Below are 57,671 nucleotides of genomic sequence, written 5' to 3'. Positions count from 1 at the left end.
AATTGCTGTCATATTGCGGAGTTGCAGACTCTTTTGCGTAAAAAGGAAGATCATATCCGTGACCTGGTACTGGAGCTTGAGGTAGAATCGGAAAATCTGATTCCCGATAAAGAGAATAGAATTGTTGACCTGATCATTCTTTTCAGGCATAATTTTATCAAGTCGAAAGAGCTGCTGCATAAAAGCTTGTTGCAAATGCAGAGCGATAAATCTCAAATCAACTAACAAAGCCATCAGGAGGCTTTTTAAAGCAAAGATATTTCATTGAATAAGTCTTCTTCTGAAACCAAAATAGTTTGTTTTCACTGTGGAGATCCCTGCACCGGTGACAGGATCAGGCTGGAAGAAAAAGTGTTTTGCTGTGATGGCTGCAAAATGGTTTACGAACTTCTTAACCAGAAAGATCTCTGTAATTATTACGATCTGAATGCCAACCCCGGCGCTTCACAAAAAATTAAAGTCAGGGCAGATAAGTTCAGTTTTTTGGATGATCCATCCATCGTCAGAAAGTTAGTGGGATTCACCAGCGAACATCAGACACATGTCAGTCTGTACCTGCCGCAAATACATTGCAGCAGTTGCCTCTGGCTGCTGGAGAACCTTCATCGTATTAACCCCGGGATTATTTCCTCGAGGGTCAATTTTCCGCGAAAAGAAGTTTTTATAATTTTCGATCATTCGGAGACTAGTTTGCGCGGGGTGGTCGAAACCCTGGCCTCCGTGGGTTATGAACCTCATCTGAGCCTGCATAACCTGGGTGAAGCGAAGCCGGTCGTCAACCGCTCCAGGCTGTACAAGATCGGAATTGCGGGATTTTGCTTCGCGAACATCATGATGATGAGCCTGCCGGAATATTTTAGTTTTTGGGGCGGCATCCAGGATAAGATCGGTGCTGCTTTCCGATATATAAACCTGTTGCTGGCTTTACCCGTTTTTTTCTATTGCTCTACAGAATTCTTTGAGAGTGCCTGGAAAGGGTTACGTCACAGGGTGCTAAACATTGATGCGCCCATAGCCCTTGCTATTTTGCTGACGTTTGGCCGCAGCCTGTATGAAATGTTCGTGCTGAATAATAATCCCTATTTCGACAGCATGAGCGGGATCGTGTTTTTCATGCTGGTTGGCAGATGGGCGCAGGATAAGACACAGCAGGCTATTGCTTTTGACCGCGACTTTAAATCGTTTTTCCCGATTGCCGTAAATGTGAAAGGACCGGACGGTTTCAGAGCCGCGCCGATCGAAACAATTAAGGAGAACGATATCCTGGAAGTGTACAATAATGAACTGATCCCGGTTGATGCGATGCTATCCAAAGGCCGCGCAGAAATTGACTATAGTTTTGTAAGCGGAGAAAGCCTGCCGGTATTCCGCGAACCGGGTGAGTTGCTCTATGCCGGTGGCAGGCAGTTGGGAGAGAAAATTGAATTGATAGCTATTCGTAAAGTTTCGCAAAGCTACCTGACCAATTTATGGAACAGGGAAGTTTTTCACCAGGAGAAAAAGGAATCTTATTTCATACACCGGCTTAGCAATTATTTTACACTGATCGTTTTTCTGATTAGCGCCGCCAGCGCTGCCTGGTGGATCGGGGCAGGGGAATACCAGACCATGTGGAATGCACTGACCACCATCCTGATCATAGCCTGCCCATGCGCACTGTTGCTTTCATCCACGTTTACCAACGGTAATATTTTACGGATCCTGAGCCGTAACAAATGCTATCTCCGCCATCCGTCCGTGATCGAAGCGCTTGGATCAGCAAATCATATTGTCTTTGACAAGACCGGAACCATCACTTATAGCAAAAAACAAAAAGTTAGTTATACTGGAAAGCCGCTTGATGATGACCTGAAGCTGGTGATCGCATCGCTGGTGAATCAGTCCACTCATCCACTCAGCCGGGCTGTTCTGGATTACCTGGATATTGGCGAACCTGCTACGATCAGACATTTTAAAAATGTTCCGGGCAGTGGAATTGAAGGGTGGGTGCAGGAGAGGCATATTCGGATCGGCAGCGAATCTTTTGTCAAAAATCTGAAGCATCAGAATCCGCGTGGAAACGGGTCGGTGGTTTTTGTCAGGGCCGATCATGAAATTATCGGGAAGTTTTCGGTACTTAATTCATACCGTTTAGGTTTCAGCGACCTGATCGGCAGCATCAAACACCGCTACAGCGTTTCTGTTTTGAGCGGCGACAATGACCGGGAAGCAGAGACGCTCAGATCTGTACTACCTGACGGTTCCGGGATCCTGTTTAATCAGTCTCCCGACGAAAAATTGGAATACATTCGCTTTCTGCAGGAAGACCGGCAACAGCGCGTAGTGATGGTTGGCGATGGACTGAACGATGCCGGTGCACTGAAACAAAGTGATGTGGGCCTGGCCATCACGGAAGGCCACAACAATTTTACACCTGCGGCAGACGGGATCATCGATGCGACGGTTTTCAGCAGGCTTGATAGGATCCTGAATTTCGCCAGGGCAGGGAAGAAAATTATCTATGCAAGTTTTATCATTTCTGTCATATACAATATTGTTGGATTATACTTTGCTGTGCAGGGTTTGCTGGCGCCAGTTATTGCAGCCATCCTGATGCCCGCCAGCTCCATTTCGATCATCATCCTAACCTATGGCCTGAGCGAATTATTGGGGAAAAGAATGGGTTTGAAAACCTGACAAAAATCATATCTTTGTATTTATTCCTTTCCGTTAATTTCAATATCTACTGGAGTTAATTGTAGTAACATTATTATGAGCGTTATAATAATCACCGCACTGGTCAGTCTGTTAATCGCCGCTTGTTTTCTTGTGGCCCTGATCTGGAGCATGAAGGATGGCCAGTATGACGATGATTATTCGCCTGCACACCGGATTTTATTTGATAACGACACCAAAACAGATAATAAATAAATACAATGTATGGAATTACAGAGGTACACGATTGACAACAAATTACCGAAACTATTTGCAATCGCCACCATTACCTGGGGTGCAATTGGCATGCTGGTAGGAGTCACCATTGCCTTTCAGCTGGCTTTCCCAGCGCTGAATTTTGGTATTGAGTACACGACTTTTGGACGGTTAAGGCCCCTGCACACCAACGCAGTGATCTTTGCTTTTGTGGGAAACGGAATATTTACCGCCGTTTACTACTCCCTGCCCAGATTGCTAAAGACTTCAATGTGGAGCCCTTTGCTGGGCAAGCTTCATTTCTGGGGATGGCAGTTGATTATTGTGCTGGCAACTATTACCCTGGTGATGGGCTTTACCACGGCCAAGGAATATGCTGAGCTGGAATGACCGATCGATATTCTGATTACTATCGTATGGGTTATTTTCGGGATCAACATGATCGGCACGATCATGAATCGTCGTGAAAGACATTTGTACGTGGCTATCTGGTTCTTCCTCGCATCGTGGGTGACGGTGGCCATGCTTCATATCGTGAACTCCTTTGAGTTTCCGGTCTCCTTTTTCAAAAGTTATTCCTGGTACGCGGGTGTACAGGATGCTCTGGTACAGTGGTGGTACGGCCATAACGCTGTAGCGTTCTTCCTCACAACACCTTACTTGGGTCTGATGTATTATTTTCTGCCAAAGGCAGCGAACAGACCCATCTATTCCTACAGGCTTAGCATTGTACACTTCTGGTCGCTGATTTTTATCTATATCTGGGCCGGTCCGCACCACCTTCTGTATACGGCTTTGCCGGGTTGGGCACAGGCGCTCGGAACTACATTATCCATCATGCTGATCCTTCCCAGTTGGGGAGGTATGCTGAATGGCTTGTTCACACTTCGCGGCGCCTGGGACAAGGTGAGAGAAGATCCCGTGCTGAAATTTTATGTGCTGGCTGTAATTGCCTATGGTATGGCCACGTTTGAAGGCCCTATGATGTCCCTGAAGAATGTAAATGCCATTTCCCACTACAGTGACTGGACTATTGCCCACGTTCATATCGGAGCGCTGGGTTGGAATGGTTTCCTGACATTCGGGATGCTTTACTGGTTGTTTCCCCGCCTTTTTAAAACCAAACTTTATTCCACCCGCCTGGCAAGCAGCCACTTCCTGATTGGTACGCTTGGCATCGTTCTTTACGCTGTACCGATGTATTGGTCGGCTTTCCGGACTTATTTCATGATGTCGTCCTTTACGCCTGAAGGTCAGTTGCAGTATCAGTTCATGGATATCGTGCAGTCCATCATTCCGTTCTACATCCTGCGGGCCGTCGGTGGTACCATTTACCTTACAGGCGTGATCCTGATGATTTATAACCTATACAAAACGGCCAAACAGGGAAGTTTTGTTGAGGCAGAACAGGCTGAAGCGCCGGCGCTGGCTCCCAAATACGTGGCCCCGGCCGGTATGCACTGGCACTCGCTGATTGAAAGGAAGCCGTTGATGCTGCTGGTATTGAGTCTGATTGTTGTCGCCATCGGCGGTTTGGTTGAGATTGTTCCGACTTTTCTGATCAAGGAAAATATCCCCACTATTACCAGCGTTAAACCGTATACACCATTGGAACTGCAGGGACGTGACGTTTATATACAGGAAGGTTGTTATAACTGTCACTCACAGATGATCCGCCCGTTCCGGTATGAAGTAGCCCGTTATGGCGAGTATTCCAAAGCAGGAGAATTCGTTTACGATCATCCATTCCAGTGGGGCAGTAAGCGAACCGGCCCCGACCTCGCCAGAATTGGTGGAAAATATCCGGATAGCTGGCATTTCAATCACATGCTGGAACCGACGTCGATGTCGCCCGGCTCCGTGATGCCCCCTTATCCCTGGCTCTTTGAAAAGAAAATCGATATGGGATCCACGAAATCAAAGATCTATGCGATGCGTAAGATGGGAGTGCCTTATCAGCCAAACTATGAAGCTATTGCCAATGAAGATCTCAGCGCGCAAGCGGCGGAAATTGCGGCAAGTCTGAAGAAAGAAAAGATCGATATCAGCCCGGACAAACAGATCATCGCCCTGATCGCCTATTTACAAAGGGTGGGTAAGGATATCAAAGCCGAACCTAAATCCATTGATCAAATTACTCAAAACAATAAATAATGAAGTTTGTCAACTATCTTGAAAGAATATCCGGTGTGAGTGTATATCCTATGATTTCGCTCCTGATTTTCACAGTGCTGACTATCATCGTAGTGATCATCGCGCTGAAGACACCGGATGAAACGATCAGGAGAATGGAGAACCTTCCACTTGATAACGATAATTAAAACTCACGTGATGAGAAAGTTACAATCCGTACTTAAAAAAATATTCACTCTTTCGGGACTTTTACTATGGTTCATGGCTGTGCAGGCGCAAACAGCAACCCCCGCAGACAAACCGGTCAGCGAAGCGCCCGCAGGCAGCGCAGGTTTTGTTTTCGATGCCAATGCTGCTTTAATGCTTATGGCAGTGATCCTGCTTGCCGTTATCGTTGTCCTGATCTTCACGCTCAGATCTTCGATGGAATTATACAGATTTAAAAAGTTGCGCGAAAAGGAACAGCAGGGCGGGACCGGCAAAATGATCACCATGCTGTTGGTCTTCCTGTTCCTGGGGATGTTTAGCGTAGTGGCGCAGACTCCTGCGGCAGATGCCACCGCCACCACCGCTGCAGCTCCCGACCGTTTTTCATTTGTCAGTCTGCTGAGATACCTGTTGTTTTTTGTACTTGCCCTGGAGCTGGTGGCCATATTCGTGATCATCAGATGGATCCGGTTTTTTACCGGCATTGAAGCGTTGCAGGTTGAACATGCAAAGACGGGAGAAAAGAAGCAGTCTTTCAGCAAATGGTGGACAAAGTTCAACAAGTTTAAACCGATGGAGAAAGAAGAGGCCATTGTGATGGAACATGATTACGATGGGATCAAAGAGTTGGATAATGTACTGCCACCCTGGTTTACCTGGGCCTTTATTGCTTCTATTGTGTTTGGGATCGGGTATTTGTGGAGGTACCAATTTGCTGCTAACCCCGCGCCGGACCAGTATCAGGAGTACAATAATGCCGTGGTGGAAGCGAAGGTTAAACAAGAAGCTTACCTGAAATCAAAAGGAGGAGATGTAGATGAAACGAACGTGAAGATGCTGGGGGCAGACGAGATCGCAAAAGGTAAAACCCTGTTTGCCGCGAACTGTGTCGTTTGCCACGGTGATAAGGGACAAGGTGGCGTGGGCCCTAATTTAACGGATGATTATTGGCTCCATGGCGGGAGAATAAACGATGTTTTCAAAACTATTAAATACGGGGTTGTCGAAAAAGGCATGCAAAGCTGGAAAGATGTTTTCTCGGCTACACAGATTGCGGAGCTGGCCAGTTATATTATGTCTCTGCACGGAACAAATCCTCCGGGAGCTAAAGGACCACAGGGCGATTTGTTTAAAGATGCCGGGGGAGGGGGAGCTGCTACTCCGGGTGATTCAACTGCTACAGCGAAAGCTGCCACAGACGGCACGGTAAAAAAATAAGGGTAACAAATGAATAGTGACCTAAAAGGATCTCTCGCCGGCAAAGAAACAAATGTTGAAAGTTTCCGGGACCGGCACAGTAATACCAGCAAAGAAGGTAAGCGAAACTGGGTTTACGCGCTAAAACCAAAAGGCCGGTATTATAAATACCGAACATATCTTTCCTGGTTTTATCTGGCAATATTCCTGATCATGCCTTTCATTAAGGTTAATGGAATGCCCTTCTTAATGCTGAATTTTCCCGAAGGTAAATTCATCCTTTTTAGTAAGATTTTCTGGCCCAACGACTTTTTCATATTTGCGGTGGCTATGGTCGCGCTGATTGTATTCATCGCACTTTTTACGGTCATTTACGGCCGGCTGTTTTGCGGTTGGGTATGTCCGCAAACCGTTTTCATGGAATTCGTATTCCGGCCCATTGAATGGCTGATTGAAGGTTCTCCGGCACAACAAAAGAAGTTGAATGAAGCGCCCTGGACGGCATCTAAAATAACCAAGAAAGTAACCAAACAGGTGATCTTTTTTCTGATATCATTTTTGTTTGCGCATACGTTCCTCGCTTATATTCTGGGGCTGGATGAAATGGTCAAAATTATACATGAACCATTTGCAGAACATGTGGGTCTTTTCTTTGGTTTGGTCTTTTTCACGGGTATTTTTTATTTTGTTTTTTCATACCTCAGGGATATTGTTTGTACGACTATCTGCCCCTATGGGCGGATGCAGAGTGTCTTGTTCGACAAGGATACGATGCAGGTTTCTTACGATTACGGCAGGGGGGAACCCAGGGGAAAGATAACCCGAGGAAAAATTCAGGAGCTGGGTGACTGTATCGACTGCACCTTATGTGTGCAGGTGTGTCCCACCGGTATAGATATCAGAAATGGTGTGCAGATGGAATGTGTGGGTTGTACGGCTTGCATCGACGCCTGCGATGGCGTTATGCAAAAAATAAACCGCCCGACCGGCTTGATCCGGTTCGCATCTGAAAACGAAATCGAAAACCGCGAAAAGTTTCATTTCAACTTCCGGATGAAGGCTTATACGGGTATCCTCATCGCACTCACCCTGCTGATGACATTTCTGATCATTACCAGAAGCAGTATCGATACAAGCATTTCCAGGGTCCGGGGGCAACTATATCAGGAAGTAGGTAAGGATAGTCTCAGTAACTTATTCACAGCGAAGATTATCAACAAGACCAGGACCGACGTTCCCTACGAGTTCCGGCTGGAAAATGCAGCGGGGAAGGTACAAATGATCAACGCGCATAAAATGACTCTAAAGGCTGAATCGATCAATGACGCGTCTTTCTTCATCATTATGCCTAAAAGCGAAATCAGAAAAAGATCCACCGACATAAAGATCAGTGTGTACAGCAACGGAGAAAAACTTCAGACTGTAAAATCCAAATTCCTTGGACCATTTATTTAATATGATTATTCCTGCAACAGTTCTTTCGCGGCCGCACAGATCGGGTAAGAAAATCAAGGCAGGTACGAACTAAATATTTTTGATATGAATTGGGGTCATGGCGTTATCATTATCTTAATTTTCTTTTTCATTGGTTTGGGCATTATGGTGTTTGTATCCATGCGGCAGAACATTGAAATGGTAGATGATCATTACTACGACAAAGAGTTGAAATACCAGAAAATAATCGATGCGAAAAATAATCTGGCGCTCCTGAATGATTCGGTATTTGTCGCTGAGGACAGAGACGGTATTACCATAAAGATGCCTCAGGGCGCCCGTGAGGATATTTCGGGAGGTACGCTGGAGTTCCAGAGGCCGTCAGATAAGACACTGGATCGCGTTGTAGCGATTGAGGCTGATTCCTCCGGGTCACAGCTTTTGCCCAGAGCTGCGTTTAAAAATGGGGTTTATAGGTTGAGGGCAAGCTGGAAAAGCCGGGGTACTGAATATTTTTACGAGAAGGATGTTTTCATTAAATAAACAGTGATGTTCACCGGTTTCTTAATAGGTCTTTTGATTGGTGCGGGGGGGAGCTTTCACTGCCTGGGAATGTGCGGCCCTTTGGCTCTTTCACTGCCGTTGAATCATGCAAAACCCGTAGTTGCTTCCTTGTCGATCCTGCTGTACAACCTGGGAAGGGTGACTACCTACACCCTTGCGGGTATGCTGTTTGGCGCAATCGGCCATTCCATGGCACTTACCGGCTATCAGCAGTTTTTGTCTATTGGAATCGGCGTACTGATCCTTGCAGTCTTATTCTTTGGGAACAGGATAAAAACCAGGCCCGGTTTTTTGAACAGGTTTCACAATCTGGTTAAAATCAGATTGGGTAAACTGTTGCAGAAAGAAAAGAAAGCAGGTACTTTTTTTGTCATTGGCCTTGTCAACGGACTGCTTCCGTGCGGGCTGGTTTATCTGGCTATAGCTTCGGCCGTGGCCACGGGGAGCCTGCTTGAAGGGGGTGCACTGATGGCTGGCTTCGGGTTGGGAACTATACCATTGATGTTTACACTGATGATCGCAGGAAAATATATTTCAGCGGTGTTCAGACAAAAAATCCGGCAGTGGGTTCCGTTCCTCGTAGGGTTTATGGCTTGTCTGCTTATTGTCCGGGGGTTGGGCCTCGGTATTCCGTATATCAGTCCGGCCTTCGCTCAATCAAACAAACAGGAAGTCCAAAGCTGCTGTTCAAAAGATGCAGGCATAATGAAGCCTGCGCACAGCCATTGACCTTTATTTCACACGCATCCCAGCCAACAAATATCTGGATAAATTCACTAATTAGTGAATTTTACCTGACGGTTTTCGAAGTGGATTTGTCGGCTTTAGTAGTTGGTTTTTCCGATTGAGATACTGGCTTTTCTGTTTTCGCTGCGGGTTTCTCTGACCCGATCCTGTCCAGCTCTGCTGTCAGCTTATCCAGCAATCCGGTTGTGGCCACCATTAAACTTTCGAGATAGGGCTGACTAGCCTTCGCCAGTTTATCGGCTTTATTCTCGACTACGTTTTTCATTTTTGACGCCGCCTTCTCGGCAGCATCGGCTGCTTTCAGCAGGCTTTCATCCAATCTGTCAACCGGCTCCTTTGAAGCACCGGTCGTTTTGTTGTGCAGGGTGTCTGATTTTGCTGATTTATCGACGCTTGTTTTTTGATTATGCTGAGCGATAACTGAGGTGGAGATCAGGATAAAGAATATGCCAAATCCCAGAAATTTGATCATCGTTTTCATAAACTAAGTTTTATGCAAAATAGTAGACAGAATAGTGCCAAAATTCGTTGCATTCTGTTAAACCTGGCGTTGATATCGCGGTTGGTCAGATAAAAGATAGGGGGGAACCTGCTCTGTAAATTCAGGCACTGTAGCCCTGGAAACACTTTCCTAAAACCAGCGTTACAGGCGATCCCGACGGCTCAGCGATTGCGAACAGGTTTCTAAAATTTGGGTTAAAAAGTCGCGGCACCTGAAGAGACAAGTCGATCAGGCAGTGTCGTTTAAGAGGTTGATCAGCAGGTCCAGTTCTTCTTTCAAATACAGTTTCCCCGGATCGGTATAGCATTTCTTTAACTCTTTCAACTGTTTCTGAATGACCTGAACACTGGTGGCAGGGAAGAAGAATTCATCTTTTGATGCTATTTGCACCCGCTTTAAATAATTGTTAAGGTCATTGTACGTAAAAGCCTGCCCCGTCACCGGGTCAATGAAGAACTCAATATATTTTTGCGGATTTTCGTCAGTTTTTGCCAGGGATTTTCTAAAATATGCCAGGACAAACTGCCCTGGAATCGGGATTAGCTTCACTGGAATATCCAGTAGCTCGGCCAAAAGCAGATAAAGCACACCGATGCCGGTCTGGTTTCCCTTCTTTGTTTCCATGACCCTGGATACTAAAAAATCATCGGGACGATCGTATTGGTTATAGTCGCCTTTCAGCCCGAAATAATTATACAGGATACTTTTCATCACCTGGGTGATCTCCAGGGGGGTCAGGTAATTATTCAGTTCAAGCCAAATGTTCCGCTTAAGCCTCTCCACATCCCGGATAATCTTCTCTGAGTCAAGATCCGGATATAAGATTTTAGAAACCAGCAAGGTGCCCGGCATTAGTTCAGGTTCCGCGGAGCCCTTCCAGTTTAGAAATTCCACCCGCCTGGATTCGAAATGCAGGCGATGGATCAGCATTTCTATTCTGTGCTGCACCTGATCGTCCGGCGAGTTTTCCCACAAGTTTTCCAGGTTGGGGATAATAGGCGACCCGAACGATAATATCCGGCTGCTAACTACCTCAAACACCTCCTGATCAGGATCTTCAATCAGGTACAGCAAGGCATTTATCTCTTTTTGTGCGTTCACACCGGCAAATATAGCCCAACACAATACCCAGCAAAAAATAATAGTATCCACAGGGGTGAGTAAATTGAGGGTCTTATTTCAGGGTTGGACGCCGGCTTCCGAAGCCGTTGCAGGTGATCATGTTGTGACTGGAATTAAATTACCATAATTTTGCACCTGTTTTATGATACAGCAACCTGACAGGCAGCACTTCAAGAGCGGCTTATTTTACTCCATACTGGCCTATTTTATTTGGGGGATTTTTCCTCTCTACTGGAAAATGCTCACCCGGGTGCCTGCAGAACAAATCCTTGCACACCGGATTGTCTGGTCCTTTATTTTGCTCAGCTTAGTCATTCTGATTACCCGAGAAAAACATTTCCTGGAATACCTCCGGAATCCGAAGATCATGGGAATTTTGTTTACATCAGGTGTATTGATTGCCCTGAACTGGGGGACTTATATTTATGCAGTGAACAACGATCAGATTGTGGAAGCCAGCCTGGGATATTATATAAATCCGGTCGTCAATGTCATACTCGGCCTGATCTTCCTGAAAGAACGGTTGAGCCGCTTACAGGGACTTGCTTTGTTTTTTGGGTTGGCCGGTCTGACTTATCTAACGTTCAACGTGGGTAAAATACCGTTGATTTCTCTCGTCCTGGCCGTAACCTTCGGCCTGTATGCGCTTTTACGAAAGCAGGCATCGCTACGCTCTATGCCGGCGCTGACGATTGAGACGATGGTTATAACCCCCATCGCCTTATATTATTTGTGGCATGTGGATCAGGCCGGTACGGGTGCGTTCCTGCACCAGGGTTGGAAGCTGGATATCTTACTGATCCTGGCCGGCCCGGTCACAGCCATTCCATTGTTCCTGTTTGGAATGGCAGCGCCGAGGGTACCTCTCTCTACGCTGGGATTTATTCAGTATTTGTCGCCCAGTATCCAGCTTCTGATCGGGATCCTGATTTTTCATGAAAAGTTTAACCATGTTGACCTCATAAGTTTCTCGCTCGTTTGGGTGGGTTTGGGCATTTATACATTCAGTATCCTGCGTCAGCTAAAAAAGAATTCAGCCCGCTGAGCCTCAGATACGGTGGTGTCCTGCAATCCCTACTAAAACTGTTAATTATAGTTCGATTTTATTAACAAAAGACCCTGGTATGTGATACCGGTTTTTTTTTGGCATAGTATTTTATGGGCAATAGAATCTACAGTATTTGCTTAATTAAAACTTTGATTATGAAAATGAGATTTTTAACCATCGCGATGGTTTCGTTACTGGCAACCGGGTCTGTGAATGCACAAACCAGGTTTGGTGTAAAGGGAGGTTTTAACCTTGCGGGAATGACTTATAACTCAAGTGGGAATGTGGATAATAAAAACTCGCTGCCCACATTCCATGCGGGTCTGGCTGCAGATTTCCCCATTACTGAAATGTTTAGCATAAAGTCCGGACTTGAGCTTCAAAGTAAGGGTCTTAAATACGAAAACACCGTTGGCGGCGTTCATTATAAACAGACGTCTAATCCGCTTTACCTTGAGCTGCCTGTAAACTTTGCAGTCAATTTCCCGGTAGGTGACAAAACAAAGCTATACGTGGGTGGCGGACCTTATGCCGCAGTGGGAATTGGAGGGAAGAATAAGTGGGAATACAGTTCTGGGGGCGGTACTGCAAAAGGCAGCTCCACGATTCAGTGGGGGAATGATAATCCGGCGGCCGGTGATCCGGGAAGCAACGGGCAGTACAAAAGGTTCGACGCCGGCGCTAATGTAATTGGAGGATTGGATTTTGGAAAATTCGCGATTCACACGCAATACGGTCTGGGGCTGATTAATTCTTATCCGGGTACATCAAATTCCGGAAGCGACCGGAATAACCGGCACCGCGTATTTGGCGTTGGCGGAATACTGTACTTCTAAGCCAATAAACCAAAGGTAGGATCTATCCATGAAAGTGAAAGGCGCTTCCGTTTTGGAGGCGTCTTTATTTTGCAGTCTAAAAATCTGGCGTTACTTTGCGTATATGAACCGCTCACAATGGATTGCGCTGGTAGCCGGACTTAGCCTTGTCATGGCCTGTTTCATGCCCTGGGTTATTATCCGGGATCCATATATGATTATCTCGGGAATGGATCCGGCGGCATCACGATTCGGGAAGCCCGGTTTCACGCATTTTATATTGACCATCCTGCTCCTCATCTTCTCTTTTGTTCCGCGGCTCTGGGCCAAACGTATGAACCTGGTGATTGGAGCCCTGAACCTGGCCTGGGCAATCCGGAACTTTATGGTGATGAGCGGATGCGAGGGCGGGGAATGTCCGGAGAAGCAATGGGGATTATACCTCGCTTTGGCTGCGTCTGTGGCCCTGATGGTTTCCACATTCTTACCCGATCTGAACGTTGGGCAGGCCGATGATGATACTGATATAGATTAAACGCCAGCCGAATAACCCTGTTAGATTTCTGAAAGAGCCTGCCCGATGATTGCAATGCTTTCATCAATCTGGTCATCTGTTATACAAAGTGGGGGAGCCAGCCGGATCTTATTTCCATGGGTTGGTTTTGCTAATAACCCTTTTTCTTTAAGGGATAGACAAAGACTCCACGCCGCCTGCGGATCTTCGCTGCTGAGTTCAATAGCGTTCATAAGTCCCATTCCACGGACCTCTTTTATCTCTGGCGACGATAACTGCTCCAACCCCGCTCTGAACCGATCGCCCAGGCGAGAGGCGTTTTCTGCCATATGCTCCTCCTGGAGCACTTTCAGCGCTGTGAGTGAAACCGCTGCCGCCAGCGGATTTCCACCATAAGTGGATCCATGCTGACCGGGCTTTATAACCAGCATGATCTCGTTGTTCGCCAGGACTGCACTCACCGGCATCATGCCGCCACTGAGTGCCTTGCCCAGGAGAAGAATATCGGGTCTGATTCCCTCGTAATCGCAGCAGAGCATTTTTCCGGTACGGCAAAGTCCGGTCTGGATTTCGTCGGCAATGAACAATACTCCTTTTTCTTCACATCTTTTTTTTGCTCCGGCCAGGTATCCTGTCTCCGGTACAATCACACCGGCCTCTCCCTGGATAGGTTCGACCAGAAAGCCCGCAATATTCTTATCCTGCAGCGCCCGATCAAGCGCACCCAGGTCATTGTAAGGGATTCGCAGGAATCCCGGCATAAAAGGTCCAAAATTTCTTCGGGCTTCATCATCGCTGCTAAACGAGATGACCCCGGTGGTCCTGCCATGAAAATTCTGTTCGCAAACTATAATGATCGCTTCGTTCTCCGGCACTCCTTTAACCTCGTAGGCCCATTTCCGGCAAAGTTTGATAGCCGATTCAACGGCCTCCACGCCCGTATTCATGGGCAGTACCTTGTCATAACCGAAAAGTCTGGTGATATATTCTTCGAATTCTCCCAGTCTGTCATTATAGAACGCACGACTGGTGAGCGTAAGACGCCCGGCTTGTTGGATAAAAGTATCTATGATTGCGGGATGGCAATGTCCCTGGTTGACGGCCGAGTAAGCGCTCAGAAAATCATAGTACCGCTGCCCTTTTGTGTCCCAGACAAATACGCCTTTGCCGCGACTGATAACCACGGGTAGCGGATGATAGTTATGAGCGCCGTACCGCTCTTCTAATTCGAGATAGTAGTCACTTGTCTTCATGGCATGTTGTATTAAAAAAAATTATATGGGCGTAGTCAGCAATTGGGACGGCCAGTGAGCTATAAATCCACTGATTTGGAAGCGGAATTCGCGTTAATGATTCAGCCAGTCAGCATTGCGCTGCAGAAAAGGCAAGGACGCTATGGGAGTAAAACGAAATTGCATATACCTAAAGGTATAAATAAAATGGTCATAAACCAAATTTGTTCTGTGCAATTCAAGAAGATCGGTTTAATCCCCGCTATTAGTTATGCGGATATAATAATCTTTCGGGAAGGACAATTTAATCTCAAGGTCCTTTTTAAAGATCCCGTAGACAGAGCTTCCGGATCCGCTCATCATGGCAAAGGCTGCCCCGGCTTTATACAGTTCATTTCGGACGTTCGCAATTTCGGGGTATTTCTTAAATATAGGTTTTTCAAAATCGTTTTCCAGCAGGTCTTTCCATTCTTCAACCGGTCTGGTTAAGTGGTCCTGCCAGGTGTCCTGTGGCTTTCGGGGAGTTATCATGGCGAATGCCTCTGCCGTCGAAACGTGGATGCCGGGGTTAACAACAACAATTTGATAATCGTCTAAGTGAAGGTCAACCGGCTGCATGTTTTCACCGCGACCACTCGCGAAAGCGGGCTGGTTTAGCAGGAAAAAAGGACAATCACTCCCGAGCCGAAGAGCATAATCCTTCAACCGGTTTTCTGACAAGCCCAAATTGTATTTCTCATTGAGTGCCTTAAGGGCAAATGCCCCGTTGGCGCTACCTGCACCAAGCCCTGCGCCTGGTGGAATATTCTTCAACAGGTAAAAGTGAACGGGTGGCAGATCTGGAAAATCTTTTTTTAATAGCTGATAGCCTTTCCAAACGATGTTATCGTGGGGTTGACCCGGTATTGGTAGGCCAAATGTAGTCAGGGCGGTTTCGGAAGCGTCTGTAAGCTCCAGTACATCATTTACCGGAAGCGGAAAGAATAGGGTTTCAATATCATGATAGCCATCCTGACGTTTACCGGTGACGCGGAGGCCGATATTGATCTTGCAGTTGGAGAAAATTACCAATTCCTGGATTTAAAACGTAGGGGATTACTCAATTTTTTTTTTGCTGAACGGCTATTTTATTTTTTTCGCTTCCGGCTGTTGATCTCATCCCGGATGGCAATTGCTTTGATGTAATCCTCACTTTCCAAAACCTCATTCAGCAGTTTTTTTAACTCCTCCAGACTCATGCTTTTCAGATCATCCGTGCCGGGCACGGGTGTTGCAATTTCTATTTCTTCCTCTTCTTTCCCCGATTCAGGTGAATTACTTTTTTCATCCATCACGATGCCTGCAGCTTCCAGGATATTTTCATAGGTATAAATCGGGCATCCGAAACGTACCGCTAGCGCAATGGCATCGGAAGTCCGGCTGTCAATTTCGATTGTTTCGTGATCAGAGGTACAAACCAACTTGCTAAAGAATATACCCTCCTGCAGGTCGGAGATGATGATCTCGTGCAACTCAATCGAAAATGCGACCATAAAGTTTTTCATGAGATCATGTGTCAGCGGCCGGCTGGGATTCATTTTTTCCAGTGCAACGGCAATGGCCTGCGCTTCAAATCCGCCAATGACAATTGGCAGGCGCCTCAGGCCGTTTATCTCACCCAGCACTACCGCATAAGAATGCGTTTGCGTAATACTGTGTGACAATGCCACAATTTCCAGTTCAATTTTTTTCATACACCACTAAGGATTGCTACAAGGTTGAGATGAAAACAAAGATAAAGTATTTTTAGTCATTTGATTTTGAGGAACGGACACATTATAACTGAATTAGCTCATAAGATTCGTTCAGTCTCCCCAGTTGAGTCCTGATCCTTTCCTCATGTGTATCGGTGATAAATACCTGTCCTTCATTTTCAACGCAAACTTTGTGCAGTAATTTGTGAATGCGGTTTTCATCAAGTTTTTCAAATACATCATCCAGCAAAAGCAGGGGAGGAAACCCTTTCGCCGTGGTGAGAATTTCCAGTTCAGAAAATTTTAATGCGAACAACAGGCTCTTTCGCTGCCCCTGTGAAGCAATATTTTTAAGTAACTGGTTTCCCAGGTGAATAACCAGATCGTCACGGTGAATGCCGGTGGTGGTACGTTGCAGAATCAGATCTTTCTGTCTGTTGGCCATCAGCAGATCGTCAAAGGAATTTTCCAGCAGGTTGCTTTCGTACAGCAAAGAAAGATCCTCTTCCTGGCCCGCAATTTCGGTGTACAGCCTTTTAACCCTGGGCAGGAACGAGACCAGAAAATTCCTGCGTTTGTTAAAAATAGACATGCCCGGTGAAATAAGCTGCTCGTCCAGCACTTTTAATAATGATTCATCGGGAACGTTGGGTGGTGTGTTATTTTTGAGCAGGGAGTTTCGCTGCTGGAGGATTTTGTTGTAGTTTATCAGGTCTCTCAAATATCCGGAGTCCAGTTGAGACAGCAGCGCATCCAGAAAGGCTCTTCTCTTTTCACTGCCGCCTGTGATCAGGATGGCATCATCCGGCGCAATGACCACGCAGGGATACCTTCCGATGTGATCGGAGAAGCGAGTGTAAGATTCACTGTTGACAGAAAATTCTTTCTTTCCGTTTTCACGAAGCACGCATACGGCTGTCTCCTGGTTGTCTCCAAGTTCAAACTGCCCTTCAATCCTGAATCCGTTAGCTCCTTGAAGTACGTTGATAGCATCATTTACGCTAAAGTAGCTTTTTGTGAAGCAGAGATAGTGGATCGCATCGAGGACATTCGTTTTTCCTTTTCCATTGTTGCCGCAGATCACCACGATCCGGTCACCGAACCTGAACTGCCGGTTTGGGTAGTTCTTGAATTGAAAAAGGGATAAGGAATTCAACGTAAGCATCGGTCAAAAATATACAATGTGTTTATATTATAAACACCCTGTGGTATAATCCCTGGAATGTTCTTTTTTCGCTAGCTAGCCGGAAAGAATAAAAATGGACCCCGGTTAAAATCCGGAGGTGATAAATATTATCCTGATATTTTGCTTATTTTTACTTCCGGCTGTGGAGTTAGCCAAAACCGCTATGATAGCCAATAACTCCTGGGATTTTTCAGATCAAACAAAAGATTAGCAAAAAATGATCAGGCTGCTATTGGCAATCGGAACGGGAAGTTTTCTTGGAGGCATTGCCAGGTTTCTGTTATCGCGATACATTCAACAGGCTGTGGTGTCGTCCTTTCCGTATGGAACTTTGGTGGTGAACCTGTTGGGATGCTTTATTATCGGGCTTCTTTATGGAATTTTTGATCGGGGAAACCTTGGTCACCCAGAATGGAGGATGTTCCTCACGGTTGGATTTTGTGGCGGATTTACGACTTTTTCAACCTTTGCCAATGAAAACTTTTCACTGTTGAAAGATGGGGAGATCCTTCAGGCGGCAGTCTATGCAGCGCTGAGTCTGTTTTTGGGGATTCTGGCTACTTATCTTGGTAATGTAATGATAAAAATTTTGTAACCATGGATGAAAACAGCCGTACCGGAGAGCTGAAGTTCTATATAAGCAATTCCTGATTCTCCTGTTTTTCCCTTACTTTTGCTACTCAAAATTTAAGTTGTGGCAACGAAATTTTCAAGAGAAACCTACCTGTACTGGTATGAACTGATGGAACTGATTCGTCAGTTTGAATTGACGGCGGAAGAAAAGTATAAAATGGAAGGCAAGATCCGGGGCTTTTTTCACGCCTATGTTGGCCAGGAAGCCATTGCAGCCGGTTGTATGACCGCTACAAAGCCGGAAGATCTGTTCATTACCGGCTACCGCGATCATGGTCTGGCTATTGCCAAGGGAATATCGGTTGACAGTTGTATGGCCGAACTCTACGGGAAAGCTACCGGGTGCGCCAAAGGAAAGGGTGGAAGTATGCACTTTTTTGGTAAAGCGGAGAACTTCTACGGCGGGCATGGGATTGTTGCGGCGCAAATTGGCACAGGCACAGGTCTCGCATTTGCCGAGAATTACAAAGGAACCGATAATGTAGTGCTTTGCTTTTTTGGGGATGGTGCAGCCAGGCAGGGAATCCTGCATGAAAGCTTTAATCTTGCCATGCTTTGGAATCTGCCGATCGTGTATATCTGCGAAAATAACAATTACGCGATGGGTACATCTGTGAAGCGGACTTCCAACGTTACCGAAATTTATAAATTGGGCGCCGGTTATAATATGCACGCCGAGCAGGTGGATGGTATGCACGCGGAAGCCGTTCATGAAGCCGTGGCTAAGGCTGTGAAAAGAGCGCGCGAAAAAGGCGGGCCCACCTTGCTGGAGGTTGTCACTTACCGGTACAAGGGCCATTCAATCAGCGACCCTCAAAAATATCGTACCAAGGACGAGGTGGAAGAGTACAAGTCCAAAGATCCCATCCTGCAAATCAGGAGCTATATACTTGAAAACCAACTGGCCACCGAGGAAGAATTAAAGGAAATTGACAAGCGGTGTGAAGATTCCGTATTAGCATCCGTAAAATTCGCGGATGAAAGCCCGATCCCTGATGACGATGAAGTGCTGAAGGATATTTATGTAGATCAGAATTATCCGTTCATAACAGACTAACTAAAATAAACTGAATTAAGAAAAATGGCAGCTCAACATAAGCCCCACCACGCCGAAGTGGAAAAAGATCACGGTGCGGAGATAATTGATCAGGCGAGAGTGTTCTGGTCTAAAAATGGAAAAACGGCTTCTATCGTATTAGGGTTGCTCATCCTGGTGGTAGCAGGCTATTTCGGGTACAGGCATTATATTACCGGCCCGAAGGAACAGGAAGCGCTGGACAAAAGCTTCAAGGCAGAAGAATATTACCGGATGGATTCAGTTGCATTGGCGCTGAACGGAGACGGTGTTAATCCCGGGTTTATCAGGATAGCGGAAAAGTACAGTGGAACGCCATCCGGAAACCTCGCCCGGTTTTACGCTGGAGTGTGCCTCATTAAGCTCAACCAGAATGATAAGGCGGTGAAGTATCTGAAAGATTTTGAGACCAGCTCCAAACCTGTGCAGCAAAGGGCCTATAAATTGTTGGGCGATGCCTACGGTGATATGGGTAAACCTGCTGAAGCTTTTGACTACTACAAAAAAGCGGCACACTATTTTGAGGAAGATCAGATGGCGACGGCCGATGCCTTGTTTAGCGCGGGTTATCTGGCGCAGCATATGCTGAACAAACCCGATGAGGCTATCACATTATACAAAGAACTGAAGGAAAAATATCCTCGGACTCCCCAGGGTTTTGGGGTAGACAAGTACCTGGCTCAGTTGGGCGTTTACAATGCGAAGTAAGATGGCAACAGAAGGAAATATTAATTTATTACAAATTGATAAGGGCATTCTTAAAAAGGATGCCTTTGTTGTGATTGTAAAAACCGAGTGGAACGCAGCTATTGTAGATGAGCTTGAAGCAGGATGCAGGCGTGTTTTGGAAGAGTTTGGCGTGAAAAACCTTACCCTGGTTGTGCCGGGAGCGGTGGAGATCCCCTTTGCCATTAAGCGTCATTGGGATAAGTCATGGGATAGCGGCTCTGTTCCTGATGCCTATATTGCCTTTGGTTGTGTCATTCGCGGAGGTACCCCCCATTTTGATTATGTATGCCGGATGGTGACCGATGGTATCCTGCAACTGAACCTGAACCTCCAGGCGCCGGTTATCTTTGGCGTGCTCACCGTGGATAACGAGGAGCAGGCACGGGAAAGGATCGGGGGAAAACATGGGCATAAAGGTGAAGAGGCTGCGATAACTGCCCTGAAAATGATCCCCCAAGAAGAGTCCTTCGAAAAGTTATAGGTCAGGGAACAATTTCCGGCGAATGAATCCGGTATGATTTTTTGTGTAGACAGGCACCCGTCTGGATAATGATATGATCTGTGAAGTATGACGGGATCTGCAAAAAATTTGAGATATGTACAACGTCCATCTGTTTATACCCTGTTTTGTCGACCAGTTATATCCGGAAACGGGGTTCAATATGATCAGGATCCTTGAGAAATTCGGATGTAACGTTATTTATAAGGAACAGCAGACCTGTTGCGGCCAGCCTGCCTTCAACGCAGGGTTCTGGGAAGAGGCGAAACCGGTCTGTACCAAGTTTATTGAAGATTTTAAGGATGCTGAATACGTGGTTGCTCCCAGCGCCAGTTGTGTGGGTTTTGTCCGGAATTATTATGGGAAGATGTATGATAATTCATCGATGCATAATGTGGTCAAAGCCCTGGGTGCCAAAACCTTTGAGTTTACCGAGTTCCTGCTGAAAATTTTGAAGGTCAAAGACACCGGCGCCACACTGGAGGGTATTGCAACTTACCATGATAGCTGTGCGGCATTGCGGGAATGCCGGATAAAACAGGGACCCCGCCAATTACTGGAAAACGTGAAGGGGCTTGAACTAAAAGAATTGGAAGATAACGAGACCTGCTGCGGGTTTGGTGGAACCTTTGCTGTAAAATTTCCCGGTATTTCCGTGGGGATGGGTGAACAAAAAGTGGAGAATGCTATGGCAACCGGAGCTTCCTACCTCGTTAGTACGGATTTGTCCTGCCTGATGCATTTACAAGGATATATAGACGGAAAAGGATATGCGTTAAAAACCATGCATATCGCGGATGTGCTGGCCAGTGGATGGTGACGATGATCTCTAGACCACAAGATCCGCCGCAACCATTTTTCCGATTGTTGGGGCCAGCGCAACACCCATACCACTTAACCTGACAGCGCAGCGGGTTCTGGGTGATAATTTTTTGATGATTGGAAATTTATCCCCGCCGGTCGCCATAATACCAGCCCATCGGTGGGTGATCTTCGGCTTCTGCCCGGGAAGAACTACCTGCGTCAGAAACTCTTCAAGCTGGTGCTGAATGCGGTTAGTAGTTACCTCGTCAAAAGTATATTCCGTTTCAAAAGAGCTGTTCCGGGCGCCTCCCAGCAGGATCCGGTCGCCCAGATTCCGGAAATAATAATAGCCCTCATCAAAATGAAATACGCCGTCAATTTTCAGATCAGGAACGGGTTCGGTCAGGAGGACCTGCCCACGCGCAGGAGTGATATCCATTTCCGGGAACATTTTTTTGATATAGGCGTTGGTACATAGGATCAGTTGCCTGGCCCTCCATTTTTTTTTATGGCTGGTATGTATCGTAACCCATTCATCCGTTTCCTCGTAATCCCTGATATCGCACCCATAGAGGATCTGCACGCCTGATGAGCATAGCATTTGCGCCAATGTCCGGAGCAGTTTTCCGCTGTGGAGACCTCCCTCAAAACGATTTTCAACAAGATGACCTACCCCGGCGAACCCAAATGTTTCAATGAGATTATCCCTGGCGGTAAAAGTCTCGATGGCTTTAGTCACCGGATATAACAATGAATTAATTTTTGTCAATTCATCTAGCAGGGTAGGATCATTCAGTAATTCAAATCCGCCGCTAATCTGGTAATCAATCAGCGACTGCGGAAAATATTGCCTGATCATTTTCAGGCCTTCAAACCGCCACTGAACTAAACGCATGGAATGCTCAGGTCCCATCGTCTTCATATCCGCAAGAATTTCCGACAGGCTTCCGAAACAGGCAAAACCGGCATTTCTGGAGGAAGCGCCTGCCGGGAACATCCCCCGCTCGAGGATGCAGATCTTCTTGTCGGGAAATTTTTGTTTGAGATGAAAAGCAACCCATAGACCGGTGAAACCCGCTCCGGCAATGATGAAATCCTGCGGTGCATAGAAACTTTGCTCTTCCCATATGCTCACCTGTTGCATCATATTGAGAATTGTTTATTATTTTTATAAATCCGGCAAGGATTGGTTTCTACCTATTGTGCAAGATAATGCGTATCGATTACTCTTTGCTGGTTATTTCGGTCGGTTTACTTCAAATTAAAAAGTAGTATGGCATATTGGCTCATTAAATCCGAACCTTCAGCGTATAGCTGGGATCAGTTAGTAAAAGATAAAAAAACCACCTGGGACGGTGTCCGAAATTACGCTGCCCGGTTAAATCTCCAGGCGATGAAAAATGGCGATCTCGCCTTCTTTTACCATAGTAATGAAGGTACCGAAATTGTAGGGATCGCCAAAATTGTAGGCGAGGCTCATCAGGACCCCACCACCGATGATGAACGCTGGATAGCCGTGGATGTTGCGCCGGTGAAAAAACTGAAAACAACGGTCACACTAAATCAGATCAAAAATGAACCCAGCCTTCAGCAAATGGACCTGGTCAGGCTGGGGCGATTATCCGTTCAGAAGGTCAAACCCGAAGAATGGGAATTGGTCCTGCGCATGTCGGGCAAATGATTGTACAAAGACGGCTCAACGCGCATCGCCGTTCCAGTGCAACCTGTTGGACGGCAAGTCTGAAAGGACCTGTACCGGTATCCGGATTGAAAAGTATCGGCGTTTCAATAAACCCGGTTGGATATGGGCTTGTTGGCTCTGGCAGTACCGAATGTCGAGGGCTTATCTCCCATATAAATATTCAGACTGCCACCGCGCACCAGTTCTTTGTGGGTGATGAAGGCGCGGGTATGAGGTTTGCCATTCAGCGTAATGCGCTGGATATATTTATTTTTTTCTGAATTATTGATTACCTTAATATTCATTTTCTTGTTACCCTGCAGTGAGAGGGTAGCGCTGTTGATCAGCGGCGATCCAAAGACGTAGGCCCCGTTCGACGGATTGACGGAGTAAAAACCCAGTGCCGAAAGGATATACCAGGCCGACATCTGCCCCACATCCTCATTGCCGCAAAGCCCGTCGTTCTTATCGGTATAAAATTCTTTAGCGATCTGGCGCACCCAGTTCGCTGTTTTCCAGGGCTGGCCCGCATAAGCATACAAATATATAATATGATGCCCTGGTTCGTTACCCTGGGCGTAGTTGCCAATGAGTCCACTGATGTCCGGTGAACTTTCCTTGTCAAACTGAGCCGGTACAACAAACAGCGAATCCAGTTTGCTGATGAACCGCTGCTCGCTTCCAAACAGGGAGATCAGTCCCTCCACGTCCTGGGGAACCAGCCAGGTGTACTGCCAGGCGTTGCCTTCGGTGTAGTCATCATCCCTGTGTTTGGATTCAAACGGACTGAATGGCGTCCGCCAGGAACCATCTGACATCTTTCCCCGCATGAATTCAACAGACGGATCAAAATATTTCTGATATAATTTAGCACGCTTGCTAAAGTATTCAAAATCTTCCTGGTGACCTAAAGCTCTGGCCATTTGTGCAATGGCCCAGTCGTCAATCGCATATTCCAGTGCCTTGGCAACCGATTCCTTCACTTTATCGCCTGGTATATACTGAAGTTTTTGAATATAATCGATTCCTTCAGTTTTTTGCATCGCTGATTGTTTGATTGCTTCATAGGCCAGATTCACATCGTACCCCCGGAATCCCTTCAGGTATGCATCCACAATGACCGGCACAGCGTGATATCCAACCATCGTGTTGGTTTCATTACCCATCAGATGCCAGACCGGAAGTTTGCCCTGCTGCTTGTAAATATGCAGCATGGTATTGATGATGTCGTTAACTTTTTCGGGATGGAGGATGGTGTACAGGGGATGGTAAGCCCGGTAGGTATCCCAGAGCGAGAATGTGGTATAATTGGTAAAGCTGTTGTCTTTGTAAATCTTCTTATCTGAACCGCGATAGCTGTGGTCCACATCGCCGAACAGGGACGGCGCTATCATGGTGTGGTACAGCGCAGTATAGAAGACCCGCATGGTTGAAGGATCTGCTGCAATACGAACCCGTGAAAGTTCGCGATTCCATTTTTCATCCGCTTTTTTCACCGTTCCTGCAAAATCCCAGCCGGGTAGTTCGGCTGCCATATTTTTTTTCGCGTTCTCAATACTCACGGGTGAAATGCCCACTTTTATTCTCAGTTGATTTCCTTTCACCCGGCCCAGCCCGACAGAAGCTTTGATCCGCTTGCCCTTTCCGGAACTGCCGTTCAGGAGGGCTGTGCTGTCAAATACCGATAAGCTCTCAATCGGCTGTGATAATTCCATATAAAAAAACAACCGCTGATCATTTGCCCAACCTTTTGAGAACCGATAGCCGCCGATTGATTTATTGTCAATTTTATATATATAAGTTTCCATCGGCTGGTCCCAGCCAATGCCTTCATTCAGATCGATGATCACGTGCGGGTTATTGGCATTTGCCGGAAAACGGTACTGATGAAAACCTACCCGTTCAGTTGCTGTCAGTTCCGCCAGGATCTGGTATTTGTCCAGCAGCACGCTGTAGTAGCCGGGTCTTACTTTTTCGTTTTTATGAGAAAATGTAGACAGGTACCCGTTTTGAAGATCATTTTTATTACCTCTTCTGATCTCTGTTTTTCCCGTTGCGGGCATGATGAGTATATCACCCAGATCGCCGATGCCCGTGCCGCTGAGATGGGTATGTGCAAATCCGATGATATTATTGCTTGAATAATGATAACCACTGCACCAGTCCCATCCCTCAAAAATATTGTTGGGGCCCAATTGCACTGCGCCGAAGGGAACATTCGCACCCACGAACACGTGACCATGTGCAGCGCTCCCGATCATTGGGTCCACAAATTGCGTCAGGCGCTGATTTTGAGCAGACACCTGCGTGAAGATCATCAAAGAAAAAAATAGTACGAGACTAAACTGAAAACGACTTGATGTACTGAAGTAGTGCTGAGAAATTTTGTTGAGGTTCATTTTTTATTAAAGCATTTAGGTTTCCGGCAAAGCTAAGAAACAGATAGAGTATTGAATAGAAAAAGACCGCATCAAGCGGCCTTTTCCGGAGATTTAAATCATTTTTCGATTTCTTCAAGTTCCTTCCTGTGGTTGGCCACAATTTCTTCCTGCAGGGTTGCTGCTACCGGAATAAACCCGTCAAAGGATGACGTGAAGGAAGCCCGGCCCTGAGTGAGTGACCTCAGGCTGTTAGAGAACCCGGCCATTTCCTGCTGGGGTACTTTGGCCGTTATTTTCTGGTAATGACCCGCGGAGTCCATCCCCATAATCATGGCGCGCCTGGTCTGCAGCTCGCTCATAATATCACCCATCAAAGCTTCAGGCACTATAATTTCCACCTGATCAACCGGCTCCATCAGTTTCGGCTGAGCGTCCAGCACAGCGTTACTGAAGGCCCTTGCACCGGCAATTTTGAAAGAAATATCATTGGAGTCAACCGGATGCATCTTTCCGTCAAACAACATCACGCGAACATCGCGGACATAGGAACCGCTCAACGGACCATTGGCCATGGATTCCATGATCCCTTTCAAAACTGAGGGAATGAACCGCTGGTCAATTACGCCGCCCACAATACAATTGTAGAAAACGAGTTTTCCGCCCCATTCCAGGTCGATGACTTCCTTACCCCGAAGGCTGAATCCTTCAGGCTCCGCAATACCTTCATACCAGGGTTCAATCTTGATCCGCACTTCCGCGAACTGCCCCGCGCCTCCGGATTGTTTCTTGTGCCTGTAAAAGGAGATCGCAGATTTTTGAATAGTTTCCCTGTAGGCGACCTTAACATCGTCAAAGTGCACATTTATACCATAGTCATTCTTCAGCAGATACTCAAAAACAGCGAGGTGCAGATCGCCCTGGCAGGAGAGGACCCACTGTTTCAGTTCTTTGGAGAAGCTCAGATCATAGGTCGGATCCTGTGAAATAATCTTTTTCACCACTTCCGTCAGTTTATCTTCAGAAGCCTTGTTTTCGGCAACGAGGGCTTTTCTCACTTTGGCCTGCGGATATTCCATCGGAAATATCTTTACGGGAAACGCCTTGTCGTGAAGGGTTGTATTGGTTTCCACGTCTTTCAGTTTGATCATCGCCCCGATGTCACCGGAAACCAGTTTGTCCGTCGGTATCCGCTTATTTCCGCTCACGATGAAGAGGTTGTTGACGTGTTCTTCTTTGCCCGTTTGGGCATCAATCAGGCTCAGCCCGTTTACCAGTTCGCCGGTAATCACTTTCACGAAATTGATCTTGCCGATATTGGGCTCATACTGCGTTTTGAAAACAAATGCTGATGCGGGATTGGATTTGTTGTAGGTCAGTTCTTTGCCGTTTGCTGTGGTGAAAGGTTGTTTATCCACCGCCGAGGGCGCTACAAAATCGATAAAACCCATCAGGCGGCCGCTGCCCATATTGTTCGAGCCGGAGGTGCAGAACACCGGATAAAAGGAATTATGGGCCATGCCGGTCGTCATTCCTTCTTTCATTTCTTCTTCGTCGAGGGTACCTTTGTCAAAAAATATTTCCATCAGCGATTCTTCGCTTTCTGCTGCCTTTTCTACAAGTTCATTTTGCAGCCTGGTAGCTTTCCCCATTTCGGATTCGGGGATAGGATGTTTTTCAGGTTTTCCTCCTTCATCTTTGAACACATACATCACCATTTTCAGGACGTCGATGATGGCGATATGACCGTGGAAATTGTATGGGTACTGTATCTGCACGACATTATTGCCGAAATGTTCCTTCAGCGAAGCAAGCGCCTTGTCAAAATCGGCGTAGGAATGGTCGATCTGATTGATATCGAAAATCGTTGGTTTCCGGAAACGATTGATGTAATTCCAGATGACTTCTGTACCCGGTTCAACGCCGTGTTGTGCATTGATCACCATCACGATCGTGTCCGCGGCTTTTACACCCTCCATGATCTCTCCAATGAAATCATCCAGACCCGGTGTATCCATGATGTTGATCTTAAAATTTCTCCACTCGGTATGTACCAGCGTGGAGAAGACGCTCGTCTGCCGTTCTTTTTCAATCTTGTGAAAATCGGAAACAGTGTTTCCTTCTGCAACCGTGCCCCGCCGGTTTATTAAGCCGGCCTCGAAGAGCATGCACTCGGTGAGTGTGGTCTTACCGGCGCCATGAGCTCCTACAAAGGCAATGTTTTTAATGTGCTTTTGATCAAATGTTTGCATATGTCAAGATTTTTAGAATTATGATCCTTAAAAATAATGACTTATTGCTAATAAATTTAATTAAAAACGAAGGGCTGGGGCTAAACTGACAAAAAACAGGTTTTTGCCAGTTAACTCCGACTAAATCATCTTAACACTTCTTTCTACAAATGCTGTCAGCTCAGCACCGGTCAGCATTCCCTGTGCTAGCAGGGCCAGATCAAAGGCCTGCTGCGCAAGCGCAACTTGTGCATCCGCATTGGTTTCCGCGAGAATCCGGGTCGCCAGTGGGTGGTTAGCATTTACCGCCACTTTATACCTGTCGGGCATGCTGCCATAAAATCCCATGCCACCGCCGCCCATCGCAGCCATATCTTTCATCCTTCTCATAAATTCGTCCATGGTCACATTCACCGGCAAGGCTTCTGCAGAAAGATTCTCGACCTGCACTTCCATGCCGGGCCTGGTAATAGCTTTTTCAAAGACTTCTTTCAGAGACTTGGTTTGCTCTTCACTCAGGTTACTGCTGATCTCTTCTCCTTTGTCGATCAGTTTCTCCAGGACATCAGCGTCCACCCGTTTGATCTGGGTTTTTTCCAGATCCCTTTCCAGGTGATTGATGAAATGGTTGTCCAGCGGGCTATCCATCAGCAATACATCGTAACCTTTTTTGTGCGCCGCCTGGATATAGCCGTCCTGGCGCTCTGCATTGGGCGTGTAGAGGTACACAATATTGCCGTCTTTATCTGTTTGTGACGCGGCAACTTTTTCATGGTAGCCGTCCAGCGTATAGTATTCCTTGTTCGTATTTACCAATAACACAAAATCTTTGGCTCTTTCCCAGAATTTGGGTTCACTGATGGCGCCGTATTTTACAAAAACGCCGATATCATTCCATTTTTCTTCGTAGGCCTTGCGGTCGTTTTTAAACAACTCTGCCAGTTTATCAGCTACCTTTTTGGTAATGTGGGTGTTGATCTTTTTAACATTACTGTCTGCCTGGAGAAATGATCTGGAAACGTTCAGCGGGATATCCGGTGAATCAATCACTCCGTGGAGGAGCATCAGGAACTCGGGAACGATGTCTTTCACCTCATCGGTGATGAAGACCTGGCGGCTGAACAGTTTGATCTTGTTTCGCTGCAGCTCAATGTCGTTCTTGATTTTTGGAAAATACAGGACACCGGTCAGGTTGAAGGGATAGTCCACGTTCAGGTGGATCCAGAACAGGGGATCTTCACTGAACGGATACAATTCACGGTAAAAATTCAGGTAGTCCTCGTCTTTCAGCTCACTGGGTGCTTTGGTCCAGATGGGCGAGGTGGTATTGATAATATTCGGAACCTCAACGGATTTGTATTTAGGTTTGCCTTCCTCGTCTTCACCATCAGGCTGGCTTTCGGTTTTGGTACCAAACTGAATCGGGACCGGCAGGAAGCGGGCGTATTTGTCGAGGATCTCCTGCACTTTATGCTGTTCCAGAAAATCTTTGTTTTCTTCATTGACATACAGGATCACATCGGTACCGCGTTTTGTCCGGCTACCCTCACTGATTTCAAAGGCAGTGGAGCCGTCGTTTTCCCAACGGGCGGGTTCGGCGCCGGGCTGATAGCTCAGCGTCTGGATGACGACTCTCTCAGCTACCATAAATGCGGAATAGAAGCCCAATCCGAACTGACCAATGATCTCATGGGCGTCTTTTGCGTCTTTGAATTTAGCCAGAAAATCTTCTGCGCCTGAAAAAGCGATCTGGTTGATATATTTTTTGATTTCGTCGCCCGTCATCCCGATACCGTTATCGGAGATGGTGATGGTTTTTGCTTCTTTGTCAACTTTCACCTCTACAAGTGGGTCTCCCAGTTCTCCGTTAAACTGTCCCATCGAGACCAGCCGCTTTGCCTTCTGGATGGCGTCTACCGCGTTGGAAACCAGTTCGCGCAGAAAAATATCGTGGTCGCTGTATAAAAATTTTTTGATAATTGGGAATATGTTCTCCGTGTGAATTGAAATCGTACCTTTTTCCTGAATCATAATCTGAAAATTTTTTGCAATGGTATAACAAATGAAATACCATAGTCGATGTTAGGGTCATTTTGTCAGCATTTTTTTTGTTACTGTCCGGCCGATCTTGAATGCCCTTTGAGATGTTTTATTTTTGTTACTTCTCTCATTAATATTGGTTTATCTGGTTTTAAGTTGAATCTTTGTTAAATGAAAATGTCGATACTACCCGCGATTTTGCTGGTTTTTTTTGCAGCAACCGGCATAGCACAAAAACCCGGTCAGCTCTCAACCGGTAAGACCCTTCTTCCCAATGGCTGGACACTGAGTCCTGCCGGGTACAATATTACGCTGGGTGATCTGCCCCTGAACCTGGTAATCAGCAATAACCGGAGACTGGCAGCAGTAACAAACAACGGCCAAAGTACCCAGTCGATTGAGTTAGTAGATATTCGCAGCAGGAAGAAACTGGATTCTGTGGTAATCGCGAAATCCTGGTACGGACTGGCTTTCAGCAAAGACGACCGGTTTTTGTATGCTTCCGGCGGCCATGACAACCAGGTGAACCGTTACGCCATACGGAATAACCGGCTGGTGCTCGTTGACTCCTTCGTCCTTGGAAAGAAGTGGCCCAATCGCATTGGCGTTGCGGGTCTTGAGGTCGATGATGTCCTGAACCAAAAATTATTTGTAGTAACTAAAGAAGATAACAGTCTGTACGTGTTTGATCTGGCCGGCAAACAGATCCTGAATAAGGTGCCGCTGGGGTCTGAAAACTATACCTGCAAGCTATCTAAAGACCGGAAAGAATTATTCATCAGCTCCTGGGGAGGCCGGAAATTGCTGGTCTACAATATCGCCGCTCAAAAAATCACCCGGGAAATACCTGTTGGCAGTCACCCTAATGAAATTTGTCTGAGCAACGATGGAAAATTCCTGTATGTGGCCAATGCAGATGACAATTCAGTTTCAGTCGTTGATGCTCGCGCATATAAGGTTATTGAAACTTTAAATGCCTCGCTATACCCCAATTCGCCAAGTGGTTCTACCAGTAACGGTGTGGCGCTGAGTGAAGATGGTAAAACGTTATATGTTGCCAATGCCGACAATAACTGCCTGGCCGTTTTTGATGTGTCGAAGGCTACCGGTGCTGTTTCAAAAGGATTTATACCCGTGGGATGGTACCCCACGAATGTCAAGGTAGTGGGCAAGGATATTCTGGTGACAAACGGAAAAGGTCTTTCATCGCTGCCAAATCCTTACGGTCCCAATCCGGTTGACCGGAAGGAGCGCGTTGGCCATCACGAGGGTGATTTGAGCAAACCCAGGAAAGTTGAATACATCGCCGGCTTGTTTACCGGAACGATGAGTTTTATCAAAGAGCCGGGGCAGGCGCAGTTGGGCGTTTACTCGAAGACTGTTTACGAGAATACTCCTTATTCAAAAGATAAAGAGCTGAACGCGTCGGGAGAACCGGGGAATCCGATACCGATGAAGGTGGGCGCTTCGTCACCGATAAAACATGTGTTTTATGTGATCAAAGAAAATCGTACCTACGACCAGGTGCTGAGTGATGTAAAAGGTGGTAACGGCGACACATCGCTATGTCTTTTTGGTGCTTATTATACGCCTAATCAACATAAGATCGTCGATGAATTTGTATTGCTCGATAATTTTTATGTGGACGCAGAAGTAAGTGCCGACGGTCATAACTGGAGCATGGGAGCCTATGCTACCGATTACCTGGAAAAAAACTGGCCGTCGAATTATGGAGGTAGGGGAGGCGACTACCCGGGCGAAGGGAAGCGAAAAATCGCCAACAACCGCGATGGATTTATCTGGGACCATTGTGCCCGGAATGGAGTCTCATACAGAACATATGGTGAATTTGAAGATAACGGGAAACCAAATGTTGAATCTTTGGCCGGACATATTGCGCCGTATACCGGATGGGACATGAGTTTCAGGGATACGTCCAGGTTTTACCAGTGGCGGAGGGATTTCGATTCGTTGGTTGCTGCGAACGCCCTCCCTCAGTTGAGCACGCTTAGATTTGGAAATGACCACACCGAAGGGATGAGAGCGGGGAGACCAACTCCCTATGCTCATGTTGCGGATAATGACCTGGCAGTTGGCATGTTCGTGGATCATATCAGCAAAAGTCCGATCTGGAAAGAGTCTGCGATCTTTATTCTGGAAGACGATGCGCAAAACGGCCCCGACCATGTGGATGCCCACCGGAGCACGGCCTATGTAATCAGCCCGTATGTCAAGAGACGTTCTGTGGATCACACCATGTATTCAACAACCGGTATGTTACGAACTATTGAACTGATTCTTGGTATGCCGCCCATGACGCAGTACGATGCGGCCGCAACGCCCATGTGGCGGAGCTTTACAGCCAATCCGGATCTTACACCGTTTAACCACGTGCCTGTGAATGTGAATCTGAATGATAAGAATCCATCAGGAACGCCGATGGCCATACTAAGTGAGAAATTCAATTGGGATAAGGAAGATGGTGTTCCGGATCTGACGTTCAATGAGATTTTATGGCAGGGACTGAAGGGCCGGCCTGCGCCTTCACCCGTCCGCGCAGCTTTTCTAAACCTGAACCCGCGGGAAAAAGACCGGGACGGCGACGGGAGGTAACGCTGACCAGGTTTCTTAAGCGTTTTTGTGTAATTGGTGTGACGTACGGCGGAGAAAACGAATGGAGAGGAATAAGGCAGACATGCTAAGACCCGCGATCAATCCAATCCAGATACCGCTGGCCTTCAGCTTGAAATGAAAGGCCAGTATATAACCCAGGGGAATGGCTATCACCCAGTATGCGATCGCGATCATGACCGTAGGCACCTTAACATCTTTGACACCCCTCGTAAGCCCGGCGGCGGTTGCCTGGATGGCATCTGAGATCTGGAAAATGGCCGCAAACAAAATGAGGTGAGCAGCGAAGGCAACAACTTCCGGATCCTTGTTAAAAACGAGGGGGAGCTGGTTTTTGAACAGGATAAAAGATATGCAGCACAGGGTACCATAGATCAAAGCCAGGGCCAGCGTGCTTTTGCCGATATCTGAGATCCTCCGCCAGTTCCTGGTGCCAAATGCGTGACTGACACGGATTGACCCTGCCTGGGAAAGGCCCAGGGAAACCATAAAAGTAAATGAAGCGCAGGCCAGCGCGATCTGATGTGCAGCCTGTAACTGAGCGCTAATAGTGCCAATCAAAATCCCTGACACCGCAAACGCACCAGCTTCCATACCGATCTGCAGACTGCTGGGTATGCCGATATGCAGCAATTGTGAAATGGCGGACCATCTGATTTTCCATTGGTTCCGTGAAACCGCAATGTATTTGTGGAAAATTTTGTGATTCAGTATAACTATTCCCAACAGTATAAAAATGACGATACGCGTTATCAGCGTGGCTATACCTGCGCCCACCAGTTCGAGCCGGGGAGCACCCAGGTGTCCATAAATGAGGATCCAGTTAAGAATGGCGTTAACGGGTATAGCGGTCAGCGAAAGCGCCATGGCCGTGCGGGTGTATTGCAAACCATCGGTAAACTGTTTGAGCGCCATGAACAGAACCATTGGAATAATGGACAGGCTCATGTAGTTCATGTAGGGCACTGCAAGCCTGACAACCCCCGGGTCCTGACCCAAATGCCAGAGAATATTGCGACCCAGGATCAGGACCGCCGCGATGATGATTGCTGAAACGGCACACAGCCAGAATCCGTTGTAGAAATAATGGGAGACCAGTTGTTTGTCGAATTTTCCGTGGGCGAGCGACACCATTTGTGCAACTGAAATAGTAATACCTATCCCGAAAATGAAAGGGATATTGATTACATTCAGGACAAGAGATGCGGCTGCCAGTTGCTTGTAACCTACAAAGCCGATCATCGCCGTACTCAGCAGGTGTAATGACATCTGTGCCAGCTCACCCAGAATAATGGGGATCGCGAGTTTAAGTGTTGTTCCTGATTCTGTCCTGAAATACATACGGGTGCAAATTTAGGCTGATTCTCCCCACCATCAGGATCAACGAAGTTAACACGGTTCTTCCCGAAACGGGCGCTGAATACTCTTTCGGATAAATGGAGTATTTTTATCGTTGGTGGGCGACCGGATAAATACGATAACTGAAGACTCAAAGGTGAGTCGGCTGAGAAAGCATAAGATGCTGGCTACCGGTATGTTTCTTTTAATGGTGGTATTATATGCCGGGTCGAGATATTTGTTAAAATTATATTCGATTCATTGGCTTGAATATGTAGAGGCTTTTGCCGAGGCCGCAATGGTAGGCGCATTGGCAGACTGGTTTGCGGTCACTGCGCTGTTCCACTATCCGCTCGGCATTCCGATCCCACATACAAACCTGATCGAAAATAAGCGAAAGTCAATAGGGGAAAACCTGGGAGGTTTTGTTGTGGCAAATTTCCTAAGCCCGGCAGCTATCCGACCTTATATTGAACGGTTGCAGGTGAGCGCCTGGATAACGGCATGGCTGGGCCGGGAGAAAAACAAGGAAATGTTGGTCCGGGAAACTTCGGAGATACTGCGGGATGCTCTGCAGAAGCTGGATCCCGAAGTTGCTTCAGGTTTTTTGGCGGGCCGGACTTCTTCGTTGCTGTCTGAAATAAAATGGCACGAGATCCTGGGAAAGATCATTGAGGCGGTCATGAAAAGCAACGACCAGGAGCGGGTTATCGATTTTCTGCTGGCCTCTGTAAGAAAGTATATTATTCAAAATAAGAATAAGATACGGGAATTGGTTAGGGGCGAAAGCCATTTTCTCGTGCCAGGTTTTGTAGACCAGCTCATTGCCGGCAAAATTATCAAAAGCCTGGTGGGGCGTATAGAGGAAATTGAAAAGGATCCCAACCATAAGCTGAGGCAGGACTTTAATCGCAGGTTGTATTCTTTGGCCTCTGGACTAACAGAAGATGAAGCGTGGCAACAATCTGTAGCCAACATCAGTCATATTTTTCTGCGTGAAGATGTTATTCGCGACTTTATGCGATCGGCTTGGAAAACCCTGCAGGATGGAATTGTCCGGGACCTTTCAATGGAAAATCCCGAGATGCACCGATATGTGCGGAAAATATTGGCGGAGGTTTCAGGCAAACTTACCGATGATGCCGTGATGAGGAACAAGATCGATCAATGGGTTAAGAACAGCGTCTATACGATGGTGCTCCGTAATAGCGATGAAGTGGGGCTGCTGATCAGCCGGACAGTAGGACAATGGGAGGGAAAGGAGCTGAGCCGAAAACTTGAACTTGAAGTAGGGAAGGATCTGCAGTTTATCCGAATTAATGGGACGGTTGTCGGCGGAATCGTTGGCTTGCTGATTTACCTGATCACGAATTGGCTCGGATTATAAGGATAAGGGATTTTTGCGAGCGTACAAACTGATGACGCGGTGATTGTAAATATCACTATTTGGTGACAATAATAGATCAGGTTGAACCGGATTTTTCAAAACGTTGATTTTAACATAAAACGATTATTCAGGGATTAGCTATGGACAAATACATTGAAGTAAAATTTGATAAGATCAGTAAGGGGGTTTTGGAGATCCTGATGGGCCGCCTGTCGGAAACGGCGAATGGCTTTGAAGAGGAGGGACAGAGCCTGAAAGCTTATTTCAGCAGTACGATGTATGATCCGGAATACGTAGTGGCGCTGAGCCGTGAACTGGGTGTGGAATTTCAGGTAGCAGAAATTCCCGAACAGAACTGGAATGAGTTGTGGGAGTCAAACTTTGAACCGGTGACCGTCGATGATTTTGTGTCGATCCGGGCGGATTTTCATCCCCGGGATACGCAGGTGAAACATGAGATCATCATAAATCCCAAGATGAGTTTTGGAACCGGACATCATGCGACCACCTACCTGATGGTCAGGGAAATGGGTTTTCTTGATTTTCAGGATAAAACGGTGTTTGATTTCGGAACCGGCACCGGTATATTGGCGATACTCGCGATGAAGCTGGGTGCGGACAGGGTAGTGGCAACGGACAATAACGAATGGAGTATTGCCAATGCGGAAGAAAATTTTTTGCGAAACGAGGTTACTGGAATAAAGCTGATTGAATCTGAGTCGCCGATGCAGGGAAAACAGTTTGACATCATTCTTGCCAATATAAACCGGAATGTCCTGACAGATGCGGTGCCTGCCCTGGCTTCCCAGCTTGGTGTGGGTGGGATACTGCTGGTGAGTGGTCTGCTGGAGTCGGATGAACCGGATTTTATGTATATTTGTGAGAGCAACCGGTTAAAACTGGAAAAAAAGAGCGCCAGGAGCAACTGGATTTGTCTGTATATGAGAAAAACCTGAAATCGCTTTTGCAGCAATTTTAGGTTTGTTTTTTTAATGGATTTATTTATATTTACCGTCCTTTCAGCCGAATAAAATGCAGGAGATAATTCTCGTTATGATAGCTTATGCGCTTGGCAGTATTCCCACATCGGTGTGGGTCAGCCGGGGTATGTTTGATATTGATATCCGCGATTATGGCAGTGGTAATGCGGGCGCTACCAACACTTTCAGGGTACTGGGTCCAAAATGGGGATTATTCGTCATGATCTGTGACGCACTCAAAGGTTTTTTGGCCGTGAAACTTGCCATGTTTGCGTCCAACACGGAAATGAGCGACATTACATTTCTTAATTTTCAGTTAATTCTGGGAATTGCTGCTGTTCTCGGCCATGTGTTTCCCATTTGGGCGGGATTCAAGGGAGGAAAGGGTGTCGCTACTTTATTTGGACTGGTTATTGGGATATCTCCCTGGACTGCGCTTGCCTGCTCTGGTGTGTTTTTGCTGGTTTTATATCTGACCCGTTTTGTGTCGCTGAGTTCCATTCTGGCCAGTGTTGCTTTTCCTTTGTTCATTCTTGTGATCTTTAATGTCGAGAACAGCTTTTATCGTGTTTTTGCCATTGGAGTAGCCTTAATGGTCATACTGACCCATCAAAAAAATATCGGACGAATATTGAAGGGAGATGAAAGCAAGGTGCCTATTTTCAAATATCGCGATCGCCGTAAGCAACGAAATAAATAACTTTTCTGTCTTGAGTTCAGGGTTGTTCAGGTTGGGCTAGGCAGTCACCGGGCGCCTCACAAATTTGGTACAATGATTGATTAAGACAAGAAAATTCCAAAAGCTATGATAAGAAATCTTCTTACATTATTTGTTGTGTCAGCGTTGATTATTGCCTGTTCAACAAATGCTATCACTGGCCGGAGCCAGTTAAAACTGTTACCAGAGTCGTCTCTTCAACAAATGGCAGTTACAGAGTATCAATCTTTTTTGACGTCTAACAGGGTGGTTTCAGCCGCTTCCAACCGGGACGCAGAAATGGTCAATCGCGTGGGGCAAAGAATCATAAACGCAGTGACCAATTACTACCGTCAGAATAATCTTTCCGCCGATCTTGAGGGTTATAAGTGGGAAACCAAACTGGTACAAAACGATCAGGCTAATGCCTGGTGTATGCCAGGTGGAAAAATTGTGGTGTACACAGGATTACTGCCGATCACCCAGAATGAAGCCGCCCTGGCGAATGTAATCGGGCACGAAGTGAGTCATGCGCTTTTTGGTCATGGTAACGAAAGAATGAGCCAGGGGATGGCTGCCCAATTAGGTGGTGTGGCCCTTGACGTGGCGATGGCCAATAAACCCGCCGCGACCAGAAACCTGTTCCATCAAGCCTATGGGGTTGGCTCAAATGTGGGTATCATCCTGCCTTTTTCGCGGAAGCAGGAATTTGAAGCCGATCGCTACGGACTGATCTGGGCTGCGATGGCGGGGTACAATCCGCAGGAAGCTATCGGACTTTGGCAGCGAATGATGGCAAGGGCTAATGCACAAAATCCACCAGAATTTCTAAGTACACACCCTGGACCTGAACATCGCATCGAACAACTGCAAAAATGGATGCCTGAAGCAATGAAATACTACAAACCGATGAACCGGAAATAAATCATATATTTCCTAACATATATACCCTTGATACTCAGGTATCAAGGGTTTTTTTTGTTAAAGTTCTTGATTGTTCATACATATTTTGTTAATTTTGCACATATTTCTGGCCAATTCCTGGCACCTAGTATTGTATCGGTTGTATTATCAGTTGTAATATTAAATAAATTTAAATAGTTCTATGACTCAGACAGTATTCGAAAAATTACAGTATGAAGACGAGAAAAATCTATTAATTCAGGGACTACCCTCTTCAATCGAGAAACAATTCAATAAATTATCTTTTGCAAAAAACATGACTCCGCTGCTTAAATCGAGAAAACTTGATTTTGCGTTGGTGTTTGCAGTTAATGAAAGTCAGTTGAATACGATCCTACGGGACGTGATGCCGTCATTAAAAGAGGATACGAAATTTTGGGTGGCTCATCCGAAAACTTCATCCAAGATCGTAACAGATCTGCATCGCGATCAAAGCTGGAGTCTGCTCACCGGCGGAGGTTATGCCGGAACAGAAGAAGTGGAATTAGATCATGTGTGGACTGCAACCAGGTTTGTAAGACAACAGGTAAGTAGCAGGGTAAATGTTTCGTCGGCAAGAAAACGGCAGCAAGTGGCCTGATCAAATGCTCATTAAAACACAAGGCCTGCAGAAATTTCCGCAGGCTTTTTTTTTGCGGTCATCTCAACGTTTCAGGAAACTGACCGGACGATCAGTTGGTGTCTGATCTGATGCGCGTGATAGATCAGATCAGTTTTGTCGCGACCGATCAATGTAACATGACCCATTTTTCGCCCTGGTTTTGTTTCTCTTTTGCCATAAATATGAAAGAATGCATTTTCAGTGCGTAGCAGGTCCGTCAGGCCTTCATACACTACTGGCCCGTTGAAGCCGGGACCTCCGATGATATTCACCATGACCGACGGAAGTATGAATTCAGTGTTGCCCAGGGGGTAATTAAGGATGATGCGCCATAACATGTCAAACTGGGAGCTGTAATGTGCTTCAATGGTGTGATGCCCGCTGTTGTGAACCCTGGGTGCGGTTTCATTTACCAGGACATCGCCGCTTCGGGTAACAAACATTTCAACCGCAAATAAACCCGGGGATTTGAAATTCTTCACCGTGGATAAAGCGACCGCCTCTACCTTCCAGGACACATCTTTTTCGATGCCTGCGGGGCAGAGCTGAAAATCCAACTGGTTTAAATCCGGGTCAAATATCATCTCCACCGGAGGGTAGATGGCTATCTTGCCATCATTGCCTATCGCGACCATCATGGCGATTTCTTTTTCAATGACCACCAGCTTCTCCAGTACTGCAGTTTCATCAAATGCCAGCGGAATATCGCTCAGGTCCTCCAGCACCTGAACCCCCCGGCCGTCATATCCCCCTGTGGCCAATTTATGAACAGCAGGGAAAAAATCGGTTCTTTCATGCAGGTCCTGCCTGGTTTCGGTTACGACATATGCAGAGGTGGGAATGGCATGCTCGGAGTAGTATGCTTTTTGTTTTACTTTGTTGGTAATAATTCGCAACACAGAAGGTCGCGGATAAATTTGCTTGCCTTCTTTTTCGAGCTGTTCCAGCGCCTCTACATTAACGTTTTCAATTTCAATGGTCAGAGCGTCGAGATTCTTGCCGAACTGGTAAACATCATCGTAGTTCCGGATATCGCCTTCAACAAAATGATGGCAAAGATGTGCCGCCGGGCACTCAGGATCGTTCTCCATCAAAAAAGTTTCCACGGGGTAATTTGCGGCAGCCTGCAAAAGCATTCTCCCTAATTGCCCACCTCCTAATATTCCGGTTTTCAGCATAAAGCAAAGATAGGGGAGACCCGGATTTCGCAGTATAGAAGATTACCGGTTAATTTTCAGGCGGATAGGAAGTTCCGTTTGATTCGCCGAAGGATGGTGGCGGATTTTTGGTTTACAAAAGATAAGACGCTGCCTGTCAATCACTCATCTACTCATGGATTTTTAAGATGACCTGTTTCCGGTCAGCTACAGGATTATAACACGGCTTTATACAAAAAATCAACCAAATAAAATTATATTTGTCAAATGCTGTGGACAGAAGTAAATAATATTACGATTTTTTATCTTTTGTTACGCAGACCAGTATTTGTAAAACAGATTCGAAAACAACAGGGAAATATATTCGGAAGATGGGAAAAAAGTTTGTTTTGTTGGGAATCCTGGTCTCTCTTCTATCAATAAGCGGAAGCGCCCAGGGTCTTGATTCGCAGCCCCGTACCTTTTTTGATATCCAGAAAACCTTTAAGCGGCCCGCAGAATCAGCCGCCAGGAAAGAGGCATATTTAAAAAACCTTTTTGCATTGAAGGGCTTAACATGGCCGGCAAAGTTTCTGTATATCCGGTCATTCAAATACGATAGCCAGCTTGAGGTCTGGGCGAAGAACAAAATCTCCGATGAATACAAGTTGTTTAAAGTTTACAAGGTCTGTGCCCTGGCCGGTACTTTAGGGCCCAAACGATTTGAAGGCGATTACCAGGTTCCTGAGGGCTTTTATTATATCGACCGGTTCAATCCGAACAGCGGTTATTATTTGTCGCTGGGACTTAATTACCCGAACGCTTCTGACCGGGTATTAAGCGATTCTTTGAAGCCGGGCGGGGGCATTTACATACATGGCGGTTGTGCCACCGTAGGATGTATTCCGATCCGGGATGAACAGATTGATGAGCTCTATATTCTTGCCGCCAGTGCCAAAAGCGCCGGCTTGGATTTTATCCCGGTTCATATTTTCCCGATAAAATTTGACGTAAAGAAGAGCTACGAATATCTGGCTAAGCTGACTAAAGACGATCCGATCCTGAAGGCTTTCAGTAATAAAATGGAGGAAGCCTTCGATTATTTTGAAAAATACAAACAGATCCCCGTGGTCATGATCAAAGACAACGGTGAATATGTGATCAATAATTCGTTGCCCTTGTCGCCCAGATTCGTACCTGTTGCCAGGCCCAAGAGTACCCACGTGCCGATAGTTCGGAAAATAGACCGGATACCTCCTGCCGTAACTAAATGGCCCGAATACCAGGGAGGCGCAGTGGCCTACGATGCGTTCCTGAAAAAAGTAGGGAAGGAGATGGCTCCATACCTGCCGGAAGAAATGAAAAGAGCTTTTGTACAGGTTGAGTTTGTAGTTGATAAAGATGGAACCCCGGTTAATTTTAAGGTATTACAGGGGGTAGATGATTATTTCGACCTTGAACTGATCGCTAAACTCGAAAAAATGCCTGCCTGGCAGCCCGCGGTCATGGTAAAAGAAATCGTGCCCAAGAAAATGGTGCAAACGCTAACGATCGGCGATTAAGACTCTTTTGAATCATCGAGTAAAAATTTACAGATTTCCAAAAAAAAAATTTGGTGGATAAAAAACTATGCTTAATTTTGTTAGCGAATACTAACTAACTTAATCTTAGTTGGTCAATAAAAATGGAAAAATTTACAGACAGACAAATAGAGATCATGGAGGCTGCGACAGCCCGGATCGATAAATATGGGATTCAAAACCTGACCATCAAGACCCTGGCGGCCGACATTAACCTGTCAGAACCCGCTTTGTATCGCCATTTCAACGGAAAGAATGATATCCTGCTCGCTGTGCTGGATTATTTTATGGCGGAAATGAAGAACCGGCTGGGCGGTATTCCGGTAGATCCCCAAACGACAGCAGGCGATGAACTCCGGGCCATTTTCAAATCGCAGTTGCAGGCGTTTACAGATAAACCGGCTATTGTCAGTGTAATCTTTGCGGAGAGCATCTTCCATTTTGATGAGGGATTAAGCCAAAAGGTTTCCGATATAGTGGATTTGATGCATGGCTACGTGAAAGCGAACCTGGTCAAAGGCCAGAAATCAGGTCAATACAGTAAGACCATCAAAGCCCCCACGCTGGCCACCATCATTCTGGGAGGCATGCGGATGACCGTATTGAAATGGAAATTGTCGGGTCATAAATCGAACCTGATCAAAGACGGCAGGGCTGTCCTGGAAGGTGTCTTAACCATGATTGAGAAAAGATAAGCAAGTTAAAAACAAAAAAATTTAACCAAAAATGTTAGTGAATATTCACAAACTTATATTTGTACTTTTAATCGGCCTGGCGTGGAACACTGCCCCGGCTCAGGAAGTCTGGACCCTGAATAAATGTATCGATACCGCGCTCGTATTTAACAAAACGCTTCAGATCAACCGTGGTAATGTGGCGATTAGCGGAGAGCGGGAAAAAGAAGCCAGGGCTAACCTGATTCCAAAGGCAACGGTCAACGGCGACTACAAATACTTTATGGAGTTGCCTACTCAACTGATGCCGACAAACGCGCTGAATCCGGCAGCACCCCAAGGGCAATACAAGGATGTCCAATTCGGCGTCCCGCATAATATCAACGCAAATATGCAGGTAGCGATGCCATTGTATAACACGCAGCTATACGGAGCTATCCAGCAGACTAAAATTGCCACTGAGTTAACGCAGCTTCAATTTCAAAAATCACGGGAACAAGTCTTGTACGACGTCACAACCCTTTATTACAATGCCCAGATCCTGAAACACCAGTTGACATTTACAGACAACAACCTGAAAAATACACATAAACTATTGAAGAATATGGAGCTGTTGAAAGAGCAGTTACTGGCAAAAGGAACTGATGTGAACAAGGTTAAGCTGCAGGCAGAACAACTAAGCACCCAACGTGAAAATATAAATAACCGGTATGTTCAGATGCTGAACGCCCTGAAACTGAATATGGGAATAGCCCTGGAAAAAGAAGTAGAAATAGATGATCAGATATCTTTCAAGCCCAGCCTGGCGTATGCCCGGAAAAATAATCTGGACCTTCAGATCATCGAGGCGCAAAAGAAAATGCTGAACACGGAACTGAATACACTCAACAAATCAAGATACCTGCCTTCTTTTAACCTGATAGCTTCATACGGAACGACAGGTTTCGGCTACGACAAAAAACCAAACAATTTCCTGAAATTCTATCCGGTTGGTTTTGCGGGGCTGCAACTGACCTATCCATTGTTTAACGGCACCATCACACAGCGAAAGATCAGTCAGAAAAAACTGGAGCTCAGTAATAATGAATTACAAGCTAAACTTATAACGGATAAGAATAATATGGATATTGAAAACATAACGCGTCAAAGGACTGTGGCAGAACAGACTGTTACCAATACAGATAGTCAAATCACCCTGGCGCAATCCATCTACGATCAAACCATCTTGCAGCAAAAACAGGGGACCGCAAGCCTGACCGACGTTTTGCTGGCAGACAACTCGCTGCGCGAAGCGCAGCAAAATTACTTATCGGCCGTCATCGACTATCTGAAAGCCGATCTCGAACTGAAAAAATTAACCGGAAACATTCTTAATCAATCATTACAACCATGAACTGGAAAAGAATCATTGCTATTGTTGTCATCATCGCCGCTTTGGCTGTTGTTTTCTTCAAGTTAAGAAGCAACAAACAAGTCGCCGTAAATAAAGTTTACCATTACGATAAAGAAAAACCTGTGATGGTTGAAGCCGATACCGTCCGCGTGAGAACGATCGCCGATCAGGGCGCTTATACCGGCACTTTTGAGCCATATAAAGAAACGAAAATAAGTGCGGACGTACAAGGCAAGGTCAACGCCGTCCTGGTTGATGTGGGCAGCTATGTAGTTAAAGGGCAAACGCTTGTTCAACTGGATAATTCGCTGCTGAGGCTTCAGGTACAGGCGGTGGATGTACAGATCGGGGGCCTGGAAGACGATGTGAGACGGTACTCCATTTTGACAGAAGCCGATGCCATCCAGGGAGTTCAATTAGAAAAAGCAAAATTGGGACTGAAAGCCGCCAGGGTACAAAAGGCAACGCTGCTGGAGCAAATCAGCAAAACCTCTGTCAGAGCGCCTTTTAACGGTGTGGTGACCGCCAAACTTAATGAAGTGGGCGGCTATGCTGCACCAGGTATTCCCTTACTACAGATTACGGACATAGGCTATTTGCGTTTTACCGTGAACGTTCCGGAAAATGACCTGTACCTGTTTCAAATGAATAAAGCCTACCATATTTCAGTTGATGTACTTCCGGATATTTCACTATTGGGAAAAGTGGTGCTGACGGGAAGTAAGGCTAATATGGGCAACAGTTTCCCTGTCCAGTTTCAGGTTGCCAATACCAGGAACTTAGCCATCAAGTCGGGCATGTTTGGCAAAGTCAATCTCTCAGGAACCATACCACTGCAGGGAATTGCTGTTCCTGCGTCCGCAGTCATTGACGATGCCGGAAAGGCGCAGGTCTATCTGGTAAAAAACGGAAAGGCTTCCCTTCGAGCTGTCACAACCTCGAAAAATGTTGGCAATGAAGTTGTCATTGCAAACGGACTGAATGAAGGCGATATCATTGTCACCAGTGGATTTATCAATTTATTCGAGAACGCTAACGTCACTATAAAATAAAATCAGCGAAGCATGAATATTACCGAGATATCGATCAAACGTCCGTCGCTGATTATCGTGCTCTTCAGCCTGTTCGCGTTGCTGGGCATTATCGGGTACAAAAACCTGAGCTATGAATTAATGCCTGACTTCAACCAGCCCGTGGTTGTTATCAGAACAGTCTATCCGGGTGCGGAACCTAATGAAGTGGAGACTTCCGTCTCGCGGAAGATCGAAGATGCACTTTCAAATTTGGAGGGTGTGGATTACCTGGTTACAAAATCGTTGCCGAATGCGTCGATCATCATCGCCAACTTGAAATACGGGGTGAATCTCGATAAGACGATGCAGGATGCCCAGCGTTATATTGACAATATTCGAAAAGATCTGCCGCAGGATATTCAAAGCCCTGTGATGAGTAAGGTATCCCCTAATGATTTGCCGATCATGTCAGTCAGCGCGACAAGCAACCTGCCAGCGACGGAATTTTACCAGAAAATGAAAGATGATTACCTGCCTCAGATACAGCAGTTAAAAGGCGTGGCAGAGATCACCATCCTGGGAGGAGAAGAGCGAGAGATCCAGGTGAAAGCAGATAAACACAAACTGAAACTTTACAAAGTTTCTTTATATCAGGTGGTGGAAGCGATCAACCGTTCGGGGATTGATTTGCCGGCGGGCAAGGTTCAGACTGACAGAGAAAGCAATTCAGTGAGGTTGGTTGGGAAATACAATAAAATTGAAGACATCGCAAACGTTCAGGTGGCGATGCCTGTTCCGGGAAGTCCGGTATACGTAAAAGATATTGCAACAGTTTTCGATGGCGTGAAGGAGATGAGTTCTGTCAGCCGCTACAACGGAAAAGACGGCATCGGGTTGCTGATCAAGAAGCAGGGTGATGCAAACGCTGTGGATGTTTCAAGGCTGATCCGTGAAAAATTTCAAACTATTGAAAAACAGCAGGCCGGTGCAAATGTAAAGTTTGTCGTAACAGACGACAGTACCGACAACACCATTGCCGCGGTTAATTCAGTGGTGTTTGATCTTATCTTGGCAGTGATCCTGGTGTCGGCGGTCATGCTTTTATTCCTCAGAAGTTTCCGGAATTCATTGATCGTGCTGGTCGCCATTCCAACATCGCTAATCACCGCTTTTGCAGTCATGTGGTTGTTGGGATATACCCTTAACCTGATGACCTTATTAGCCATGAGCTTAATTATTGGTATCCTGGTGGACGATGCCACGGTAGTGTTGGAAAATATCCAGCGCCATCTGGATATGGGTAAAGACAAAAGGAAGGCCGCATTTGAAGGGCGAATGGAGATCGGGTTTTCTGCCATGTCCATTACGCTGGTCGATGTTGTGGTGTTTTTACCGATCTTGTTTTTGCAGGTTTTTGTGGCCGATATGCTCAAACAGTTTTCGGTGGTGGTCATCACGTCCACGCTTACAAGTCTATTGGTTGGGTTTACGCTAACGCCATGGTTGGCGTCGCGTATCGGCAAGAGCGAGGATCTTCAGCCAACAAATTTCTTCAATCGCTTCCTCCTTTGGTTTGGACGTCAGTTGGACAGGTTTATTAATTGGTATGGCAGGACGCTGGATTGGGTGTTACAACATAAACTGATTTTTACGGGAATTGTACTGCTGTTATTTATTGGATTGGTAGCGATGATGAAACAAGGAATTATCGGCAAGGAAATGATTGCAACGGGCGATCAGGGAAAGTTCCGTTTGGAATTGGAGTTTGATAAATCGACGGCAATTGAACAAAATAATTTTGTCTCTGAAAAAATCGAAAAAGACATTCTAAAACTCCCTGAAGTGGAGACATTGTTCAGCAATGTGGGCGGACCAAGCACGGGTGTAGGTAGTCTGGGTGTGGGCGCTGTCAACAAAACCGAGTTTACTGTTCAGTTGAAGTCAAAGAAGGAGATCCACCATTTATCTACCGAAGCATTCATGCGGAGATTGCGGGATGATTTGCAAAAGCGTTATCCTGGTATTAATTTCTCGATGTCGGCATTGGGATTGATCCCACGTACGGCTCCCATTGAAATTACTTTGAGCGGCGGCAGTGTTCAGCAGGTGATGCAAACGGGTGAACGGTTAAGATCGGTCGTTGAGAAGATCCCCGGGGCGGATAATGTGCGGCTTTCCGTAGAGACAGGTAGTCCTGAATTGAAAGTTATTCCTGATAAAGATAAGATGCAGCGATTAGGCTTGAGCACAGCTTATGTTGGCTCGAATCTGCGGACTGCGTTTACGGGGAATGACGACGCTACGCTGACTGAAAAAGGGACGGAGTACCCGGTGCGGGTCTGGTTGGATCATTTCAGTCGGCAAAATGCAGAAGATGTCAGTCAGCTTCATATAGTCAACCCAGCGGGGGTACCGGTTGAAGTGCCGCAATTTGCCTCGATCGAGCGTGATAATTCACCGTCATTATTGGAGCGGAAAGACCGGCAGCCCGCGGTTACACTGACTGCAGAAGCTTTGGGTCGTCCTTCCGGGACAGTAGCCGATGATGTAGTGGCTTATATTAAAGACCATCCTTTGCCTAACGGCATTGAGATGACCTGGGGAAGCGATATCAAACGGCAGAATGATAGTTTTGGCGCATTGGGATCGGTGTTAATGATTTCCTTTTTGTTGATCTACCTGATCATGGTAGCTTTATATGACAGTTATATATATCCGTTTGTGGCCTTATTTGCCATACCTGTTGCGGCCATCGGCGCGTTCCTCGCATTGAATTTATCGCTGAGTCATTTAAGTCTGTTTGCATTGTTGGGGTTGATCATGCTGATGGGACTTGTGACGAAGAATTCCATTCTGATTGTGGACTTCACCAATCAATTAAAAGCGGCTGGAAAACCGTACAGGGAAGCGCTGATCATTGCGGGGAAGGAGCGGATGCGCCCGATCCTGATGACGACACTATCGATGGCGATTGGTATGCTGCCTATTGCACTGGCTTCAGGCACTGCAGCCGAATGGAAGAACGGTTTGGCCTGGGTGATTATTGGAGGTTTGTTGTCTTCACTGGCACTAACTGTTTATTTAGTGCCGATGGTCTATTATGTGGTTGACAGGGCAAAAGAAAAAATCCATCTAAACAAAAAGCAAAAATAATGAAGAAACTATTATTCATACTACCGATGCTGGTTTTCGGTATCGCGCTGAGTTCATTTTCAGGCGATCAGGCTCAGGGGAATGTGCTGGTCGTGAAAGTAGCAAATTTAAGAAACTCAAAAGGAAATGTGCAGTTTGCCCTGTACAACCGGGACGGTTCAATTCCCGATGAGCACTACAAAAAATATTACCGGATCGAAAAGGCTAACATTGTCGACGGTAAATCCGAAGTCATCTTTAAAAATCTGCCAAAGGGACGATATGCGGTGAATGTTTTACACGATGAGAACGGCAATGGCAAGATCGACAAGGGGTTGCTTTTACCTAAAGAGGGGATAGGTTTTTCCAACTATCAGTCGATTGGTATAGCCAACAAACCTAATTTCTCAAAGGCCAGTTTTGAGCTGAACGATGATCGGGAAATGACGGTGAAGGTTGTGTATTTTTGAATGAAAAATAATCCAGCAGTAGTTCGTTCTTAGTCAACAAAGGTTTCTTTGATTATGGCTTTTACGCTCTCAATTTCTTCAGCAGACAATTTTCCGAATATCTTCACTATGCGTTGCCGGTCAATAGTCCTGATCTGATCAACCGCAATCCAGCCTTTTGCCTTTTTGTGTTTTACTTCAACTCTTGTTGGATAAGGTTTTGAGCTGCTTGTCATCGGCGCAACTACGATTGTATTCAGATACCTGTTCATTTCGTTAGGAGACAAAATCACGCAATGTCTTGTCTTTTTCATTTCACTTCCGATTGTAGGGTCAAGATTAACCAGTACAATTTCATACTGACTTACTTGTTCCATTCGTCGAAAAATTCATTTTCAAAAACATCATTAATCAGGAGCGTATCATCGCCCCTTTCGTGCATTTTTTTAAACGCCTTATCCCAATTTTTTCTTGGTTCTGGTTTGGGTTTTAAAATAATTCGCCCTTTCTCCAAAATCAGTTCAATTTTGTCGCCAATGTTATATTTTTCAAGAATGGTTTTTGAGAGGCGAATCCCCTTTGAATTTCCGATATTTATTACTGAAATTTCCATAGTTTATTTGTTGTTACTACAAAGTAGTTACAACAATTGAAATTTTCCAAATAATTCTGCAAAAATAGCATAGTTTGTTTCCCTCCAAAAAGCGCTCGAAAAAATACGAGTGCGAAATAGCTGCGACGTAGGTTCTTAGCTTCATTTTTTAAAAAGTCCATTGATTTTTTGTTTAAATTTGGTAAATCAACGCTATAGATTTAGGCAGGCAAGTTGAATGGGGTTCATGCGCACGCGCTGAAAATATAAATTGTAATACTTATGACACCTTCAAAGACATCTGAAATTAGTGTAAATTACCGTGGTACGGACAAGCTTATCACAGGAATTGTATTGGCTGTTATTACTTTCTGGCTTTTTGCACAAACGACTTTAAACATTGCACCGGCAATGGGGGCTGATTTAAAAATCAGCCATAACTTAAACAATATTGCGGTCAGTATTACCGCTTTATTTTCCGGGATCTTTATTGTCGTCGCCGGTGGATTAGCCGATAGGGTAGGTCGCGTGAAAATAACATATATTGGACTCGCACTGAGTATTGCTGGTTCCCTGCTCATTGCAATATCGCCATCCGGCACTTCTGTTTTTTTAATGGCCGGACGTATTTTGCAGGGGCTTTCAGCGGCGTGTATTATGCCCGCAACACTGGCTTTGATGCAAGCTTATTTTGATGGTAAGGAACGTCAGCGTGCACTCAGTTTTTGGTCTATTGGATCATGGGGCGGTTCAGGACTTAGTGCCTTATTTGGTGGACTGATCGCTTCCACTATTGGATGGCGCTGGATTTTCATTTTTTCTATCATTGTGGCTATAGTCAGCTATTTGCTACTGAGGGGTACACCCGAAAGCAGCGCCAAGGAGCAGCCTACAAGTACGAGATCCTTTGACTGGGCCGGCCTTCTCACTTTTATCATTGCAATGGTAGCACTGAACATTGTGATCGGTCAGGGATCCAGCCTTGGGTGGCTGAGTCCGGCTATATTATCGGGGATAGCGGTTTTTGTCATTTCGGCTATTTTCTTTTTCAGGATCGAGATCCGTAGCCAGGTGAGTTTTATTGACCTGACCATATTTAAAAACAGAACATTCTCAGGGGCTACACTTTCCAACTTTCTGCTCAACGGTGCCGCCGGAACATTGCTGGTGTCCTTAGCGCTTGTACAAAGTGAGGCCGGCCTGTCGTCTTTACAATCGGGTTTAATTACGGTTGGCTATTTAATAGCTATACTAAGTACAATTCGCGTGGGAGAAAAGCTGCTTCAAAAAATGGGACCAAGAAAACCGATGTTGCTTGGCTGTCTCATCACCGGAGTAGGTATTTTATTAACAAGCTTTACCTTTCTGCTGGCGAATGAATACCTTGTTGTCGCATTTATCGGGTTCACTTTGTTTGGGACCGGCCTTGGCTTTTATGCCACGCCCTCTACCGATGCTGCTGTAAGTAATGTCCCGGCTGATAAAGCAGGCTCAGCATCTGGTATATACAAAATGGCATCCTCTTTGGGAGCAGCCTTCGGCGTTGCGATTTCTGCTGCCATCTATTATGGATCCAGCAAGATGAATGGGAATATACGTATGGCAGATATTTTTATGGGCAGAACAGACAATATCAATGTACGGTATGCTGCCGCTCTGGGACTGCTCTTTAACGTTTTTATGGTTGTTGTGGCCATTATTGCGATTTTGGTAACAGTCCCAAAGAGCGTCAATAAGAAAACTTTAAGTACCACGGTCAGTTGAAAAGGAGAGATTATGAAAGTCACTGTCATCAAAGCTTTCAATGATCAATTAGATTGACTTCACATTATACTATTTTCCTGGGTTGCGGGAAAGCTGTTTCATCAGGCGATGACAGCTTTTCATAATAATAGAGTACTAGCCTTTGAATGCTATTGCTCAAAGAATTCCCCGTCTGCCTTTATCATCACATCGGTACTGATATCAAATGGATCCGGGGCTCCGACGTTAAAATCATTGCGATTAAGAATTCCTGTTATCTGGAAGCCGGCCTTATTCTTTTTGAAAGTAGGATCAAACAGGGTCCCTCGATACCACATATTCATTGTAACCTGTTTGGTTACTCCATGCATGGTGAGGTCGCCCGTAATTTTAAACCGGTCTTTCATACCCGTTGTTTTGGTGATGGAAGTTGACTTAAAAGTCATCGTTGGGTATTTAGCCACTTCAAAGAAATTTTTGCTTCTCAGGTCATCATCCCGCATTTTCACTTCAGTATTTATAGATGACACATCAACCGAAAGCGTAAATGCCGCATCACTGAAATCGGGCTTCGTCGTGGTAATCGTTGCATTGAATTTTTCAAATAGTCCGAATATGTCAGAAAAGCCCCGGTGCACTACGGTAAAGGTTAATTTAGAATGCATGGGATCATCTTTCCATGTGGTTTTCTGGCCATAAGAGAAGTTTGCAGCAAGAAGAATTAAAAAGGAAAAAAGGATCTTTTTCATAGCACTAAGTTTTATTTAGTAGTAACGAGATAATATGAAACCGGACAGGTTCACGCTGATAGGATGGTTGCTGATTCATACGCTGCCTATTTTAAAAAGGACGATAATCTCTCTTTTCATGTTGAATGGTTACCCATTGCAAGGTGGAAAATTCTTCGATAATAAATTCTCCATTGAATCTTCCCAGTCCCGATCCTTTTTCGCCACCGAAAGGCGCATTGGGTTCATCGTTGACTGATTGGTCATTTATATGAATCATACCGGTAGTAATCTGACGCGCAATTTCCACTCCTTTTTCAGGGTTAGAAGTATGTAAAGCGCCGCTCAATCCATAATTAAGCTCATTGGCCATGGCCAATACTTCTTCCACCGTTTTGAAAGGAACCAACGGCGCTACCGGCCCAAATATTTCGTCATGCGCAATGGGAAAATCGTTTTTCACATTCGAAAGTACTGTCGGCTCCAAGACATTTCCATTGGCTTTGCCGCCCAACTCAATTTTTGCGCCTCTCGTTACACTGGCATCAACACTTTTTAAAATCCGCTGAACGGCTTTTTCATCAATCAGCGGGCCTACCAAGACTTCAGGATCGGCAGGATTGCCAAATTTTAATTTTTTGACTCTTGCAACAAATTTCTCTTTGAATTCATCATAAATTTTTTCCTGCAAAAGGATGCGGTTGATAGACATGCAGATTTGTCCCTGGTGCAGGAACTTCCCAAAAACAGCGGCCGCTACCGCCTGGTCTATATCGGCATCATCCAAAACAATGAATACATTATTGCCGCCCAATTCCAGGGATGTTTTTTTCAAATGTGAAGCAGCGAGCTTAGCAAGGTTAGTTCCGACCGGCGTTGAGCCTGTAAAGGAGATGAGTTTGGGAATCGGGTGCTCTACAAAAGGATCACCGATCAGTGATGATTTACCCACTACAACATTCAATACGCCCTTGGGTAATCCGGCCTCTTCAAATATTTTCCCGATGATCGTTCCACCAATGATAGGTGTTTCGGAGGCAGGTTTTAAGACTACCGTATTGCCAATAGCCAGGGCTGTGGCAACCGAGCGCAATGAAAGATTGAATGGAAAATTGAACGGACTGATGACGCCAATAACGCCCAAAGGTTTACGATAAACCCGGCTTTCTTTACCGGGAGTAAAGGAATCAAAAATATAGCCATGCTGGCGTGTGGGAAATGAAGCCGACTCACGAACAATGTTGATGCCTATTTGCAGCTCAATTGCTGTTTTTATAATGGTGCTTCCGCATTCCTTTGTCATGATATCGGCTATTTCATCCTTTCGCTGCTCAATGATATTTGCAGCTTTAGTCATGATGTCGCTTCGAGTTTGCGGCAGTGTTTTTCCCCAGGCATCCTGTGCTTTTTTGGCAGCTTTATAAGCCTCGTTCAAATCCTTCAGCCCCGCTGCTTTAAACGTGGCGACAATTGATTTGTCGTAAGGATTGTAATCATCGATGCTGTCGTATTCGCTACCAGGTTTCCAAATACCATCGATAAATTGCTGATTAAGATTTTGATACAAGCCCATAATGTGATTGATTTATTTCAGTTTAAAATGATCAAACTTAAAATGCCATTTTGGCCAATAAGACTATTTCGCTTGAGTTCAAAACTGGCTCCCACATAATCGCGTCTTGCACATTCTTTTGCACCTACTTCATTGTATAAACAAATAATGCGTTACTTTGTTTCGGCTTTTTGCAAATGCCCAAAAACGAAAAATAGGTAATCCAACCATCTAAGCCTCATTATTTTTTTTAATAAACTTGTCAAAAATATTTGATTATCAATGGAATATGGCTCGCATATTGATTTATTGAAAACAGAACTCCAGCGTCATTGGCATGATCCAAATCAACCAGATAATATCCACTTTTCATTAACGGGGGATGGCGGTTCCAACCTGAGCATGCAGACGGACTTACTTTTATCTAAAATAGCTGATAATCAGTTGGTTATAAGACCGTATCTTTTTAAATATCAAATCGGTTCCAATTTAAAAACGGCCGAAACTCAATATCGACAATGCTTTCAAAGAACTAGATGAATTCTAACCACAACACTAATCACTATAAAGTAATTACAAAAAATTGAAATTTCCCCAAATTATTTTCGAAAACATTCGAATCTGTTACCGTCCACTGCAGTTCACGTCGAAATATATGCATCCACAAAATGGTGGTCAGTATCATTGGAATTTATAGATGGTCTCTGAGATGCGAAAGGATAAACTTTTCTTTTGATCCCCTTTCAATATATATCTGTATCTTACACTTTAAGACCCCGATAAAATTATGCAGGCCATGGGAAGGATCATCCTATAACTTATCGATGTTTGCAAAACCAAATTAGCCATATTCAACATGAAGACAAATTATCCAGGATTCATTGTAGCACTGCTTTTTTGCTCTATAGGTGTAGCAGAAGGGCAGGGTGTATTCAGTTATGAACCCTTACATCCGCAGGCCGGAGATACCATCAGGATTTCCTACCTATTGCCAGAGAATTATTTAACGGTTCCCCAGGGTCATGTGGTCAGTTATAGGGGTACGCGTGAATCTATTTCCGAAATCAATCTTGTAAAGAAGGATTCCATTTTCCGCAGCTACATCGCCACAGATTCTTCGATGACTCTGCTCGCCTTTAGCTTTAAAAACGGAGAAGTCCATGACAATAATTCAAACCATGGATTTTTTGTTCCATTATATGACGGAAATAAAGTCAGGGAGAACGCCTATTATAACCAAGCTCGTTTTGTTGATTTTCTTGGAGTTTTCAAGTTTCAACTCAAACCTGACAACAGCCTTATCCTTAAACTTCTGGAATCAGAGGGCGCCCTATATCCACAAAGCCAACGACGCACCGCATCACTCTATCTTCGAACTTTGTACAGAATAAATCAATCCGAAGCCAGGGATTTGGCGGATCAAGAGGCTGCTGAAATTCTCGTGAATCCTGCATTGACAAAAAAGGATTATGAAAATCTCGAAGACATTTACGCCGCAGTTGCTCTCCCCGAAAAGTCGGCGGCATATAAAAAGCTCAGGGCCGAAAAAATACCGTATAATAAGTTTGATCAGGACGACTTGCTGCAAATGCTGAGGCAGGAAAAGAACATCACGGTAAAAGAAGATTGGTTAAAGGAAGTGGAAAATAAATGCTTGGATAAAAATGAAACGGTTCCTTACGACAAGCTGATCATCATGTTAAAAGAAAATATGGCTTCAGCTTATATTGACGCTAAAAACTGGCCTGGATTTGAATCGATCATGAAGACGCTCCCCATTCAAACTCAGTTCCGGATTTATTATGGCAGAGCTGCAAGAAAAGCGATCGAAGATTCTGCTACCTGGGATCTTGCGGCAGCTTTTGCTAAACAAACTGTAATCTTTAGTCGGGAAGAATGGCTCAATCCCCAGGGTGAAGTGCCGAACTTTATGACCCGGAATGAAATGATTCAGAGTAGCAAAGACAATTATGGATTCGCAGCCAGGAGCTACGCAGAGATCCTGATAAAACTGAATCGTTATCCTGAGGCACTTCCCTATGCTAAAGAAGCTGCATATACAGTGAAAGAGGGGAGGGAGGTCGAATATAACAGCCTCTACGCCTCCATTGCTGAAAAAACGCTCACTCCAAAGGAATACATTCCGCAACTTGAGCAGTTTGTAACAGACGGCAGGGAAGACAGCAGTATTGTGATGATTTTAAAGAAAGCTCATATTTTGCAAGGTCACACTACGGCAAAGTCCCTCTCATTCATTGAAAACCTCAGACGAAGCGCACATGATGATTTAGCAAGTAATATTAAAGACCAGATACTCAACAAAGAGTCATTTCCGTTTGAATTGAAAGACCTTGCTGGAAATTCCGTTCAATTGGCAGATTACAAAGGCAAAGTGGTTGTTTTGGATTTTTGGGCCACCTAGTGCGCCCCGTGTATTGCATCGTTTCCAATTATGAACCAGATCGCTGAAAGTTATAAAGAGGACACTTCTGTTGTATTTCTATTTGTCAATTCGCTCCAGACCGGTGGCGACCGTGTCAAGCCTGTCAGAGACTTCATGAAAAGCACGCAGTACGGGTTTAGAGTTCTATTGGATACAGCCGACAAGGTTGCGGATTTATATAACGTAAAAAGCCTGCCCACAAAGATTATTATTGGCAAGGACGGCAAAATAAAATTCAACTCGAAGGGCTTTTACGGAACCGAACTACTCAAAAAAGAATTGCCGGTAATGATTGAACAGGCAAAGTAGTAGCGTTTGGTCAGCCGATGGATTTTGTAAAGTACAAGGAGGCTAAGTGGCGTTAGTGTTGTAATACTGAAGTGATTACCGAGATAACCACGTCTTTCCGTTTACCTTGGTTATTAGGCTTATTAATCGAACCGATATGTTAAAATCCGCGTTGTACCTGCTTATTTTGTTATTAACAGAGTGTACATCTTCAACTCAAGATAGCAATACTGTTATTGCCGGAAGTTTGAGCAACCTCCCGGACGGTGTTTTATATCTCCAAGGAGAAGACTTGACTGCTGTTGACTCAGTCAAAACAATTAATGGCAATTTCAATATTACCCTATCTCCTTCAAAAACGGGCGACAATGTGTATCTCACTTTTAAGCATCGATCAAAGGCTGATAATATAATCAGGCTTTTCAGTTTTAATACAAAGAACAGATACGGAACCGGGACGCTAAATATGGGTGAGGTAATTGTAGGTGATAGCATTACCATGGAGGGAAAGATTACTGAACGATCGCCGGATTTTTTGATAAAACAAGGAATAATAGATGCTCTAATAGATTCAGTTGCTACTGGAAAGCAAACACGAGTAATGCATAATCTAGATTATAACTTTTCGACTCCTTTAATAAGTTCGTTTGCGGTGTATAAGAACTATGTAAAAAAATATCCGTATTCTTTCTACTTACTTCATGAACTTAATAAGTATAAACATGGATATTCAACGGATCAGTTGGGAGAGTTGTTAAAGTTATTTACGCCTAATATTCGGAATAGGAAAGATGCATTAGAAATCGAACAATCCATTTTACTAAGAAAAAACAATAGAAAATCCATCGTCGGTACCAATTTTCTTTCATTTAAAGGAGCCTATGAATCTTGCATTGACAGCACCGCAAAGCTTAATATGATCATATTATGGGCATCCTGGTGCAACCCCTGTATTGCGGAGATACACGACCTTCAGACTGTCTATTCAAAATATGGGCCGAATAAAAACTTTAAGATGGTATCTGTATCTTTGGATAGAAAGAAAAACGACTGGATGACGGCGGTTCAAAAGTATCATATGCCGTGGCGGCAATTATGGGTTCAAAATGATTTGTCAACATACACGAATGACATTTTTCAATTTGACGGAGGCATTCCATATGTACTTTTTGTTGATTACAATGGCACGATATTGCGAAGGTTTACTGGCTTTAATGTGGAGAATCTGAAACGCTATGCTAATACTATTGATGAACTTCTTCATAAAAATTGATCGTGCTTTATGACTATAGTTATCATTCTTAGGATAACCACGCTTTTCCGTTTACTTTGGTTATTAGACTTATTAATTGAACCGATATGTTAAAACCTGCCTTGTACCTACTTATTTTATTATTAACAGGGTGTACATCTTCAACTCAAGATAGCAACACCGTTATCACCGGAAGTTTGGGCAACCTTCCCGACGGTATTTTGTACTTCGTTGGAGAAGACTTGGCTGCTATTGATTCTGTAAAAACAATTAATGGTAATTTCAATATTACCCTATCTCCTTCAAGAACGGGCGACAATGTGTATCTCACCTTTAAGCATCGATCAAAGGCTGATAATATAATTAGGCTTTTCAGTTTTAATACAAAAAACAGATACGGAACTGGGGAGTTAAATATGCGCGAGGTAATAGTAGGTGATAGCATTACCATGGGGGGAAAGATTACTGAACGATCGCCGGATTTTTTGATAAAACAGGGAATAATATCTGCTCTAATAGATTCTGTTGTTATAGGAAAGCAAACACGAGTAATGCATAATTTAGATTATAACTTTTCGACTCCTTTAATAAGTTCCTTTGCGGTGTATGAGAATTTTGTAAAAAAATACCCCTATTCTTTCTACTTACTTCATGAACTTAATAAGTATAAACATGAATATTCAACAGATCAGTTGGGAGAGTTATTAAAATTATTTTTGCCTAATGTTAGGAATAGGAAAGATGCATTAGAAATCGAAAAATCCATTGTACTGAGAAAAAATAATAGAAGAACCATCGTCAATACCAAATTTCTTTCATTTAATGGAGCCTATGAATCTTGCATTGACAGCACAGCAAAACTTAATATGATCATATTGTGGGCATCGTGGTGCAACCCCTGTATTGCAGAGATACACGACCTTCAGGCTGTCTATTCAAAATATGGGCTGAATAAAAACTTTAAGATGGTATCTGTATCTTTGGATAGAAAGAAAAGCGATTGGATGGCGGCAGCTCAAAAATATAATATGCCGTGGCGGCAATTGTGGGTTCAAAATGATTTGTCAACATACGCGAAAGACATTTTTCAATTTGACGGAGGTATTCCATATGTACTTTTTGTTGATTACAAGGGGACGATATTGCGGAGGTTTACTGGCTTTAATGTGGAGAATCTGAAACGCTATACTAATACAATTGATGAACTTCTTTATAAAAATTAATGAGGAGGGCAACCAAACAGACCCTATTCTGTACTTTTATTGAGGATTTAAGACACTAATATGAAGATTTTACCCGTTTTCTTTCTTCTTTTTTTCCCTTTCGTGGACTTGCCGGCTCAGGTGTTCCCGGTGAGTGTCAGTTTACAACTTCGGCTATTGACTGAAGAAAAGTACAGTTTGGTCTTATCCGATGCATATACAGGTATGGATCTGATGGCTCCCACCAAAATCGCTAATTTTGAAAGCCAGATACTTAAATTAGGCCTGACGGAACCAAAGTGGGGAATCCTGAGCCTCAAAACAGAGAGCGATAGTTTACTGGTTTCTTCGGATCCATTTTTAATCACGGACAAACTCACTGAAATAACCGTTGATAATACGGCCGCTGTAAGCTCCCCCGATGTTCGGCCAAAGAAATTAGAGTTATCAATTGTATGAATTGTTAACTTTAAATTTTGAAAA

General features: G+C 45.2%; 52 protein-coding genes and 1 pseudogene (1 of these 53 running past the window's edge). 37 read left to right on the top strand and 16 right to left on the bottom strand.

All coding sequences use genetic code 11. The annotated features are described in order from the left end of the window. The 10 genes and pseudogenes from AC3WS5_RS14340 to AC3WS5_RS14295 all read left to right on the top strand — a co-directional run. Positions 1-225, top strand: partial view of a hypothetical protein gene (locus AC3WS5_RS14340; protein WP_492468087.1) — the end only. Its footprint begins 249 nt before the window's first position; the window shows 225 of its 474 coding nt (coding positions 250-474); the start codon falls outside the window, past its left edge; its stop codon occupies positions 223-225. A gap of 39 nt (positions 226-264) precedes the next feature. Then, the gene (locus AC3WS5_RS14335; RefSeq protein ID WP_492468086.1) at positions 265-2,676 is read left to right on the top strand and encodes a heavy metal translocating P-type ATPase; all 2,412 of its coding nucleotides are present in this window, start codon (positions 265-267) and stop codon (positions 2,674-2,676) included. Positions 2,677-2,751: 75 nt separating this feature from the next. Next, a complete protein-coding gene (gene ccoS / locus AC3WS5_RS14330) occupies positions 2,752-2,910 on the top strand; it encodes a cbb3-type cytochrome oxidase assembly protein CcoS (protein WP_492468085.1) in 159 nt (52 codons plus the stop codon). Positions 2,911-2,919: 9 nt separating this feature from the next. Further along, positions 2,920-4,230, top strand: a pseudogene (gene ccoN / locus AC3WS5_RS14325) (cytochrome-c oxidase, cbb3-type subunit I); the annotation flags it as partial. Between the two features lie 33 nt (positions 4,231-4,263). Further along, positions 4,264-5,064 (top strand): cytochrome-c oxidase, cbb3-type subunit II, encoded by an 801-nt coding sequence (gene ccoO, locus AC3WS5_RS14320; protein WP_492468155.1) that lies wholly within the window; start codon positions 4,264-4,266, stop codon positions 5,062-5,064. Further along, the gene (locus tag AC3WS5_RS14315) at positions 5,064-5,231 is read left to right on the top strand and encodes a CcoQ/FixQ family Cbb3-type cytochrome c oxidase assembly chaperone (protein ID WP_492468084.1); all 168 of its coding nucleotides are present in this window, start codon (positions 5,064-5,066) and stop codon (positions 5,229-5,231) included. The genes ccoO and AC3WS5_RS14315 overlap by 1 nt, the downstream gene beginning before the upstream one ends. Before the next feature lie 10 nt (positions 5,232-5,241). Next, entirely contained in the window at positions 5,242-6,468 is a 1,227-nt protein-coding gene (locus AC3WS5_RS14310; protein WP_492468083.1) for a cbb3-type cytochrome c oxidase N-terminal domain-containing protein, read from the top strand. 9 nt (positions 6,469-6,477) lie between these two features. Continuing rightward, positions 6,478-7,902 carry a cytochrome c oxidase accessory protein CcoG gene (ccoG, locus tag AC3WS5_RS14305; protein WP_492468082.1) on the top strand — a complete coding sequence of 475 codons (1,425 nt, stop codon included), beginning with the start codon at positions 6,478-6,480 and terminating at the stop codon, positions 7,900-7,902. Positions 7,903-7,986: 84 nt separating this feature from the next. Then, positions 7,987-8,424: a FixH family protein gene (locus tag AC3WS5_RS14300; RefSeq protein WP_492468081.1), complete on the top strand. Its 438-nt coding sequence runs from the start codon at positions 7,987-7,989 to the stop codon at positions 8,422-8,424. Between the two features lie 6 nt (positions 8,425-8,430). Next, positions 8,431-9,174 carry a sulfite exporter TauE/SafE family protein gene (locus AC3WS5_RS14295; RefSeq protein WP_492468080.1) on the top strand — a complete coding sequence of 248 codons (744 nt, stop codon included), beginning with the start codon at positions 8,431-8,433 and terminating at the stop codon, positions 9,172-9,174. A 61-nt stretch (positions 9,175-9,235) separates the two neighbouring features. Here AC3WS5_RS14295 and AC3WS5_RS14290 read toward each other — a convergent pair whose 3' ends face one another. Continuing rightward, on the bottom strand, positions 9,236-9,673 hold the full coding sequence (locus AC3WS5_RS14290; protein ID WP_492468079.1) for a hypothetical protein: 438 nt from the start codon (positions 9,671-9,673) through the stop codon (positions 9,236-9,238). A gap of 249 nt (positions 9,674-9,922) precedes the next feature. Next, complete coding sequence (locus AC3WS5_RS14285; protein WP_492468078.1) at positions 9,923-10,795, bottom strand: transglutaminase family protein; 873 nt, start codon at positions 10,793-10,795, stop codon at positions 9,923-9,925. A gap of 163 nt (positions 10,796-10,958) precedes the next feature. Between AC3WS5_RS14285 and rarD the strand changes: the two genes are divergently transcribed. The 3 genes from rarD (at position 10,959) to AC3WS5_RS14270 (ending at position 13,214) form a co-directional block, all read left to right on the top strand. Continuing rightward, entirely contained in the window at positions 10,959-11,861 is a 903-nt protein-coding gene (rarD, locus tag AC3WS5_RS14280; protein ID WP_492468077.1) for an EamA family transporter RarD, read from the top strand. A 158-nt stretch (positions 11,862-12,019) separates the two neighbouring features. Further along, on the top strand, positions 12,020-12,700 hold the full coding sequence (locus AC3WS5_RS14275; RefSeq protein WP_492468076.1) for an outer membrane beta-barrel protein: 681 nt from the start codon (positions 12,020-12,022) through the stop codon (positions 12,698-12,700). Positions 12,701-12,803: 103 nt separating this feature from the next. Continuing rightward, on the top strand, positions 12,804-13,214 hold the full coding sequence (locus AC3WS5_RS14270) for a hypothetical protein (protein ID WP_492468075.1): 411 nt from the start codon (positions 12,804-12,806) through the stop codon (positions 13,212-13,214). A 20-nt stretch (positions 13,215-13,234) separates the two neighbouring features. Here AC3WS5_RS14270 and rocD read toward each other — a convergent pair whose 3' ends face one another. From rocD to recF, 4 genes are all read right to left on the bottom strand, one after another. Next, positions 13,235-14,446, bottom strand: a complete 1,212-nt coding sequence (rocD, locus tag AC3WS5_RS14265) for an ornithine--oxo-acid transaminase (protein ID WP_492468074.1) — start codon at positions 14,444-14,446, stop codon at positions 13,235-13,237. A gap of 231 nt (positions 14,447-14,677) precedes the next feature. Then, on the bottom strand, positions 14,678-15,496 hold the full coding sequence (gene ispE / locus AC3WS5_RS14260) for a 4-(cytidine 5'-diphospho)-2-C-methyl-D-erythritol kinase (protein ID WP_492468073.1): 819 nt from the start codon (positions 15,494-15,496) through the stop codon (positions 14,678-14,680). A gap of 56 nt (positions 15,497-15,552) precedes the next feature. Beyond that, the gene (locus AC3WS5_RS14255; RefSeq protein WP_492468072.1) at positions 15,553-16,158 is read right to left on the bottom strand and encodes a bifunctional nuclease family protein; all 606 of its coding nucleotides are present in this window, start codon (positions 16,156-16,158) and stop codon (positions 15,553-15,555) included. A gap of 82 nt (positions 16,159-16,240) precedes the next feature. Then, a complete protein-coding gene (recF, locus tag AC3WS5_RS14250) occupies positions 16,241-17,323 on the bottom strand; it encodes a DNA replication/repair protein RecF (RefSeq protein WP_492468071.1) in 1,083 nt (360 codons plus the stop codon). A 238-nt stretch (positions 17,324-17,561) separates the two neighbouring features. Here recF and crcB point away from each other — a divergent pair, with 238 nt between their 5' ends. The 5 genes from crcB (at position 17,562) to AC3WS5_RS14225 (ending at position 21,100) form a co-directional block, all read left to right on the top strand. Continuing rightward, complete coding sequence (crcB, locus tag AC3WS5_RS14245) at positions 17,562-17,939, top strand: fluoride efflux transporter CrcB (protein WP_492468070.1); 378 nt, start codon at positions 17,562-17,564, stop codon at positions 17,937-17,939. A gap of 99 nt (positions 17,940-18,038) precedes the next feature. Next, positions 18,039-19,034 (top strand): pyruvate dehydrogenase (acetyl-transferring) E1 component subunit alpha, encoded by a 996-nt coding sequence (pdhA, locus tag AC3WS5_RS14240; protein ID WP_492468069.1) that lies wholly within the window; start codon positions 18,039-18,041, stop codon positions 19,032-19,034. A gap of 24 nt (positions 19,035-19,058) precedes the next feature. Further along, positions 19,059-19,760 (top strand): tetratricopeptide repeat protein, encoded by a 702-nt coding sequence (locus AC3WS5_RS14235; RefSeq protein WP_492468068.1) that lies wholly within the window; start codon positions 19,059-19,061, stop codon positions 19,758-19,760. A gap of 1 nt (position 19,761) precedes the next feature. Continuing rightward, positions 19,762-20,262 carry a 6,7-dimethyl-8-ribityllumazine synthase gene (gene ribH / locus AC3WS5_RS14230; protein ID WP_492468067.1) on the top strand — a complete coding sequence of 167 codons (501 nt, stop codon included), beginning with the start codon at positions 19,762-19,764 and terminating at the stop codon, positions 20,260-20,262. A 115-nt stretch (positions 20,263-20,377) separates the two neighbouring features. Next, complete coding sequence (locus AC3WS5_RS14225) at positions 20,378-21,100, top strand: (Fe-S)-binding protein (protein WP_492468066.1); 723 nt, start codon at positions 20,378-20,380, stop codon at positions 21,098-21,100. Between the two features lie 9 nt (positions 21,101-21,109). Here the strand turns inward: AC3WS5_RS14225 and AC3WS5_RS14220 are convergent, their stop codons facing one another. Then, the gene (locus tag AC3WS5_RS14220; RefSeq protein ID WP_492468065.1) at positions 21,110-22,231 is read right to left on the bottom strand and encodes an NAD(P)/FAD-dependent oxidoreductase; all 1,122 of its coding nucleotides are present in this window, start codon (positions 22,229-22,231) and stop codon (positions 21,110-21,112) included. A 126-nt stretch (positions 22,232-22,357) separates the two neighbouring features. On the opposite strand from AC3WS5_RS14220, the gene AC3WS5_RS14215 reads away from it, so the two are divergent. Continuing rightward, the gene (locus AC3WS5_RS14215) at positions 22,358-22,765 is read left to right on the top strand and encodes an EVE domain-containing protein (RefSeq protein ID WP_492468064.1); all 408 of its coding nucleotides are present in this window, start codon (positions 22,358-22,360) and stop codon (positions 22,763-22,765) included. Between the two features lie 104 nt (positions 22,766-22,869). On the opposite strand, the gene AC3WS5_RS14210 is transcribed toward AC3WS5_RS14215, so the two are convergent. The 3 genes from AC3WS5_RS14210 to htpG all read right to left on the bottom strand — a co-directional run bounded on the left by AC3WS5_RS14210 (position 22,870) and on the right by htpG (position 29,405). Beyond that, entirely contained in the window at positions 22,870-25,164 is a 2,295-nt protein-coding gene (locus tag AC3WS5_RS14210; RefSeq protein WP_492468063.1) for a GH92 family glycosyl hydrolase, read from the bottom strand. 98 nt (positions 25,165-25,262) lie between these two features. After that, a complete protein-coding gene (locus AC3WS5_RS14205) occupies positions 25,263-27,395 on the bottom strand; it encodes an elongation factor G (RefSeq protein WP_492468062.1) in 2,133 nt (710 codons plus the stop codon). A 120-nt stretch (positions 27,396-27,515) separates the two neighbouring features. Continuing rightward, complete coding sequence (gene htpG / locus AC3WS5_RS14200; RefSeq protein ID WP_492468061.1) at positions 27,516-29,405, bottom strand: molecular chaperone HtpG; 1,890 nt, start codon at positions 29,403-29,405, stop codon at positions 27,516-27,518. A gap of 180 nt (positions 29,406-29,585) precedes the next feature. Here htpG and AC3WS5_RS14195 point away from each other — a divergent pair, with 180 nt between their 5' ends. After that, the gene (locus AC3WS5_RS14195) at positions 29,586-32,027 is read left to right on the top strand and encodes a beta-propeller fold lactonase family protein (RefSeq protein ID WP_492468060.1); all 2,442 of its coding nucleotides are present in this window, start codon (positions 29,586-29,588) and stop codon (positions 32,025-32,027) included. A gap of 15 nt (positions 32,028-32,042) precedes the next feature. On the opposite strand, the gene AC3WS5_RS14190 is transcribed toward AC3WS5_RS14195, so the two are convergent. Then, positions 32,043-33,386, bottom strand: coding sequence for an MATE family efflux transporter (locus AC3WS5_RS14190; protein ID WP_492468059.1), 1,344 nt, complete (start codon positions 33,384-33,386; stop codon positions 32,043-32,045). A gap of 154 nt (positions 33,387-33,540) precedes the next feature. Here AC3WS5_RS14190 and AC3WS5_RS14185 point away from each other — a divergent pair, with 154 nt between their 5' ends. The 5 genes from AC3WS5_RS14185 (at position 33,541) to AC3WS5_RS14165 (ending at position 37,990) form a co-directional block, all read left to right on the top strand. Then, positions 33,541-34,770 (top strand): DUF445 domain-containing protein, encoded by a 1,230-nt coding sequence (locus AC3WS5_RS14185; RefSeq protein ID WP_492468058.1) that lies wholly within the window; start codon positions 33,541-33,543, stop codon positions 34,768-34,770. Between the two features lie 140 nt (positions 34,771-34,910). After that, complete coding sequence (gene prmA / locus AC3WS5_RS14180; RefSeq protein ID WP_492468057.1) at positions 34,911-35,726, top strand: 50S ribosomal protein L11 methyltransferase; 816 nt, start codon at positions 34,911-34,913, stop codon at positions 35,724-35,726. A 76-nt stretch (positions 35,727-35,802) separates the two neighbouring features. Further along, entirely contained in the window at positions 35,803-36,450 is a 648-nt protein-coding gene (gene plsY / locus AC3WS5_RS14175; RefSeq protein WP_492468056.1) for a glycerol-3-phosphate 1-O-acyltransferase PlsY, read from the top strand. A gap of 105 nt (positions 36,451-36,555) precedes the next feature. Beyond that, positions 36,556-37,371, top strand: a complete 816-nt coding sequence (locus AC3WS5_RS14170) for a M48 family metallopeptidase (protein ID WP_492468055.1) — start codon at positions 36,556-36,558, stop codon at positions 37,369-37,371. A 181-nt stretch (positions 37,372-37,552) separates the two neighbouring features. Further along, the gene (locus AC3WS5_RS14165) at positions 37,553-37,990 is read left to right on the top strand and encodes a hypothetical protein (RefSeq protein WP_492468054.1); all 438 of its coding nucleotides are present in this window, start codon (positions 37,553-37,555) and stop codon (positions 37,988-37,990) included. Positions 37,991-38,061: 71 nt separating this feature from the next. Here the strand turns inward: AC3WS5_RS14165 and AC3WS5_RS14160 are convergent, their stop codons facing one another. Then, on the bottom strand, positions 38,062-39,189 hold the full coding sequence (locus AC3WS5_RS14160; RefSeq protein ID WP_492468053.1) for a 5-(carboxyamino)imidazole ribonucleotide synthase: 1,128 nt from the start codon (positions 39,187-39,189) through the stop codon (positions 38,062-38,064). Positions 39,190-39,539: 350 nt separating this feature from the next. On the opposite strand from AC3WS5_RS14160, the gene AC3WS5_RS14155 reads away from it, so the two are divergent. The 6 genes from AC3WS5_RS14155 to AC3WS5_RS14130 all read left to right on the top strand — a co-directional run bounded on the left by AC3WS5_RS14155 (position 39,540) and on the right by AC3WS5_RS14130 (position 47,409). Beyond that, a complete protein-coding gene (locus tag AC3WS5_RS14155; protein ID WP_492468052.1) occupies positions 39,540-40,709 on the top strand; it encodes a L,D-transpeptidase family protein in 1,170 nt (389 codons plus the stop codon). A 122-nt stretch (positions 40,710-40,831) separates the two neighbouring features. Beyond that, positions 40,832-41,422 carry a TetR/AcrR family transcriptional regulator gene (locus AC3WS5_RS14150; protein WP_492468051.1) on the top strand — a complete coding sequence of 197 codons (591 nt, stop codon included), beginning with the start codon at positions 40,832-40,834 and terminating at the stop codon, positions 41,420-41,422. A 31-nt stretch (positions 41,423-41,453) separates the two neighbouring features. Further along, a complete protein-coding gene (locus AC3WS5_RS14145; RefSeq protein WP_492468050.1) occupies positions 41,454-42,794 on the top strand; it encodes a TolC family protein in 1,341 nt (446 codons plus the stop codon). Continuing rightward, a complete protein-coding gene (locus tag AC3WS5_RS14140) occupies positions 42,791-43,846 on the top strand; it encodes an efflux RND transporter periplasmic adaptor subunit (protein ID WP_492468049.1) in 1,056 nt (351 codons plus the stop codon). The genes AC3WS5_RS14145 and AC3WS5_RS14140 overlap by 4 nt, the downstream gene beginning before the upstream one ends. Positions 43,847-43,858: 12 nt before the next feature. Continuing rightward, on the top strand, positions 43,859-46,960 hold the full coding sequence (locus AC3WS5_RS14135; RefSeq protein WP_492468048.1) for an efflux RND transporter permease subunit: 3,102 nt from the start codon (positions 43,859-43,861) through the stop codon (positions 46,958-46,960). Then, positions 46,960-47,409 carry a DUF2141 domain-containing protein gene (locus AC3WS5_RS14130; RefSeq protein WP_492468047.1) on the top strand — a complete coding sequence of 150 codons (450 nt, stop codon included), beginning with the start codon at positions 46,960-46,962 and terminating at the stop codon, positions 47,407-47,409. Before AC3WS5_RS14135 ends, AC3WS5_RS14130 begins: the two co-directional genes overlap by 1 nt. A 29-nt stretch (positions 47,410-47,438) precedes the next feature. Here AC3WS5_RS14130 and AC3WS5_RS14125 read toward each other — a convergent pair whose 3' ends face one another. Beyond that, positions 47,439-47,765 carry a type II toxin-antitoxin system PemK/MazF family toxin gene (locus tag AC3WS5_RS14125; RefSeq protein ID WP_492468046.1) on the bottom strand — a complete coding sequence of 109 codons (327 nt, stop codon included), beginning with the start codon at positions 47,763-47,765 and terminating at the stop codon, positions 47,439-47,441. Further along, entirely contained in the window at positions 47,753-48,001 is a 249-nt protein-coding gene (locus AC3WS5_RS14120; protein WP_492468045.1) for an AbrB/MazE/SpoVT family DNA-binding domain-containing protein, read from the bottom strand. The genes AC3WS5_RS14125 and AC3WS5_RS14120 overlap by 13 nt, the downstream gene beginning before the upstream one ends. A 261-nt stretch (positions 48,002-48,262) precedes the next feature. Here AC3WS5_RS14120 and AC3WS5_RS14115 point away from each other — a divergent pair, with 261 nt between their 5' ends. Next, positions 48,263-49,744 (top strand): MFS transporter, encoded by a 1,482-nt coding sequence (locus AC3WS5_RS14115; RefSeq protein WP_492468044.1) that lies wholly within the window; start codon positions 48,263-48,265, stop codon positions 49,742-49,744. A gap of 149 nt (positions 49,745-49,893) precedes the next feature. On the opposite strand, the gene AC3WS5_RS14110 is transcribed toward AC3WS5_RS14115, so the two are convergent. Both AC3WS5_RS14110 and AC3WS5_RS14105 read right to left on the bottom strand, forming a co-directional pair. Next, positions 49,894-50,472, bottom strand: a complete 579-nt coding sequence (locus AC3WS5_RS14110; RefSeq protein ID WP_492468043.1) for a YceI family protein — start codon at positions 50,470-50,472, stop codon at positions 49,894-49,896. Between the two features lie 91 nt (positions 50,473-50,563). Continuing rightward, positions 50,564-52,024: an aldehyde dehydrogenase family protein gene (locus tag AC3WS5_RS14105; RefSeq protein ID WP_492468042.1), complete on the bottom strand. Its 1,461-nt coding sequence runs from the start codon at positions 52,022-52,024 to the stop codon at positions 50,564-50,566. Between the two features lie 835 nt (positions 52,025-52,859). Here AC3WS5_RS14105 and AC3WS5_RS14100 point away from each other — a divergent pair. From AC3WS5_RS14100 to AC3WS5_RS14080, 5 genes are all read left to right on the top strand, one after another. After that, positions 52,860-54,425 carry a peroxiredoxin family protein gene (locus tag AC3WS5_RS14100; RefSeq protein ID WP_492468041.1) on the top strand — a complete coding sequence of 522 codons (1,566 nt, stop codon included), beginning with the start codon at positions 52,860-52,862 and terminating at the stop codon, positions 54,423-54,425. Positions 54,426-54,437: 12 nt separating this feature from the next. Then, entirely contained in the window at positions 54,438-54,755 is a 318-nt protein-coding gene (locus AC3WS5_RS14095; protein WP_492468154.1) for a TlpA family protein disulfide reductase, read from the top strand. A gap of 136 nt (positions 54,756-54,891) precedes the next feature. Then, complete coding sequence (locus AC3WS5_RS14090; protein ID WP_492468040.1) at positions 54,892-56,007, top strand: thioredoxin-like domain-containing protein; 1,116 nt, start codon at positions 54,892-54,894, stop codon at positions 56,005-56,007. 86 nt (positions 56,008-56,093) lie between these two features. Then, the gene (locus tag AC3WS5_RS14085; RefSeq protein WP_492468039.1) at positions 56,094-57,209 is read left to right on the top strand and encodes a thioredoxin-like domain-containing protein; all 1,116 of its coding nucleotides are present in this window, start codon (positions 56,094-56,096) and stop codon (positions 57,207-57,209) included. A gap of 60 nt (positions 57,210-57,269) precedes the next feature. Continuing rightward, the gene (locus AC3WS5_RS14080; RefSeq protein ID WP_492468038.1) at positions 57,270-57,647 is read left to right on the top strand and encodes a hypothetical protein; all 378 of its coding nucleotides are present in this window, start codon (positions 57,270-57,272) and stop codon (positions 57,645-57,647) included. Positions 57,648-57,671 lie beyond the last annotated feature (24 nt).

Source organism: Niabella sp. CPT15-335-S11, from assembly GCF_058792415.1.
This window is presented reverse-complemented; position numbering and strand designations above follow the sequence as displayed.

Excerpts from the sequence above, each read along its gene's own strand:
- AC3WS5_RS14225 (WP_492468066.1), top strand. The coding sequence starts at position 20,378 with ATGTACAACGTCCATCTGTTTATACCCTGTTTTGTCGACCAGTTATAT.
- AC3WS5_RS14160 (WP_492468053.1), bottom strand. The coding sequence starts at position 39,189 with ATGCTGAAAACCGGAATATTAGGAGGTGGGCAATTAGGGAGAATGCTT.
- AC3WS5_RS14140 (WP_492468049.1), top strand. The coding sequence starts at position 42,791 with ATGAACTGGAAAAGAATCATTGCTATTGTTGTCATCATCGCCGCTTTG.
- ribH (WP_492468067.1), top strand. The coding sequence starts at position 19,762 with ATGGCAACAGAAGGAAATATTAATTTATTACAAATTGATAAGGGCATT.
- AC3WS5_RS14135 (WP_492468048.1), top strand. The coding sequence starts at position 43,859 with ATGAATATTACCGAGATATCGATCAAACGTCCGTCGCTGATTATCGTG.
- AC3WS5_RS14085 (WP_492468039.1), top strand. The coding sequence starts at position 56,094 with ATGTTAAAACCTGCCTTGTACCTACTTATTTTATTATTAACAGGGTGT.
- AC3WS5_RS14220 (WP_492468065.1), bottom strand. The coding sequence starts at position 22,231 with ATGATGCAACAGGTGAGCATATGGGAAGAGCAAAGTTTCTATGCACCG.
- rarD (WP_492468077.1), top strand. The coding sequence starts at position 10,959 with ATGATACAGCAACCTGACAGGCAGCACTTCAAGAGCGGCTTATTTTAC.
- AC3WS5_RS14190 (WP_492468059.1), bottom strand. The coding sequence starts at position 33,386 with ATGTATTTCAGGACAGAATCAGGAACAACACTTAAACTCGCGATCCCC.
- AC3WS5_RS14295 (WP_492468080.1), top strand. The coding sequence starts at position 8,431 with ATGTTCACCGGTTTCTTAATAGGTCTTTTGATTGGTGCGGGGGGGAGC.
- AC3WS5_RS14300 (WP_492468081.1), top strand. The coding sequence starts at position 7,987 with ATGAATTGGGGTCATGGCGTTATCATTATCTTAATTTTCTTTTTCATT.
- AC3WS5_RS14255 (WP_492468072.1), bottom strand. The coding sequence starts at position 16,158 with ATGAAAAAAATTGAACTGGAAATTGTGGCATTGTCACACAGTATTACG.
- AC3WS5_RS14080 (WP_492468038.1), top strand. The coding sequence starts at position 57,270 with ATGAAGATTTTACCCGTTTTCTTTCTTCTTTTTTTCCCTTTCGTGGAC.
- AC3WS5_RS14120 (WP_492468045.1), bottom strand. The coding sequence starts at position 48,001 with ATGGAAATTTCAGTAATAAATATCGGAAATTCAAAGGGGATTCGCCTC.
- rocD (WP_492468074.1), bottom strand. The coding sequence starts at position 14,446 with ATGAAGACAAGTGACTACTATCTCGAATTAGAAGAGCGGTACGGCGCT.
- AC3WS5_RS14110 (WP_492468043.1), bottom strand. The coding sequence starts at position 50,472 with ATGAAAAAGATCCTTTTTTCCTTTTTAATTCTTCTTGCTGCAAACTTC.
- AC3WS5_RS14205 (WP_492468062.1), bottom strand. The coding sequence starts at position 27,395 with ATGCAAACATTTGATCAAAAGCACATTAAAAACATTGCCTTTGTAGGA.
- AC3WS5_RS14195 (WP_492468060.1), top strand. The coding sequence starts at position 29,586 with ATGAAAATGTCGATACTACCCGCGATTTTGCTGGTTTTTTTTGCAGCA.
- htpG (WP_492468061.1), bottom strand. The coding sequence starts at position 29,405 with ATGATTCAGGAAAAAGGTACGATTTCAATTCACACGGAGAACATATTC.
- AC3WS5_RS14125 (WP_492468046.1), bottom strand. The coding sequence starts at position 47,765 with ATGGAACAAGTAAGTCAGTATGAAATTGTACTGGTTAATCTTGACCCT.
- recF (WP_492468071.1), bottom strand. The coding sequence starts at position 17,323 with ATGCTTACGTTGAATTCCTTATCCCTTTTTCAATTCAAGAACTACCCA.
- AC3WS5_RS14145 (WP_492468050.1), top strand. The coding sequence starts at position 41,454 with ATGTTAGTGAATATTCACAAACTTATATTTGTACTTTTAATCGGCCTG.
- AC3WS5_RS14235 (WP_492468068.1), top strand. The coding sequence starts at position 19,059 with ATGGCAGCTCAACATAAGCCCCACCACGCCGAAGTGGAAAAAGATCAC.
- AC3WS5_RS14155 (WP_492468052.1), top strand. The coding sequence starts at position 39,540 with ATGGGAAAAAAGTTTGTTTTGTTGGGAATCCTGGTCTCTCTTCTATCA.
- crcB (WP_492468070.1), top strand. The coding sequence starts at position 17,562 with ATGATCAGGCTGCTATTGGCAATCGGAACGGGAAGTTTTCTTGGAGGC.
- AC3WS5_RS14105 (WP_492468042.1), bottom strand. The coding sequence starts at position 52,024 with ATGGGCTTGTATCAAAATCTTAATCAGCAATTTATCGATGGTATTTGG.
- AC3WS5_RS14215 (WP_492468064.1), top strand. The coding sequence starts at position 22,358 with ATGGCATATTGGCTCATTAAATCCGAACCTTCAGCGTATAGCTGGGAT.
- AC3WS5_RS14270 (WP_492468075.1), top strand. The coding sequence starts at position 12,804 with ATGAACCGCTCACAATGGATTGCGCTGGTAGCCGGACTTAGCCTTGTC.
- AC3WS5_RS14100 (WP_492468041.1), top strand. The coding sequence starts at position 52,860 with ATGAAGACAAATTATCCAGGATTCATTGTAGCACTGCTTTTTTGCTCT.
- AC3WS5_RS14090 (WP_492468040.1), top strand. The coding sequence starts at position 54,892 with ATGTTAAAATCCGCGTTGTACCTGCTTATTTTGTTATTAACAGAGTGT.
- AC3WS5_RS14115 (WP_492468044.1), top strand. The coding sequence starts at position 48,263 with ATGACACCTTCAAAGACATCTGAAATTAGTGTAAATTACCGTGGTACG.
- AC3WS5_RS14310 (WP_492468083.1), top strand. The coding sequence starts at position 5,242 with ATGAGAAAGTTACAATCCGTACTTAAAAAAATATTCACTCTTTCGGGA.
- AC3WS5_RS14290 (WP_492468079.1), bottom strand. The coding sequence starts at position 9,673 with ATGAAAACGATGATCAAATTTCTGGGATTTGGCATATTCTTTATCCTG.
- AC3WS5_RS14130 (WP_492468047.1), top strand. The coding sequence starts at position 46,960 with ATGAAGAAACTATTATTCATACTACCGATGCTGGTTTTCGGTATCGCG.
- AC3WS5_RS14170 (WP_492468055.1), top strand. The coding sequence starts at position 36,556 with ATGATAAGAAATCTTCTTACATTATTTGTTGTGTCAGCGTTGATTATT.
- ccoG (WP_492468082.1), top strand. The coding sequence starts at position 6,478 with ATGAATAGTGACCTAAAAGGATCTCTCGCCGGCAAAGAAACAAATGTT.
- AC3WS5_RS14210 (WP_492468063.1), bottom strand. The coding sequence starts at position 25,164 with ATGAACCTCAACAAAATTTCTCAGCACTACTTCAGTACATCAAGTCGT.
- AC3WS5_RS14150 (WP_492468051.1), top strand. The coding sequence starts at position 40,832 with ATGGAAAAATTTACAGACAGACAAATAGAGATCATGGAGGCTGCGACA.
- ccoS (WP_492468085.1), top strand. The coding sequence starts at position 2,752 with ATGAGCGTTATAATAATCACCGCACTGGTCAGTCTGTTAATCGCCGCT.
- AC3WS5_RS14315 (WP_492468084.1), top strand. The coding sequence starts at position 5,064 with ATGAAGTTTGTCAACTATCTTGAAAGAATATCCGGTGTGAGTGTATAT.
- AC3WS5_RS14275 (WP_492468076.1), top strand. The coding sequence starts at position 12,020 with ATGAAAATGAGATTTTTAACCATCGCGATGGTTTCGTTACTGGCAACC.
- AC3WS5_RS14165 (WP_492468054.1), top strand. The coding sequence starts at position 37,553 with ATGACTCAGACAGTATTCGAAAAATTACAGTATGAAGACGAGAAAAAT.
- prmA (WP_492468057.1), top strand. The coding sequence starts at position 34,911 with ATGGACAAATACATTGAAGTAAAATTTGATAAGATCAGTAAGGGGGTT.
- ccoO (WP_492468155.1), top strand. The coding sequence starts at position 4,264 with ATGATTTATAACCTATACAAAACGGCCAAACAGGGAAGTTTTGTTGAG.
- plsY (WP_492468056.1), top strand. The coding sequence starts at position 35,803 with ATGCAGGAGATAATTCTCGTTATGATAGCTTATGCGCTTGGCAGTATT.